Source organism: Candidatus Eremiobacteraceae bacterium, from assembly GCA_035314825.1.
Lineage (GTDB): Bacteria > Vulcanimicrobiota > Vulcanimicrobiia > Eremiobacterales > Eremiobacteraceae > JAFAHD01.
On record DATFYX010000089.1, the window covers coordinates 1 to 56,730 of the forward strand.

A 56,730-nucleotide genomic window follows, 5' to 3' on the forward strand; every position below is an offset into this window, starting at 1 on the left:
GGTCGCGAAATACTTGCGCACGATGTCCTCGTGCTCGCGCAGGCCGGCGTCCATGTCCGAGAACAGCACGCCCTTGGCTTCGAGGTCCTTGCGGATGCTGTGGTAGACGACTTCGGAATCGTACTGCGCGGTGACGCCGCCTAAGAACTTGCGCTCCGCCTCGGGGATGCCGAGACGGTCGAACGTGCGCTTGATATCCTCGGGCACGTCTTCCCAGGTCTTGCCCTCGCGGTCGGAGGCACGCATATAATAGTAGATGTCGTCGAAGTCGATGGCCTCGAGCACTTCGTTCTTGGCCCATGCCGGCATCGGCTTGGACAGGAAGATGTCGAGCGAGCGATGGCGGAATTCGCGCATCCACTGCGGCTCGTTCTTCATCTGCGAGATCTGCTCGACGATATCGTGATCGATGCCCTTGCGCGACTTGAACGAATAGCTATCCGTCTGATCGCGGAAGCCGTACTTATAATCTTTGTCGACGAGCTGTTTCTCTTCGAGCGCCATATTACACCGCTGCCAATTCTTTGATGATCGGGTCGTAACCGGTGCGCTCGAGCTCCTGCGCGAGCTCCGGCCCGCCCTCTTTGACGATGCGTCCTTTGACGAGCACGTGCACTTTGTCGGGCTTCACGTAGTTGAGGATGCGCTGGTAGTGCGTGATGAGCAGGATCGAATGCTCGGGCGACCGTTGGGCTTCGATGCCTTGCGCGATGATGCGCAGCGCGTCGATGTCAAGTCCCGAATCCGTCTCATCGAGGATCGCGAGGGTGGGCTGCAGCACGAGCATCTGCAGCATCTCGAGCCGTTTCTTCTCGCCGCCCGAGAAGCCGTCGTTGACGTAGCGGCCCAGCACCTTGGTCTCGATCTTGAGCTTGGCGGCCGCGTTGTCGAGCAGCGCTTTGAACTTGGCGGGCGTCAGCGGGGCATCGCCCTTGTGGCGCGCCATCAGCGTGTTGCGCATGAAATTGGCGACGCTCACGCCGGGCACCGACGACGGGTATTGGAAGGCCAAGAACATGCCGGCCAGCGAGCGCTCGTTGGGGGGCAGCTCCAGGATGCTGCGGCCCTGGAAGATGACGTCGCCTTGCGTGACCGCATACTTGGGATGGCCCATGAGGACCAGCGAAAGCGTGCTCTTGCCTGAGCCGTTGGGGCCCATCAGGGCGTGGACCGTGCCGCGCTCGATCGTGAGGTCGATGCCGCGTATGATCTCGTTGTCGCCGACCTTGACGTGGAGGTCCCTGACCTCGAGGATGACGTCAGCCATGGGGTCCTTTCGGGGATGTAGCGGTCGAATTTATTCGACCGTGCAAGAGATAGAGGTATAGATAGTATAGATAAATGTTGAAATTCTTGCAATAGTGCCTTATACTAAGGTTGCCGGGAACCCTGGCACGACTATGCGAGAAGCAAGCTTTTTCCAATCGACGCGCGGACGGATCGTCGAGTCGCTGCAGCGCCGCGGTCCCCAGACCGTCGCGGAGCTGGCGGCCGGCCACGAGCTCACGAACAACGCCATCCGCCAGCATCTGGCGCGGCTTGAGCGCGACGGGCTGGTCGTCGAAGCTACCGAGCGCCGTGGACCCACCAAACCCAGCCTCGTGTTCTCTTTGACCGCCGAGGGCCGCCGTCTGTTCCCGCAACGGTACAGCACGCTGCTCAACGCGGTGCTCGAGGAGATCGGCGCGACGCAGGGCCGCGAGAAGGTCAAAGAGATCTTCCATAGCATCGGTCAGCGCTCGGCCCGCAAGTACGCGCGGCGCTTCGAGGGCAAGGGCCTACAGGAGCGGGTCGCCGAGCTGACGGCCATCCTGCGCGAGCAGGGCGTGGTGGCTGACTACGAGTCCGCGCCAGACGGCTTTGTGCTGCGCGAGCACACCTGCCCCTTCCGCGACACGGTTGCGACCAACCCCGAAGTGTGCTCGGTCGTCCACGCGCTCATGGAAGAGGTCCTACCCGCCAAAGCCGAACAGCGCCTGTCGATCGCCCGCGGCGACGACACCTGCGAATTCGCCATCCCCGCAACCGGAGGCAAATGATGGATTTCCCCAAGTTCCAGGAACTCGTGACCAATCGCACTGGGTTCGCCCAGATGGCCGAGCCATCGGCGACGGGGGAGTACTTCTCCGACTCGTGCGGCGACATGTACACGATCTACCTCAAAGTCGGCGAAGGCGATCGCATCGAGGACATCTCCTATTTCACGACCGGCTGCGGCTTTGGCATCGCGACCTGCGCGATCCTGACCGAGCTGGCGAAGGGCAAGACAGTCGATGAGGCCGCCTCCATCGCGCCGGCCGATATCGAAGCCTACCTGGGCGGCTATCCCGAGCGCAAGAAAGACTATCCCGAGCGCGTGCTTGAGGCCTTGCGGATCACGATCGACAACTACCGCAAGGGCTCGAAAGCGGGCACGGCGGCCGACGCGTTTGCGAAGCTGAATTAGGGGCCCGGCAAGCAGCTCCCAGCGTCATCTCAGGCGGACCGAAAGACCTGCGACTTTGGTCGCAGCGAGTTCTCCTCGCCGTTTAACCTCGCTTTCACCTTATTCTCGTAACATCTACAGCGTAGTCCGGTAGACTGATCACAAAGCGTTATGAACAATACAGCATCACTACTCGCCTCGCGCCGCGCCATCAAGGCCACGGACACTATCGTCGTGGGCCGCGAGCTCAATTCGTCCGTGTCGCGACGCTTCTCGCGAGCCATCGCCAAGCTGATCGAGGCCGGCACCCGCGCTTGCACGATCGACATGTCGGCGGTCGAAGACGCCGATTCGAGCGGCTTCGGCGCGCTGGTCACCGCCCTGCGCAAACTCGAAGAGGTCGGTGCTCGCGCCGTCGTGATCTGCGCCAACCCGGCCATCCGCAAACTGTTCGAAGTGACCTCGGTCAGCAGGTTGGCTGCCGTGGTGACCCGGCCTGAAGACGCGCGCCGCGTGCACGCGTCGTTCGCCAGCGGCCTCGCCTCGTAGCCCGCTCCGGCTTTCGTTCTTCCGCTTACTTATTGAACGGGAAATCGCTGCCGCAGGTGGCGATCTCCGACTGCGTCAGATTGCTAGCCAGACAGCTCACCGCGCTCGCGAATGCTATGTGCGATGAGCTGCTCTTGTAATACGCCGTGAGCTCCTGGACGTAGACGGCGATCGGACGCGCGAATACCGGCTCATCCTTGGGCAGCAGCGCCTGCGCGTCGCGCTGCGAGCGAGACAAGTACCCGTGGACCCAGCCGATCTTGTAGAGCGCGATCATGGCGCTCAGCGACGATTCCTTTTGCTGTTCGTCGCCGCGGGTCCACTGCTGCGGGTTGAGCATCAAGGACTCGCTGCTGGGCGTCGGCGCAGGCGATGGGCCGGTCGTCGAGGCACCCGCGCTCGTGGCGAGTGCGACGACGGCGAGGCCGAGCGCGCTCGCAGCGGTGACAGCGAGCGTTGTCCGCATCTTACGAAACCACATAACCGAACACTCCCGATCACCCTTCTAATGCGAGCGCCGGAACGTCGGCCCGGCGATCATGGGCGCGTCTGGATAGAAATCGCGCAGCACTTCAGCGACGCTCAACTCGAACGTCGCGAGACCGTCATGCTCTCCTATCGGCTGGACGCCGCCGCGCAGCGAGTAGGCGGCTCCGTCGAGCACGCACCATAGCGTGGCGCGCAAACGGCGACGCAGATTCATCTGCGTCGTGCTTTGCGCGTGCACGACGAACGTGATGCGCCGCTCGTCCAGCGCTTTGACCTCGCCCGGCGCGAGCACCGCGACGCGCGACTGGTCGTCGCCGTCCACGGTCACCAGGAGGAACGCGCGCACGGGCTCGCCGGCTTGTTCCGGCGCGCCCATCTCAAAGCGCAGCGGCGGCGGAATGGTGTCGCCTATCTTCTCCGACATATCACTTCTCCACCAGGAACGGATTCGACGCTCGTTCGGTGCCGATCGTCGTGCGCGGTCCGTGGCCCGGCAAGACGATCGAGTCGTCGGGCATGGGCAGCAGGCGCGTGCGGATGGAGCGCAAGATCTGCTCCATCGAGCCGCCCCACAGATCGGTGCGCCCGATGCTGCCGGCGAACAGCGTGTCGCCCGCGAAGACCAGCGGCACGTCCTGCGGCACGACGAATGAAACGCTGCCGGGCGAGTGGCCTGGGGTGTGCGTCACCTCGAGTTTGCTGCCGCCGAACTCGAGCGCCTGCGCGTCGCGCAGATAGCCGTCGAGCTTGGTGACCGGCGGCGCGGGCACGCCCAGCCATTGCGCCTGCAGCGCGACGTTCTCGTACATCGGCACATCCGCTTCGTGCATCATCGCGGGCGCGCCGGTCAGCTCCTTGAGCCGGGCGATGCCGCCGACGTGATCGATGTGCCCGTGCGTCGCGACGATGGCGCGTACGCGCAAGCCGTGGCGGTCGAGCAACGCGCTGATGCGCTCGACCTCGTCGCCTGGGTCGATCACGATCGCCTCTTTGGTGGCTTCGTCGCCGATGATGATGCAGTTGCACATCAGCATGCCGACGGGGATGGTCTCGATGATCACGCGCGCTTGCCCTTTTCCATCGCCTTCGCCAAGAACGGCTTCGACTCGATGATGAAGCGCTCGTGGCTGCCCGCAAAACACAGATCGACTGCGTCGTGCGCCTCGACGTCGAAGACCAGCCTGCGCCGGTCGATCTCTTTGAGCGTCGCGCGCATGGTGAAGGGCATGCCGGCCGGCGTCGCCGCGAGATGGCGCACGTCGAGGCGGATGCCAACGGTCGCCTCGCCGGGCGCCAGAAAGGGCAGCACGCAGCGCACGCATTCGGCCTCGGCCAAGTGCACCAGGTGCGGCGTGGCGAGCACCGGGATGCCGGGATTGCCATAGCGATCCGCCAGCCGCTCTTCGGTAGCGGTGTAGCTGGTGCTCGACGTCAAGCCGGTCTTGAGCTGATGCATGCGTGTGCTGTCGTTTCTTTCGGCGCGGCCGGCGTTTCGGCTTCGGATGAGAACGCCGTTGTCCTGTCAAAAACGCTGGCATCGTGCAACTCGACGGACCTGTCGCGGCTTCACAGCTTCGCGCGCACGAGCTCGATCGGCGCATCTTGCGCTTCATCGAGTGCGTTGACGCGGATGATGCGGCGTTCGAGCGCATCGCGCTCGAGGTGTTCACCTATCAGTACGAAACGAACGGACCGTACCGGCGTTTTTGCGATCGACTTGGGCGCACCCCGGACGTTGTGCGAGGTTGGATCGACGTGCCCGCCATCCCGACGTCGGTGTTCGCGCAGCTCCGGCTGGCGTGTTTCCCGCCCGAGCGCACGCGGCAGACGTTCGTGTCGAGCGGCACGACGCGCGACGCGCGCTCGCGTTTGGAACTCGAAGACACGGCGCTCTACGACGCATCGCTGCTTGCGCATTTCCGCCAGCGCGTGCTCCCCGACACGCACGCGATGCAGCTCGTCGCGCTGGCTCCGTCTTTCGACGACGCTCCCAGCTCCTCGCTGTCGTACATGCTGTCGAAGATCGCCCAGGTCTACGGCACGCCTGACGATGGCTTCTACCTGCGCGGCGACGAGCTCGATTTCGAAGCGGTGGCCGCCGCGTTACGCGGCGCCGCGCAGCCTCTTCTCGTGGTAGGTACCGCTTTCGGCTTCGTGCACTTCTTCGACCGCTGCGCCGGCGCGGGTCTGCGCTTTGCACTGCCTCGTGGCAGCCGCGTCGTCGAAACCGGGGGCTTCAAGGGCCAGTCGCGCGAGGTCGGGCGCGACGAGTTGTACGGCTGGTTCGAACGCGTGCTGGGCGTGCCGCGCGAGCTGTGCGTCTCGGAATACGGCATGTGCGAGCTCGGCAGTCAATGGTACGACGCCAATCTCGAGGACGCCATGCAGGGCCGCACGCCGCGGTTGCATCTCAAAGTCGGCCCGCACTGGGCGCGCGCGCTCATCGTCGATCGCGTCACCGGCGCGCCGCGGTTCGACGACGAGCCCGGCTTGCTGCAGGTCCTCGATCTGAGCAATCGCGGCTCGGTGGCGTCGGTGCTGACCGGCGATCTCGCCCGCCGCATGGATGGCGGATTCGAACTCTTGGGCCGCGCACCGGGCGAACCGCCCAAGGGCTGCAGCATCGCGGTCGACGCGGCGCTCGAGCGGGCAGCGCCGGTCGAGCGCCGATCGTGACGACGCACATCGTCTCCGTCCGAGAACGCGCGGGCGCGATCGCGGCTGAGGCCGCGCAGTGGCGGAATCTCGATTCAGCCCCGCGGATCCAGGCGCGCGTGGCGCTCGCCGGCGGCACGTGGGCGCCGGCGGTGGTCGAGGAGGCGCTCGACAACGCGCTCTGGGACCTCGACGAACCCCGCGCGCTCGAACTCTGTAGTAGGGCGTTCTCTGAACGCGCCGGCGCGTTTGAAAAACGCGCTACTACATTAGTCATCTTGCCGGGCAACGTCATCGGACCAGTCATCCAGACGGCGTTTTGCACTGCGGTGGCAGGCGCACGCGCCATCTTGAAGGCGTCGAGCGCGGAGCGGCATCTCGCGGAGATATTGGTCCGCCAATTCGAGGCGGCTGGACCGCCGCTGTCCGGCATCCTTGAAGCGAGCCATTGGCGCGGCGGTGATATCGAGGCCGAAGCCGCAGAGCTCGCGCGTGTGGACAAGGTTATCGCGTTCGGTGAAGACGCCACGATCGCCCAGATCCGCGCGCGGGCGGGCGAGCGCGACCTCGTCGGCTACGGCGAGTCGTACAGCCTGGGCTTCGTTCATGCCGGCGCGGACATCGGAGACGCTGCGAGCGCGGCGGCATACGATGTGTGCATGTTCGATCAGCGCGGCTGCATGTCGCCGCAGACCATCTACGTGGCCGGCGACCCAGGCAGAGCGCTGCGTTTCGCCCACGCCTTGCGGCTAGCCCTGGCCTCGCTCGGAGCCACCCTTGCGCGCGCGCCTTTCGGACCAGACGAAGCTGCTCTGGTCTCAGATTTCGTGCGGCGTCTGGCGGCTACCGCCATCGCGCCGCTCCCGCACGGGCTGGACACGCTGTTGCGCGGGCCGCTGCGCGACGGCGTGCCGGAATTCGTCGTCGCGGTCGAGCCGTTCGGCCAGCCGACGTGCGCCGGATTCGGGCGCATCGTCGTCGTCAAACACGCGCCCAGTGCGCGCGACGTCACCACGCAATTGAAGTACTATGGGCGCGCCGTCGAGACCGTCGGGATCGCGCCGCGGACGACGCAAGCCGAATTCGATGCGCTGCGGCGCTCGGGTGCGCTGCGCATCTGCGCGCTCGGGCAGATGCAGCGTCCGCCGTTCGGCCACCGGCCGCGGCTGTCAGATTTTATGGAGCGGTCGAATTCATTCGACCGTTACGACGCGCCGTGAACGGCGAGGAGCTCGGCCGTATCGTCGTCGAGCCGCCAGGCCCGCGCAGCCTTGAGCTGATGGGCCGGCTGCGCGAGGTCGAAACCCCGAACATCACCTTCTCGAGCGAACGCTTTCCGGTCTTCTTCGAGCGCGGCGCGGGCGCCAATCTCATCGACGTGGATGGCAACACGTATGTGGACCTCACCGCCGCCTTCGGCGTCGCCGCCACCGGGCATAGCAATCCGCAGGTGGTCGAGGCCGTCGCCGATCAGGCCCGGCTGCTGCTTCACGGCATCGGCGACGTGCATCCCAATGAGGTCAAAGTGGCGTTGGCCGAAAAGCTGTGCGCGCTCGCGCCGGGCGACGGTCCCAAGCGCGTGATCCTCTCCTCGACCGGCGCCGAGGCGGTGGAGTCCGCGCTCAAGACTGCGACGCTCGCGTCGGGCAAGCCGGGCGTGCTGTGTTTCACCGGCGCCTATCACGGGCTGACCTACGGCGCGCTCGAAGTCACGGATCGCGACTTCTTCCGCAAGCCGTTCGCGCGCCAGCTCGGCGGCTTTGCGACCCGCGTCCCCTACGCGTACTGCTATCGCTGCCCGCTCGCGCTCACCTACCCGTCGTGCGAGACCGCGTGCTTGAGCTTCGTCGAGGAAGTGATGGACAGCCAGGCCGGCGAGACGATCGGCGCGGTCATCGTCGAGGCCATCCAAGGCCGGGGCGGCGACGTCAACGCGCCGTTCGACTGGCTGCTCGATCTGCGCGAGCTGTGCGACCGCCGCAAGCTGCTGCTGATCGTCGACGAGGTCTATACCGGGTTTGGGCGCACGGGGCGCTGGTTCGCCTGCGAGCATGCCGGCGTCGTGCCGGATCTGCTGTGCGTGGGCAAGGGCATGGCGTCGGGCTTCCCGATCTCCGCTTGCATCGGCAGCGAACGGGTGATGGACGCGTGGCCGCCCTCGCACGGAGAGGCCATCCACACCAGCACCTTCCTCGGACATCCGACGGGCTGCGCCGCGGCCTTGGCTTCGATCGCCGAGATCGAGCGGCTCGGGCTGGTGGCGCGCGCGGCGTCCAACGGAGAGTACCTCGGGGGCCTTTTGAAAGCGGCGGCGCAGAAGGTGGGTCCTGGTATCGGCGACGTGCGCGGGTGCGGTCTGATGTGGGGAATCGAGCTCGTCAAGGATCAGCGCGAGCCCGATGCATCTCGAGCGAGCAGCGCCGTCACCCAAGCCCTGCGGCGCGGCGTCGTCGTGCTGGCCGGCGGACCGGAGAACAACGTGCTTTCGCTGTCTCCGCCGCTCGTCATCACGCGCGAACAGCTCGCATTCGGAGTCGAAACGATCGGCGAAGCGCTTGCATGAACCGCCTATCCACAACACGTCCACAAGAACTTCTGTCGAATCGCGGCTTATCCACAATTTATTTGCAAAAGGAACAGTCGTTCGGCTTGCCTTCATTAACGATGGATTGTATACTGCCACTACACCGACCGCGGTGCCGGGGAAGCGAAGCAACAACGGATGGTGCGAGTGCAATCGCACAGAGCTGAGCGCCTCGGGAATGGTACCCCTGCCGTTGGGGACTAGGCTCACGCCTAGTGATGGACCTGGGGATCGCGTCCCAGTAAAGCCAAAGTAAGCGGACCGGCAACGGCCGTTGACCGGACCGAAAATGAGGCTTCAGCGCCATCGACCAGACCAGTTACGACCGGGCTCACGCCCGGTCGTTACTGTTTATGCCGCTCCGTGGAGCGGTCGAGTTTACTCGACCGTCGAATTTACTCGACCGGAAATGTGCCGGCCGCGCGCGAAATGCGTGAGACGTGTCCTCCTCGATCCCGCACGACGCCATTTCGCCCGAACTCACCGACCACCCGAGCCAACAAGCCCTCGAGCGCTTCGGCGCCTTCGCCTATCGCGAGTTCCGGCTGCTCTGGTTCGGCCTGCTGGTCTCGAATATCGGCGGCTGGATGGCCATCCTCGCGCAGGGCTGGCTGGTCGTCGAACTCGCGCCCAATGCCGCTCTCGCGTCGCTTTACCTGGGCCTGGTGGGCTTCGTCCGGGCCATCCCTGTCTTCGCGCTCTCGGGCTTCGCCGGCGCGCTGGCTGACCGGCGCGACCGCCGCCGCATCCTCGCGGTCTGCGAGCTGGCGCTGGGCCTGCTCACGCTATCGCTTGGCGTCCTCGCGCAACTGGGGATCGTGCGCGTCTGGCATGTGCTTCTCATCGCGGCATTGACCGCGGCTGTCAGCTCGTTCGAGGCGCCCACCCGCCAGTCGCTGGTCTCGGTGCTCGTGGGCAAGCGCGAGCTGATGAACGCGATCGGCCTCAACTCCGCCGCCTTCAACGGCCCGGCGATCATCGGCCCGGCCCTGGGCGGCATCATCGTCAGCGCGTATGGGGTCGCCGACTGCTTCTACGTCAACGCGGTGTCGTACATGGCGGTCTTCGCGGCGGTGCTGCTGATGAAGCCCAAGCCGCCTGTCGCCGACCGGCCGCAGACCGACATCTGGCACGACGTCATCGAAGGCTTCCTGTACGTCCGGGCCAACGCGCTGATCTTCGCGGTCGTCGTGCTCTCGGCTCTGCAGGCGCTGGTCGCGCGCCCCTATATCCAGTTGCTGCCGGCGTTCGCCAAGGCGCAGCTGAGCGCCAATGCGCGCCAGCTGGGCATCCTAATGGCCGTGGCCGGCGCCGGTGCGCTTGCTGGATCGATCGCAACCGCCTTCGTCGGCAGCCGGGCCCCACGCGGCAAGCTGCTGATGGCCACCGCGGCCGCCTCGGGCGCGCTGCTCGCCTTGTTGGGCGCGACCCACGCGCTGTGGGCAGCGGCGCTCGTGCTGGCGGGCTTGAGCGTCGCGGCGATGCTCTATCTGGGCACGGCGAACACGATCTTGCAGACGCATACGCCGATGGCGATGCGCGGCCGCGTCATGTCCATCTACACGATGATCTTCTTGGGCTTCATGCCGTTGGGATCGTGGCTGCTCGGCTCGATCGCCAGCGTCACGTCGTTGCCCGTCGCGTTCGCGCTCGGCGGTGCCGTCTTGATTCTTGCGGTCGCTGTGATCGCCCGGCGTCCGGACATCCGCGAGCTGCGCTAAGGGAAAAGAAAACGGCGCCCGGTCTGGGCGCCGTTCGTCGCGTGTCGCGGCTGCGTCTAGCCGTTTTGATCGGGGACTTGTAGCATGGCGCTGGGCCCATTCGCTGGCACCAGCGGCGCTACGCTCGGCGCATCGATGACGAAGAAATCGGTATCCGTTCCCGGACCGATCGCAACGGATTGGCCGGCTAAACACGCAGCGTTCTGCGGATCATTCGCTGCGGGTCCGACCTGTGGGATGTTCGCGTATGGCGGTCCCGCCGCCACGTTAAGAGCCGTCAGCGGAGGCCCGGCGCCGCCCGCGGGATAGGTGGCGAGGCAATAGCTGCCTGTCGTCGAGGACTTGAGCACAACGTTGTTCGCCCAGCTCGCCGCAGGCGCAGCGGCGGTGCCGAGCACGAGGGCAGATGCAAGCTTCGTTCCGGAGTGGGTGCCATCACCGCACAGCGCCGGGGCGTTGCAATTGTACCAGACGTCGACGTTAGCTCTCGCGTTCGGCGACGCGTTGAACACGCTCGTCGCGCGGATGCCGGCGGGAGTCGCGTATACGGGCAGCAGCCACTCCGCCCACTGCGTCGTGTGATAGGCGGCATCGCCTTCAGCGACGAGGGCGATCTTCTGGCCGGCCTTCAACGTGATCGTCGCATCGAGAAACGCCGGGGAGAGCGTGCCGTGCTGCACGAGTTTGAAGTCGTGCGCGCCGATCGGCAGCGCGATGAACGGCGTCACCGGTCCGACGATCACGGGTCCGCTATTCGCCGGATTCGGCAGGGCGTACGGGTAAGAGAAATTCGGAAACGCGAGCTTGTTGTCTATATACAGATCGGTGTTGGTCACCGTAAGGTTCAGGTTGGGCGAACCTTGGATAAACTCGATGCGCGCCGCGCCGCCGGGGAAGGTGAAGGTCTGCGGGTTCGGACCGGTCGCCGGCAACGGAGCACTGCTGCTGGCACAGGACGCCAAAGTTACCCCGGCCAAAAGCGCAAGCCCGAGCGCGGCTAAACGTGAGAAGCTCATCCGCATAGAGGTCCTTTCCTCAAGGATGCGAGACTCGCAAAGGCAACTTTGCGATTGACTACCCGCGCCTGTTTCGCGCACGGTCCGAGCGTCCCTTCCCCTTGAAACGGCCCTGCCCACGGGCCTAGCCGGAGTAGGTTTCCAGCCGCTTTTTGACGGCTTGCAGGAAATGGGACGCGACCGCGCCGTCCAGGACCCGGTGGTCCAGCGCGAGGCAAAGATTCATGATGTGGCGGATGGCGATCGCGTCGTCGACCACCCACGGCCGGCGCACGATGGCCTCGGTCGTGATGATGGCGGCTTGCGGGGGGTTGATGATCGGCACCGACGCGATGCTGCCGAGGCTGCCGGTATTATCTACTGTGATGGTGCCGTCGGTGAGGTCGTCCATCGTGAGCTTGCGCGCGCGCGCCCGCCCGACCAGCTCGTTGATGGTCGTCGCCAAGCCCGCGAGGCTGTAGCGATCCGCGTCTCTGACGACCGGCACGACCAGCCCCTCGTCGACGTCGACTGCGACGCCGATGTTGATGTGTCGGCGCTGGATGATCGAATCGCCCGCCCAGGTCGCGTTGACCATCGGGTATTCGCGGATCGCGCCGCACACCGCCTGGATGACGATGGGCAGATAAGTGAGGTTCACGCCCTCGCGCGCCTTGAATGCGTCCTTCTCTTGATTGCGCCACTTGACCAGCGCGGTGACGTCGGCTTCTACCATTGACCATGCGTGCGGAATCGTCGTCTTCGAGAGCACCATGCGCTCGGCGATCGTCTTGCGCATCTGCGAAAGCCGTATGACGGTGTCTTCGGGTCCGGGCGGCGCGATCGGCAGCGGCTGCACGGTTGATGCCGCGACCTTGATCGGCGCCGCGGATGGGGTTGCTGCCGGTGCGGTCACCTGCGCGGGCAGTGGTGCGGCTGGAGGCGGGGCGCCCGGATGCGCCGGCGCGCTCGGTTTGACGGCGGCAGCCGGCACGACCGCGGAAGGCGGCGGTACTGGCGCAGTTCTTGGCACCGATGGCGCGGTGCTCGCACTGGCCTGCGCGGTATTCTCGACGTGCGACATGACGTCGCGCGCCGTCAGGCGCCCTCCGCGTCCGGAACCCGCGATGCCGGAAAGATCGATGTGGTGCATCCGTGCCAACCTGCGCACTGCGGGTGAATGACGAGCGCCATTGTTCTGTCCGGCATCACCGGCTGCTACCGCCGCGGCTGCGGCCGGTGCAGTGGCTGCCGGAGCGTTCACTGCGGGAGCGGGTACCGACGGAGCGGATGCGGGCGGCGCAACGGTCGGTTGAGGTGCTGCTTCAGGTGGCGCTACTGCGAGCGGCGCGGCTGCAGCGGGGGCGGGTGCGGCTGCGACCGGTGCCGGTGCGGGCACCGGCGCACCCGGCGCTTCGCCCGCTGCGAGAATCTCGCACACGGGCGCACCGACGGGCACCGTCGCGCCTTCGTCGGCGAGAATCGCGGATAGCGTGCCTGCGAACGGCGAGGGGATCTCCGAGGCGACTTTGTCGGTCTCGACCTCGAGCAACGGCTCGTACTTGGCGACCTGATCGCCGGCCTTTTTGAGCCAACGGCCGACGGTGCCTTCTGTCACCGTCTCGCCGAGCTGCGGCATCAGCACTCGTGGCACTATTGTATTCGGTCGAATAAATTCGACCGCTCCATACGGTCGAGTAAACTCGACCGCTCCATATCAGTAGGCGGCGAGGTCGCGCATCGCGGCTGCGATCCGCTCCGCGCTCGGCATGAACGCCTCTTCGTATTCCTTCGCATATCCCATCGCCGGCACGTCCGGCCCGCACAGCCGGCGCACCGGTGCGTCGAGCTCGAACAGCGCTTCCTCGGCGATGATGGCCGCGACTTCCGCGCCGACTCCGCCGAACTTGTTGTCCTCGTGCACGATCAGCGCGCGCCGCGTCTTGGTGACGCTGGCGAGCACCGTCTCTCTATCCATCGGCCGGATCGAGCGAAGATCCACGACCTCAGCGTCGATCCCCTCGGCGGCCAGCTTTTCGGCCGCCTCGACCGCGAAGTGGCGCATCAGGCCGTAGGTGATGACCGAGAGGTCCTTGCCTTCGCGCGCGATGGCGGCCTTGCCGATCGGCACGGTGTAGTCGCCGTCGGGCACCTCGCCCTTGATGAGGCGATACGTCTTCTTGTGTTCGAGCACCATCACCGGATCTTCATCGCGGATGGCGCTGGTGAGCAGCCCTTGGGCATCCGCAGGGGTCGACGGAACGCAGATCTTCAGGCCCGGCACGTGGTAGAACAGCGCCTCGACGCTGACCGAATGCGAGAGCGCGCCGCGCACGCCGCCGCCGTAAGGCGTTCGGATCACCATCGGACACGAGTTGCCGCCGGCGCTGCGATAGCGGACCTTGGCCGCCTCGCCCACGATCTGGTTGTATGCGGGATAGATGAAATCCGCGAACTGGATCTCGGCGATCGGGCGCATGCCCGCCATGGCGGCGCCGATCGCGACGCCGACGATCGACGCTTCGGCCAGCGGCGTGTCGATGACGCGCTGCCTGCCGAACTTGTCCATGAAGCCTTGCGTGATGAGGAAGACGTTGCCGCGCGCGCCGACGTCCTCGCCCATGATGAAAACGCGTTCGTCGCGCACCATCTCGTTGTACATGGCGTCGCGCACGCCTTCGAGCACGGTCTTGGTCGCCATCTACGACAACGGCCCCGACGCGTAGACGTGGGTGTACAGATCCGCTTCTGTGGGCGGCGGCTGCGCTTCGGCCCAGTCGGTCGCTTCGTCGACTTCCTTCTGCGCCGCGGCCAGCGTCTCCGCGAAGAACGCATCATCGGCAAGCCCGCGGTCTTTGAGCCACGCCTCGAACTTCGGGATCGGGTCGCGCGCCTTGACGGCCTCGATCTCGTCGGGCGTGCGATAGGTGAGCTGATTGTCGTCGGACGTGTGCGACATCGCGCGGTAGCACTTGGCTTCGACCAGCGTCGGCCCGTCGCCGCGGCGCGCCCGCTCGATGGCTTCGTGCACGCACGAGAAGGTGACCACCGGATCGGTCCCGTCGCAGATCACGCCCGGCATGCCGTAGCCGGCCGCCCGATCGGCGACGTTTTGGATCGCCATCTGCATCTTCTGGGGCACTGAGATCGCGTATTCGTTGTTCTCGCACAAGAACACGCACGGCGTCTTGTGCACGCTCGCGAAGTTGAGCGCTTCGTGCCATTCGCCTTCGCTCGTCGAGCCTTCGCCGAACGTGATCAGGACGACGGCCGGCTCCTTGCGCATCTTGAACGCCAGCGCCATGCCGACGCCGTGCGTCACGTGTGCCGCGATGATACTCGAGATGCTCGCGATGTTGCGGTCGGGCACGCTATAGTGATTGGGGAACTGGCGGCCGCTCGAGAAGATGTCGCCTTTGCGCGCGAACAGGCACATGAGCTGCTCTTTGGCGGTCACGCCGGCGGACAGCGCCAGGCACGTATCGCGGTAATACGGCACGATCCAGTCCGTGCCGCGGCGAACCGCAAAGGCCGCGCCGGCCTGCACTGCTTCGTGGCCTTGGCAGGTCGCCGCGAACGGGATCTTGCCTTGACGGTTGAGCGCGAACGCGCGGTCGTCGCACTGGCGCGTCAGCACCATCTTCGCGTACATCTCGCGCAAAATCGCAGGCGTCAGCCCTTCGGGCAACGCCGCGCGGATGCGGGGCTCGCTCTTCATGACCCTATCGGTTACCCCCCGGCGGCGCCGTTCCTCTCTTAGAGCTGGACCTGCGGGCGCTCGTCCGCTTCGAGGTCCTCACCCGCCGGCGCCTTGCGCGCGACGCCGGACTCGTACGCCGCGTTGACGACCGCTTTGCTGACCGCTTCGACGACGCGATTGTCGAACACGCTGGGGATGATGTATTCGGATGAAAGCTCTTCGGGCGCGATGACCGATGCGATCGCATGCGCCGCGGCGAGCTTCATCGGCTCGTTGATGCAGCGCGCGCGCGCATCGAGCGCACCGCGGAAGACGCCGGGGAACGCGAGCAGATTGTTGATCTGGTTCGGATAATCCGAACGACCCGTGCCCATCACGGCGACGTACGGCTCGGCGACGTCGGGCGCGATCTCCGGCAACGGGTTGGCCATCGCGAAGACGATCGGATCTTTGGCCATGCGTTTGAGGTCGTCGACGTTCATGATGTTCGGCGCGGACAAGCCGATGAACACGTCGGCGCCCTCAAGCACGGTCGCGAGCGGACCCGAGCGGCGCCCCTTGTTGCTGTGCTCGGCGACCCACTGCATCATCTCGTTGCCCGAGTAGTCGCGACCCGCGACCAGCGCGCCGTTGCGATCGACGCCGATGACGTCGCCGGCGCCGGCGGAGATCAGGATCTTCGCGCACGCCGAGCCGGCCGCGCCGATGCCGTTGATCACGATGCGCACGTCACCGATGTTCTTATGCACGACTTTGAGCGCGTTGAGCAACGCGGCGAGGATGACGATCGCAGTGCCGTGCTGGTCGTCGTGCATCACCGGCATCTCGAGCGCCTCGCTCAAGCGCCGTTCGATCTCGAAGCAGCGCGGCGATGAGATGTCTTCGAGGTTGATGCCGCCGAACACCGGCGCGATGTTGAGCACGGTCTGCACGATCTCGTCGGGATCCTTGGTCGCCAGACAGATCGGGAACGCGTCGACGCCCGCGAACTGCTTGAACAGCATCGCCTTGCCTTCCATCACCGGCAGCGCGGCGTACGGCCCGACGTCGCCCAGGCCGAGCACCGCGGTGCCGTCGGACACGATGGCCACCATATTGCGCTTCACCGTCAAGCTGTAGGCCTTCGATGGATCTTCTGCGAGCGCAAGGCTCACGCGCGCCACGCCGGGCGTATAGACGCGCGACAGGATCTCGCGATTGGTCACCGGGATCTTGGGGTTGATCTCGATCTTGCCGCCGAGATGCGCCAAGAACGTGCGGTCGGTGACGTGGATGACGCGCACGCCTTCGACTTTGGCGATCGCGGCCACGACGGCGTTCAGATGTCCCTCATCGCTGACGTCGATGCTGATGTCGCGGATCGCGCGTTTGGTCCCGACGCGGCTGACGTCGACCGCGCCGATGTGGCCGCCTGTATCGGCGATGGCCGACGCGATGTGGGCGAACGTGCCTAGCGTCGTCGGCGCCTCGATGCGCACGATGGACGAAAAGCCTATCTTGAGCTGGCCTGCCACGGGCTTCCCCTTCCCTGGCATGTAGGGGCGCGCCCTTCGCACGGGCAACCTTTCGTCGCATGGACGCTCCGAGACGCCTGCGCCCGGCGCAAGACGTGCTGGCACGTGCGGCCGCGGCTGCAGCGCGCGATCCCGCCGCGCTGGATGCGTGCCGGCGGCTGCTGGCGCCGCTCCGGCGCGCCGACGAACAGCGCGGCAGCGATCTCGAAAAGACGCTGCGCGCGTATTACGCGTGCGGCGCGAGCGTGTCGGGCTGCGCCGAGGCGCTTTTTCTCCATCGCAACAGCGTGCGCTATCGCCTCGATCGCGTGCGCGCGCTGTTCGGGGCCGACATCGACCATCCCGATATTTCCACGCGTCTGTGCGCCGCGTTCGCGATCGACGATGCGGCCCGAGGCGTCTCGCATGAAGCTCAGCGCGCGCAATAAGCTGCCCGGCGTGGTGGAGTCCATCACGATCGACGGTCTGCAGGCCAAAGTTGACGTGCGCGTCGGCGACAACCACATCGTCGCCGTCGTGACCGCGGAGGCGGTCGAGGAGCTCGAGCTCAAAGTGGGCGACGCCGTGACCGCGGTGATCAAGTCCAGCTCGGTCATGCTCGCAAAGTGATCGCGCTTTAGTCCAGCGCGCAGTACCTGACCTCGCCCGCGACCACCGTCATCATCACGTCGATATCCTTGATCGTCGCGGGAGCGACCGCGTCGAGGCGTTTTTCGAGCACGGCGAAGTCCGCGTCGCAGCCGGCGGCGAGCCGGCCACGCCGGTGTTCGTCGAACGAGAGCTTCGCGGCGTCTTCCGTGTATGCGCGCACGGCCTCGTCGACGCTTAGGCGCTGCGCGACGACATGGTGGTTCACGAGGCTGTGGATGCCCAACAGCGCCGAGAAGGGCGTGACCGGCGAGTCCGAACCCCCGCATACGACGCAGCCGGCGCGTTTGGCGCTTGCGAACAGGTTCATGCCGCGTGCGACGTCTGATCCCAGTCGCTGCTCGTACATCCGCCCGTGCCCGCCCCACAGGTGATCGAAGGCCGGCTGCATCGAGAGCAGCATGCCGAGGCGTCCGGCGCGCGCGATCTGGTCAGGCTGCGCGATCTCGAAGTGATCGATCGACGGCCGCACGCCGGGTAGCGCGCCGCGCGCGGCGATCACGGTCTCCCATGCGGCGATCGCTTCCTCGACCGCGCGATCGCCGATCGCGTGCACGCCGAGGGACAATCCGTGCTCGGCGGCTTCGTCGAACAACTCGCGCAGCTGCGCGCCCGCGAGATAGAGCCGCCCCGAACCCGCGCCGTCGCGATATTCACCGCTCACCGCCGCCGTGCGCGAGCCGATCGAGCCGTCGACGAAGATATCCCCGCCGAACACACGTCTGCCGAGGCGCTTGACCTTGCGCACGTCGAGCGAGCAGACTTTGGAGATGACGCGGACCGGCAGCTCGGCGTCGTGCCGATAATGCTCGGCCAACCGCTCGAACGGCTCGTCGGCGACGATGACGTTGTGCGCCGTCGTGATGCCGGCCCGCAATGCCATCTGCGCCGCGCGCTCGTCGGCCGCACGCTTCGCGTCCGTAGAGAGCGCGGCGATGACGCCGTTCTGGGCCGCGTAGTTGGCTGCTCCGATGAGGCGCCCGGTAGATTCGCCTGCACCGTCGCGCTCGACGCCGTCGAGCGCCGCGACCTCGAAGCGCGCGAGCGCCGCGCTGTTGACGACGCATGAGTGGCCGTCCACGCGCGACAGCACGGCCGGCACCTCGCCTGTGACGGCGTCGAGCTCGGCGCGCGTCGGCGGACGGCCTTGCGCGATCGCCTGCTCCTCGTAGTTGCCGGCGTAGAGAGGGTCGGTCGAGTAAACTCGACCGCTACAGAGGTCGTGGACGCGGCGAAGCATCGAGGAGATGTCGGGGCAGTCGTGCAGGTCGTGGCCACCCGAAAGCAGACCCGTGTCGGTGAGATGGACGTGGCAATCGTGAAAACCCGGCAGCAGCGCTCCGCCGGCGCAATCGACGATGCGCACGTCGGCCGGCAGGCCCGCCGGGAGGTCGTCGAAGAGCGCTTCGATCGCGCCGTCGCGCACGAGCACGCCCCGCGCGCGCGGCGACGCGGAATGAAGACTCGCCACATCGGCGTTGACGAATGCGGCTCGCAAGCGAGGTGCTGTCCGCTCTGCTTAGCGGCGCGCCCTGGCCCGAGCGGCCGCCGGCCGCGCGGGCGCTTCGAGCTCCGAAAGCCTGGCTTGCAGCTTGGCGTTCGATGCGCGCAGCTGGTCCATGTCTTCGCGCAGGCGTTTGAGCTCGTCGGATCCCGCGCTGCCCGAGCGGATCTTCAGCGCCGACTCCAGCGCCTTGCTGCGCAGTCGCCCGTCGACCTCAAGTCCTGAGAGCCGGTCCAGCTCGGGCAACGCGCGCACGGCGTTCATGGCGCCCAGCGCATCAGCGGCTGCGAGCCGCACGCGCAGCTGCTTGTCGTCGAGCAAGCCGATGATGGCGTCCACCACATCCTGACGGCGCTCGCCCAGACGCGCAAGCGCGCTCACGGCAGCCCGGCGCGCGAACGTCGAGCGGCCGTACTTCGTCCAATCAAGCGCGATCGGCACCGCGCGCTCGTCTCCGAGCGCGGCGAAGCCGGCCAGCGCGGCCGCGCGCACGACGTCGTTGAACGAATCTTTGGCGAGCGACTTGCGCAAGAGCTCGAACGCCTTGGGAGACTTGGTCTTGCCGATCGACGTCGCTGCGGCCGCCTCGACGAAATACGAGCGATCGGAGCGCGCCAATGGCTCGAGCGCGCGTAGCGCCTCCTCGCCGCGGAACTCGCCGAGCGCCTCTGCCACTGCACGGCGCGCCTTCGGGTGCGCGACCTTGACGTTGCGGATCAGCGCCGCCAACGCTTCGTCGGTGCGCGCGGCGCCCAGCGCCTTTGCAGCCTCGCCGCGCACGCCCCAGAAGCGGTCGCTCTTGAGCGCTTCGGCCAGCCCATCCACCACATCGGGCGCATTATTGCCGGCCAGCGCCCGGGCCGCTGCCACGCGCGCGCCGGCATCGGGGTGATGGGCGAGCTGGCGCAGCAGCATCTCGGCCGGCACGTCGAGCTTGATGGTCTTGAGCACGTCGGCACGCGGATCGAAGGCGAACGTCTCGGGGCGCGCCGGCAGCGGGATGCGAAACGACTGCTCGCGCGCGTCGCATACCACGGTCAAGCGCTCGCGCTTGCCGCGCGCCAGCCCGAAGTCGAGCTCGACCGGCACGCTGAACAGCGCGGTTTGGTCGGCCTGCGCCTGCGTCTGTTTGACGTCGACCACAGCGGCCTTGGTGTCCCCGTCCCAGCGGTACGAGACGATGAACTCCGGATGGCCGGCGCCGTACACCCACTGGTCGAAGAAACGCGCGAAGTTGCGCCCGCTCGCGCGTTCGACCGCGCGCGCCAAATCGACCGTCTCGACGCTGCCCTCGGCGTTGGTCGTCACGTAGTCTTTGATCGCGCGCCACCACAGCTCGTCGCCCAGCTGGCGGCGCAGCATGTGCAGCACGCAGCTGCCCTTCTCGTACAGGTGGCGGTCGAACAGATCCACCGGTTCGTTGTAGACGTTGGTGACGATGGGACGCCTGTAATGCTCGGCATCTTCCTTTAGATAGAGGTCGGCGTTTTCGATGTTCTGGTAGGTGAACTCGTCTGCCCCGAGATCGTGCTCTTTGAACAGCGCGTCGAAGTAGGTCGCGAAGCTCTCGTTGAGCCAGGCGTGCGACCAGTCCTTGCAGGTGAGGAAGTCGCCGAACCACTGGTGCGCGAGCTCGTGCGCCACAAGGTCGTCGCTGCTGAAGTCGAGCGCGGCGCGCGCGTCGTGCAGCGTCGCGTCGGTCTGCGTCGTGCACGTGGTGTTCTCCATGCCCCCGAACACGAAATCGCGCACCGCGATCTGCGCGTACTTCGAGTACGGATACTTGACGCCGATGCGCTCGCTGAAGAAGTCGACCATCTTGGGCGTCTTGCCGAACGAGCGGCGCCCGTCGGCCTCGCGGCCGGGCTCGACGTACCAGGAGACCGGCACGCCGTCGCTCTTGTCGGTGCGTCCGACGAACTTGCCCGCGACCAGGCTCACCAGGTAGGTGACGTGGGGCACGTCCATCTTCCAATGATATGTCTTGGTCTTCTTGGCCTTGTCCTCGACGGTCGAGACCAGCGTGCCGTTGCTGAGCACGAAGAAATCCGACGGCACGGTCGCGCTGACTTCGGTGGTCGCCTTGGCGTTGGGATGATCGACGCATGGGAACCAATAGTGGGCGTCCGCGTCTTGCCCTTGCGTCCACACTTGGTGCGGTTTGTCCGGATATGCCTTGTCCGGACCAATGAAGTAGATGCCTTGCTGCGGATCGCGGACCTCGTAGTCCACCGCGACGGTCGCCGACTTGCCGCTGGTCAAGCGCGGGATCTCGATACGCAGCGTCTCCCCGACCAGCTCGTGCTCCAGCGCTTTGCCGAAGCCGCGCACGCCCTTGATGCGCATCCGGCCCGCTTGCAGCTCGAGCGAATCGAGCGGGCCACCCACGGCGGTGAACGTCGTCGCGCACCGGCCGCGCAGGATGCGGCGCGCGAAGTCGAACCCGAGCGTGAGCGCGATGTGATCGACGCGCGCACGCCGGTCCGGAGCGTAATGCGCCCGGCTCGCCGGCAACGGGAATGGACGCCGCGTGATGTGGCGCGGCTCGTCGGCGCGCCGGCAATAGCTGTGTGTCATCGAGCCGCCGCGGCCTCCTTGCGCTCCGCGGTCACGTTTTGCGTGACCTTCGGCGGCGCGAACTCGAAGTGATCGTGCTCGGCGACGTAGTAGCCCAGGCCCTGCGTCGCCGTTCTCAGCTCGGTGAGATAGCGCGGCAGTTCGGCTTGCGGCACCAGCGCCTTGACGGAGTCCCATCCGCTGCGCGACTCGCTCGCGCCGTAGCTGAGGATCTGGCCACGATGGCCGGAGACCTGCTGCAGCACGACGCTGGTGAAGTGCGTCGGCACCGTCACCTCGACGCGCATGATCGGCTCGAGCAACGCGGGCTGGCACTTCGGCAGACCCTCGCGCATCGCGAGCGATGCGGCCATCCGGAACGACGCTTCGTTAGAGTCGACCGTGTGGTAGGAACCGTCGAAGAGCGTGACGTGGACGTCGACGACCGGGAATCCGGCGATCGGCCCCTTCTCAAGGGCTTCGCGCACGCCTTTCTCAACGCCGGGGTGGAACTGCTTGGGCACGACCCCGCCGACGATGCGCTCGTCGAACTTGAACCCGCTGCCGCGAGGCTGCGGATTGATCTCGAGGTGCACGTCGCCGAACATGCCGTGGCCGCCCGTCTGGTGTTTGTAACGCCCCTGCTGCTGCGTCTTGGTGGCGATGGTCTCGCGGTAGGGCACGTTCGGCAGCTGCGTGTCGAGCTTGACGTTGTACTTGCGCTGCAGGCGCTCGACGGTGACCGCCAGATGCATCTCGCCATGGCCGCGCAGCACGAGCTCGTCGGTGAACAGCGCGCGCTCAGGCAGCACGGTCGGGTCTTCTTCTTTCATGCGCACGAGCAGCTGCGAGAGCTTGGCCTCGTCGGCGCGATCGTGCGGCCTGATCGCCAGCGCGAACGCCGGTTTGGCGAGCGCAGGTACCTGCATCGCGGTCTTGGCGTTGCCCGTCGTGAGGGTGTCGCCCGTGTGCATGGCTTCCAGGCGCGAGATCGCGACCAGACTCCCCGGGCCCGCGCTGGTCAGCGCGGTCTGGTTCTTTCCTTGCAGCACGAATAGTCCGCCAGGCCGCTCCTTGGCATCGGGATGTGCCGGACTGGTGAGCTGCGTGTCGCCGGTGAGCGTGCCGGCGAAGACGCGCGCCACCGAGATCTTGCCGCTTTGCGGGTGCACGAATGTCTTGCACACCTGAGCGACGAGCGTGCCGGCGGGGTTCGGCTCGACCGGCTTGCCGTCCGCATCGGTTCGTGGCGTGATCAGCGCGTCTGGGAATTGGCGCACGATGACTTCGAGCAGTTGCGGCGCGCCCCAGCCCCGGACGCCCGCGGCGACCAGGACGGGGATGATCTTGTCCGTGCTGACGTCAGCGACCAGGTCGCGCTCGACCTCCTCGGCCGGCGGCTCTTGGCCTTCGAGGATCTCTTCCATAAGATGATCGTCGTAATCGGCCAGCGCCTCGAGCAGCTCTTCATGCGTCTTGTCGGCGAAATGTTCGGGCAGCGTGCTCGGGGTAGCGGCACCGCCCTCGCCGTACGAATACGCCTTCAGGCTTACGACGTCGACGAACCCGGCGAAACTCTCACCCTGACCGATCGGCAGCTGCTCGGCCACGACGTGGTTGCCGAAGCGCTGGCGCAGCGCCGCGTACGTGGCGGGGAAATCCGCGCCCGGACGATCGAGCCGGTTGACCACGAAGCAGTGCGGCATCTTGCGCGCTTCGAGATGGTCGAGCAGGATCTCGACCTGCGGGATACGCGTAGGGTCGGCTTCGACGACCACGACCGCGGCGTCAGCGCCCAATAGCGCGAACTTCGTCTCCTCGAAAAAATCAACGGCGCCCGGACAATCGATGATGTTGATCCGGACGCCGTCGGTCTGCAGGTGCGCGAAGCTCGGAGTGACCGACATCTGATGCGCGTGCGATTCGGGATCGTGATCGGTGGTCGACGTGCCGTCGGTCACCGAACCTTTCCTCGGAGTCGCGCCGGCGTGAGCGAGCAAGGCTTCGACCAGCGTGGTCTTCCCGCTGTGATGCGGTCCTACAAACGCCACGTTTCGTATGCCTGCGGCGGCAGGTGCAGCCATTTGATATCACCCCCTGGAGCGGTCGAATTTATTCGACCGTCGAGACGATCGGGCGAAACGAGAGGATGTGCGCAGTTCGACGCCGCCCGCGCGCGCCCTTGTCAACGCGCAAGGTCGGGCGCGCGCAAACGCGAAAAAAGCGCGCATGCTTGCCACCGCGACGCTGCGCGTGAACGAGACCTTCCTCTCGGTGCAGGGCGAAGGTTCGATGATCGGCACGCCTTCGTTGTTCATCCGCCTGGACGGCTGCCCGCTGCGTTGTGCGTGGTGCGATACCCCATACGCGCTCGAGGGAAACGCCGGGGTCGAAACGGCCGTCGACGCGCTGGCCGCTCGATGCGCTGACGTGCGAGCTGTCGTCATCACCGGCGGCGAGCCGCTCGCGCAAGATGTCGGAGCGCTCGTCGCCACATTGCGCGACAAGCACGTCACGATCGAGACCAGCGGCACGATCTTCGCGGATCTGCCGCAGGTGGCGCTGTTCTCGATCAGCCCGAAAGTGGGAAGCTCGGGCTACACGCCCAAGCCTGCGACCTTGCGGAAATTCTGCGCGGCCGCGCCCGGCCGCATGCAGCTCAAGTTCGTGATCGCGGACGACCGCGATTATGAAGAAGCGCTGGCGTGCGTGCGTGGATTGGGCGACGCGCTGCCGCCGGCGACGCCGGTCATCTTGCAGCCGGAGAGTTCACGCGCCGGCCGCGGCGAGCGCTATGCGGAGACGCTGCGGACCTTGACGGAGAAGGCGCTTGCGGACGGACGTTGGAGCGCGTTCGACATCCGCGTGCTGCCGCAGCTGCACTACATCCTGTGGGGCGGGGAGCCGGGGCGTTGATCAGCATATCGCTCGAGTGCCACTTCGATGCGGCGCACAAGCTCGATCTGCCCTACGAATCACCGTGCAACCGCACGCATGGCCATCGCTACGTGGTGAGGATCGTCGCCAGCGCGCAGCAGCTCGAACACGGCATGGTCGTCGACTACAACGTGCTCAAGAGCGTGGTCGAGCGCTTCGATCATCGCGACCTCAATGCGCTCGCTGAGTTCGCCGAGATGCCATCCACCGCCGAGAATATCGCGCTCGTGCTGTCGCGCGAGCTGCAATCAGCCGCCGGTGCACGCGTGAGCATCGACGAAGTGACGGTGCACGAGTCGCCGCAGACGGCCGCGCGGTGGACAAGACCGGCCTAGGCGCGACACACCGGCACGGTGCAGTCGCATCTGCCGTGATCTCGATCATCATACTGCTCGTGGCCGCGATGGCTGGCTATCAACTGTCGCCTTCGGTGATGGACGATACTCCCGGCTTCTTGAAGTCGTACATGTTGCTTGTCATTTTCACAGTCGGCGCGCTCATCAATCTCTTTCTCTACGTCCTCGGAGCGTTCGGAGGAGCGCAGCGGGAACGTCGGCCGTGGCGGCGGTTCTGGCCCTGACCGAGGCAACAAAAAAAAAGGATCACGCGCTATGCGTGATCCTCGGAGAGCGGCCGAGCGCGGCCCCGTTTATTCTTGTGGGCGCGGTTCGGGTTCGGTCGAGTGCTCGAGCCTGCCGGCGGAGATCTCCGCAAACGCGGTGCTCACGGCTTTTTCGGGATTCGCACCTTCGACCATCGGCTCCGCGCCGTTGACGACTTGTTGCGCGCGCACCCGTGCGGTGTTGACGAGCAAGTACTTGTTCGGGATCTCTTCGACCAGCCGGTCGATGTTGCCGAATGACGCCATTTTCTTCTCGTGGGTTCCGTCCATCGATCACAATCCGATACTATCCACGCCCGCAAACGCGGGACGTGCCGCAGTCACATAAGAAATGCTGAGTTTTAAGTATACCAAGACTAACCCCACACGGCAAGGAGGCTAGCCGCTTTCACGCCGCCGAAAGCCCGTATCCATGAGACATCTGGCGACTGCCGCGCTCTGCGCGGCGCTTTTCGTTCTCGGCACCTCACAGGCCCGCCCCGGGCTGACGATCAAGCCGCCTCCCATCACCGTGAGCGTCGATGCGCCGGGCCAGCGCGTGGCCATCGCCGACATCGACCGCACGCCGGTGGGCGCGGACATCACCGTCATCGGCTATTACTCGCACAAATCAGATGAGACGGACGGCGATCTGCAGGTCTTCCTCATCGACCACAAGGGCGACTTCGTGGTCGCCGAAGCGCCGCACCGCTTCCGCGAGATGCGATACTTCATCCGTGGCCAGCACTTCCACCGCAACGATCTCGTCATCGTGCGCGGCACGCTGACGCGACAGTTCGACAAGCCCACCTTCAACTATCCGGCCGGGTGGATGGAGATCAACCCGGTGACCTCGATCGCGCACTACGACGGCGATGAGCCGGCCGATCTGCACTACACGCAAGTGATCCACAACCCGTTCGGCCGGACGCGCGTGGTGGAGAGGTAGATTGGACGTCGTCGCCATCCTCGGCGAGCGCCTCTACCACGCCGCGGGGACCGAATGCCATCGCAAGCTGACCGAAGAGGCGGGCGAGCGCGTGCTGACCATCACCGCCGCGCTGGCGCACGAAGTCGGCATGGAGCCGTGCGGCGTTTGCATGAGCGGAGCCGAGGAGCGGCGCGCGGTCAATCCATGAACGGCGCGAGCGCTGACCGCAGCCCTTGCGGAACCGGCTTGCCCTTCCAGGTCTGACGGTCCACGCAGACCAGCACGATCTCGCAGTCGGCGACTCGCTGCCCGTCCTGGCGGTCGATCGTGAACCCTAAGGTGATGGACTTGTCGCCGAGCCGGCTCACGCCCGCGGTCACATGCATCATCTCGCCAAGACGCGCGGGCGCGCGGAATTCGCAGGTGTACTTGACCCGCGGCAGCCAGCAATCGAAGCGGTCGAAGACGACGCCGTAGGCCACACCGGCGGCGCGGAACAGCTCCTCCTCGGCGACCTCGAAGAAACGCACGAACGCGCCGAAATAGACGACGCCGGCGGCATCGACGTCGCTCCAGCGCACGGGCTCGTCGATATGGAAGCGCATCAGGAGACGCCGCGCGGACTGACGATCATGTAGGTCGCCGTGCAGCGCGCGCAGATCGTGCCGGCTTCGTTTTCGGCGGTGGCGTTCGCGAGCAGCAGCGTGTTGCCGCGATGCACCACGTGCGCGCGCGCGATGACCGGACCGGAGATCACGGGGCGCAAGTACTGGACGTGGAGGTCGGTCGTGACCATGTCTTTGCCCTCTGGGATGAGCGGCAGCACTGCCACCGCGATGGCCGCATCGCAATACGCGGCGATGATGCCGCCCTGGACGGCACCCTGGTATTGCGTGAAGAGCTTCTTATAAGGAAAGCGCAGCGCGGCCTCGCCCTGTCCGTAGCTGACCACTTCGAGCTCGAAGTGGTCCGCGAACGGGTTTTCGCTGAAGAGTCGCCGGTAGCGTTCGGGAACGTCGTTGGGGTCGATGCCTCGTGCGGGCATGCGGCCTATCGCCGGGCTGCCGGCGCAGGCGCCGGATCGCGCGCGGGCTCGAAGCGGGCGCTGAAGTGGCGCAGCGGGGGCGCCTGCCATACCATGTCCAAGCCTTCAATGGTCGCGCGCCGCGCGTACACGTCGGCCATCACCTCGACGACGTAGTCGATGTGGCTCTGCGTGTACACGCGTCGCGGGATGGCAAGGCGCACGAGCTCCATCGGAGCGAGCTGTTCTTCACCGGTGTCGGGATCGGTCTTGCCGAACATGACGCTGCCGATCTCCACCACACGGATGCCGCCGGCGACGTACAGCTCGGCGACGAGCGCCTGACCTGGGAATTGGCGCTTCGGTATGTGCGGCAGCAGCCCGGCGGCGTCGACGTAGATCGCATGACCGCCTGGCGGCTGCACGATCGGCACGCCCATCTCGGTGAGATGCGCCCCAAGATACCCGGTCGAAGCGATGCGGTAGTGCAGATAGTCGTGATCGAGCACCTCATGCAGGCCGACTGCGATGGCCTCGAGATCGCGCCCGGCAAGGCCGCCGTAGGTCGGAAAGCCCTCGGTCAAGATCAGCAGTGTCGCTTCTTGCTTGTTGAGCGCGGCGTCGTTGGTCGCCAAGAAACCGCCGATGTTGACCAAGCCATCCTTCTTGGCCGACATCGTGGCGCCGTCGGCGTACGAGAAGAGCTCGCGCGCGATGTCGGCGACGTTGTGCTGCGCGTAGCCGGGCTCGCGCTCGCGGATGAACCAGCAGTTCTCGGCGAAACGGCAGGCATCGATGTAGAGCGGCAGACCGTGGGCGCGGCACACCGCGCTGACCGCTTTCACGTTGGCCATGGAGACGGGCTGCCCGCCGCCGGAGTTATTGGTGATGGTCAGCATCACCAGCGGGATGCGCTTGGCGCCGACGCGCGCGATAAGCGCCTCGAGCGCCCCGACATCCATGTTCCCTTTGAAGGGGTGGATCGTGCCCGGTTCCAGTCCCTGCGGGATCGGCAGGTCGACGGCCTCGGCGCCGGTCGCTTCGACGTTCGCGCGCGTGGTGTCGAAGTGCGTGTTGTTCGGCACGACGTCGCCGGGTTCGCAGACGGTCGAGAACAAGATGCGTTCGGCCGCACGGCCCTGATGCGTCGGCAAGACGTGGGTGAATCCGAAGACCTCGCGCACCGCATCCGCAAACCGGTAGTAGGATTGCGCGCCGGCGTAGGACTCGTCGCCGCGCATCATCGCCGACCACTGCTCCGCGCTCATGGCGCCGGTGCCGCTGTCGGTGAGCAGGTCGATGATGACGTCGCGCGCCGGCAGCAAGAACGGGTTGTAGCCCGCGCCTTCGAGCAAGCGCTCGCGCTGGGCGCGGGTGGTCATCTTGATGGGCTCGACGGTCTTGATGCGGAAGGGCTCGATGATGGTCTTGAAGTTCATCGGCTCACTTCGCGCCCGGAAAACGCCCTTCTTCGAAGTCGATCAGATCGGTGCGCGACTTGACCTTTGGGTTGCCGCCGGCGATCTTCTGGAGATCTTCTTTGAACCGGTCCCAGCCTTCGGGCGTCGTCGGGTGCCACTGGTCGATGTGCTGGTTGTGGACCTTGAGCTTGTCCTCTGGTATGCGCGTCTGCACGAGCAGGTCGAGGACTTCGGCGTCGGTCAGCGAGACGCCCACGGCTTGGAGGAACTGCTCGGCATTGCAGCCTAGCGTCTCGAAGAGCGCTTTGTCCATCGAGCAGTCATAGATGTACTCGCCGAGCGTGCCGGCCAGATGGGCGCGCGCTTTGTCGATCGTGCGCGGCAGCATGGCGATGCCACCGGCCTTTTCCCGCGGACTCCGCGGAAATTGTTTGGTCAAGTCCATACGCGTCAGTTCACCGTGACGCCCCGCGCCTCATTCCACAGGAATCGAGCCCGCGGCGCTGGTAGTGTGCGGCCGTGATCGCCGACTTCGCCATCGCAATGCGCAACTGCCCGAAGTGCCGCGCGCCCGGCATGGAGCGGCGCGAGTACGCGTATCCGATCCTGGGATACAGCGAGTGCGAATTTGCGTGCTTCATGTGCGGCCTCACGCTATGGCCGCATACCGGCGAGTCGCCCCGCCAAACCTATTTCCGGCGTCTCATGGACCGCTTCAGCGCCTGAACCCCGGCTCGCCGAGCGGCCGCCTGCGCCTCACCGCGCCGCGCCATCGCCGAGGACGCTCGGGTCTTCGGGATATTCTGACTCCTTCGCTCGCTGGCTCCGGCTCTCGCCGTCGCCAACGCCTCGGCTCGTGGCGCGGCGCGGTAGTGCGCGGTCGACGGCACGATCGAGCGGCGCCGAGAGCCGAACCCTCTGAGCCGGCGAAAGCCGGCGAAGGAGCGGCGAAGTCAAAATCTCCAGGTGATTCGCCGCGCGGTGAGGCGCAGGCGTCCGCTCGAGCGTGCCGGCGATTCGGTTGAGCGCGACCTACGAGCCGGTGCTTTGGTGGTGGTCAAGGCCGCGGCGCCAGAACAGATACGCGGCCCCGAACCACAGCGCGCCGATGACCGGCGTGAGCCACCCGAACAACGGGTTGACCGAGTACTGGCCTTCGGACGTCTTGTGCAGCAGCGTCGCGGCCGGGAAATAGTTGATGAACGCGAACGGGAACACGAACGATAGCGTGAAGCGCACGATGCGGTTGTAGATCGACAACGGATAGCGTGTGAAGTCCGTCTCGAGCGACATCACCACCCAGCGCAGCGTGTCCAGCCGAATGACCCAGAAGGCGAGCGTCGCGACCGTCAGCTGGATCGCGAAGTCGATGAACGCTCCGCCGACCATCGCGCCGAGCAGCAATCCGGCGGTGGCCCCGGTCCACTGCAAGTGAGCGACGCCTTGCACGATCGCGAAGAAGATGATGGCCACGATCAGCTCGTCGGGCCAGATCTGCCCGGGCTGTGAGATCACCTGGAAGAGCGGATCGAGCGGGCGCACCAAGAAGCGATCGAACCGGCCTTCGCGGATGTGGTACGGCACGTCCCCGATAGAGAAGAACAGCGTGCCGTTGAGCGACGACGCGAGCCAGAAAAGCGAGTACAAGAACACGACCTGCTGCCACGTCCAGCCGTTCATGATCGGGAAGCGGTTCATCGTGAGCCAGATGGTCGCGATCGCCGAACCGTGCAGCACGAGCGTGAAGACCAGCCAGACGAAGAAGTTCGCCCGGTATTCCGCCAACGTGAGGAAATTGAGCCGCCAGAATTCGGCATAGGTGCGCCAGTACGGCGCGAGGCTAGCCACCCTGCACCACCACGCGCCGTTCGCCGACCCGCCACAGCGCGAGCGCGCCGACGGCGAACACAGCCACCCAGAACAGCTGCAGCTCGAGCGTCGCGGCAAGCTCCGGCCCTTGGTACTTGCCGAGATAGATCGTCAGCGGCGCGCTATAGATGGCCGCGAACGGCGACAAGGTCGCGATTTTGGTCACCGCGGACGGGAAGAACTGCAGCGGCACGACCGCGCCGGCCAGCAGCGAGGTGATGAACTGCACCATGAGCTGGAAGCCGAATATCTCCATCGTCCAAAACGTGATCGTCGCCATCAGCAAGTCCAGGAAGAAATTCACCAGGAAGCCGAGCATGACCGAGATCACAAAGGCGAGCGCGATCAACGGCGAAGCCGGCAGGCTCAGGTGCGTGCCCGTCAGCGCCAGCAGGCCGATCGCGATCGGAAGTGAGATGGCGATCTGCAGGAGCGCGAAGCCGGCCTGACCGAGCGTGTCGGCGAACACGTAGAGCGGCACGCTGATCGGCCGCATGAGATCGATCGCGATGCTGCCCTCGCGGATCTTCTCACGCACCACATAGGGGCCTTGCGCGTTGTAGATCAGACCGATCAGAAGCGCGAGCGTCGCATACGTGATGATGTCGCGGAACGAGAAATCTTGCTTCGGGCCGTTGTTCGCGTACAGCGCGCTCCACAGCGCGTAGTAGAGGTAGACGCGCAGCGCCACCGAGCCGATATGCGTGAACACCTCTTCGCGATAGGTAGCCTCTCGCGAGAAAGCGCGCTTCGCGAACTCGACATACGCGCCCCAGGCCATTAGTGCGGCGCGTGCCCCTTGAATTGGACCTGCGTGACCGGGCTGACGAAGCGCAGCACCGACGTCAGCGGCGACGTGCCCGAATATGGCGAGCCGCCGATGACCCAGATCTGATTGCCGAGCGCCGCGACCGCCATGCCGTGCCGCGGGAACGGAAGCCACGGACCGCTGATCCAGCCGCGCGCGTCGGTGCTCGAGATCTCCGTCGTCTGCGTGATCGTGCGATTGATGTCGAACGTGAGCGTGGACGGGTCGAGCGTCGCAACGGCGTTATTATTCTCGCGGCCGATTGCCATCGTGGTCACGGATAGCTCGGACGACGAGGCAGCGTAATTCTCGCCGCCGATCGCCATGAGCCGGTTGTTGACCGACGCGAGGCCGAAATCGGCCCGCCCGAGACGCATGTTCGTGCACGACCGCCAGCGATCGCGCGCCGGGTCGTAGACATCGCACGATTGCAAGCTGACCTGGTCGCGGTTGCGGCCGCCGACGAGGTAGATCAGGCCATCGAGGACGACCGATCCGGCCATGTAGCGCTCTTCGCCAAGCGCGTACTCCTCAGTGCGCCAGGAATTCTTGGCGACGTCGAAGATCATCATGCTCGTGTCGTCGTTGCCGTGCGACGATTGGCCGCCGAAGAGATAGAGCTTGCCGTTGACCGCCTGCAGCATCGGCGCGTAGCGCGGAAACGGCATGGACGGCAGCTCGGTCCATGCGTCGCCGATCGGATCGTAGCGCCAGAACTTGTTCGTGACGAGATCTTCGATCCGGCCGCCGGCGACGTAGAGATAGCCGCCCATGCCCGCCGCGGCCGCATTATCGACCGGCTCCGGCATCGTGGCCGCCTCGCGCCATTCGCCCGGACGCGATACGATCGGCCCGGCGACGTTGGGATTGGCCACGGGCGAGGGGAACGTCGGCTCGAACACGAGCAGCGTCGCCATCTGCTTGTCGTGCGGCCCGAAGCCGCCCGCGAGGTAGATGCGTCCGTCCATGACCGCGACCGCGGCGTCCTGGCGCGCCGACGGCAGGTCGGGCCCGCGCACCCACACGCCTTTGTTAAGATCGACGACCACGCCGGTGTCGGAACCGACTTCAGCCGCGCCCGACGCGGGCAACGCCGCCGCGACGGCGAGCGCGGCGCTCAGCACGAGCGCGCGCGCGAACTGCGACGACATCATGGCACGACCTCCAGGCCTGCCACCGCGTGCGCACCGTCGACCGATGCGGCGCCGTCGAGCGATCCGATGCCATGTTGGTAGATGTCGCGGATGATCGATTCCAGCGGCGGTTCGGCAATGGTCACATCTTTGATCTCGTAATGCTTGGCCAGCAGCACCACGAGCTCGTCGGCGCGCACGGCATCGCGGTTGAATTCGATGACGATGCGCGGCCCCTCGCGCGAAACGATCTTCGCGCCCGGCATCGCAAGATCGATGTCATCGCAGTTCTCGCAGGCGAGGTCCGCGGTGAGCGTCCGCTCGCGCCCGTAGCGCTGCTTGATGTGCTCGATGCTGCCGTCGTAGAGCTTGCGGCCGTGGTCGATGAGGATGATGCGCGCGCACAGCTTTTCGATGTCGGCCAGATCGTGCGTGGTCAAGATGACCGTGGTGCCGCGGTCGCGATTGATGCGCGCGATGAATTGGCGGATGTTCTCTTTGGCGACGACGTCGAGCCCGATCGTCGGCTCGTCCAAGAACACGACTTTGGGCTCGTGCAGCATCGCCGCCGCGAAATCGCCGCGCATCCGCTGACCGAGGCTGAGCTGGCGCACCGGCGTGCGGATGAACTCGTCGAGGCCGAGCAGGTCGGTGAACTCTTTGAGGTTGCGTTGGTACATCGCCGCGGGGACGTTATAGATCGCTCGCAGTAGTTGGAACGATTCGATCAACGGCAGATCCCAATACAGCTGCGTGCGCTGGCCGAAGACCACGCCGATCTGGCGGCCGTTGGCTTGGCGGTCAGCCCAGGGCACGATGCCGTTGACGGTGCACGAGCCGCTCGACGGCACGAGGATGCCGGTCAGCATCTTGATAGTGGTGGATTTGCCCGCGCCGTTGGGTCCGATGTAGCCGACCAATTCGCCGGCCTCGAGCTCGAAGCTGACGTCGCGTACGGCGTCTTTGACGTCGTAATCACGCGAGAACAGCGTGGCGAGCGCGCCGAGCGCGCCCTCTTTGCGCCTCAGGGTTCGGAACTGTTTGGTGAGTCGATCGGCGCGGATCATCATGGCAGGCGAGTTGAAGAACTCCGTAGCAGGGTGTGGGTGAGCTTCGTGCACGGGAGGGTGCTTCCTTGGCTCAGGCACCGGATGTCGCGACCGATCGCGTCTTCGTCTACGGCTTGCTGAAACGCGGTTTCGGTTTGCATCACCACATGGCGCAGGGGACGTTCGTCGGCGATGCGACGGCCGCGGGGGCGCTCTACTCGCTCGGCGAGTATCCAGCCATGGTCGACGGTGAAGGCGCCGTACGCGGCGAGCTCTATCGCTTCGACGTCATAGCCGTCGCATTGGAGCTGCTCGACGAAGTCGAGGAGTACGATCCGCTCGATCCCGAGGGCAGCCCGTACCTTCGTGCAGTCAGGCCCATCACGCTGCGCTCGGACGGCGCGGTCGTGCCGGCGTGGTGCTATCTCTATAATCGAAGCGTCAAGGGCATGACGCGCATCGCGTCGGGCGAGTGGCGCGGCTCTAAGCCGTCGTGACGAGTTGCGCGAATGCGCCGGCTTAGGACGCGCGCTCTTGCGCCAGCAAGCGCTGCTTGCGCTTGGCGCCCCAACGATAGCCGCCGGCCGCGCCGTCGCCGCGCACCGCGCGATGACATGGGATGACCAGCGCGACCGGATTGGCCCCGCACGCCTGCCCGACCGCCCGCGCCGCCTTGGGCTCGCCGATCGCGGCCGCGATCTGACCGTACGTCCGCGTCTGGCCGTACGGGATGGCGCGCAGCGCTTCCCAGACGCGCCGCCGGAACGCCGTCGTTTGGATGTCGACCGGCAAGTCGAGATGCGGCCGCGCGCCTTTGAGGTATTGCACCACGGCCTCGACGTAACGTTTCAAATGGCCGCCGCCGCGCTGGATCTCGGCCGCCGGATACTCGTCGCGCAGCGCCCGCTCGAGACTGCGGTCGGATTCGCCCAAGCACACCGAGCTCACGCCGGCGTCGGTCGCGCCGACGAGCAGCCGCCCGAGCGGCGACTCGACGATGGTGTATCCGATGCGCATGCCACGGCCGCCGCGCCGGTACAGCGCCGGCGTCATGCCGAAATCGGCGCGCGCGCGCTCGTACACGCTGCGGCTCGAGCCGAAGCCGGCTTCGTAGATGGCGCGGCTCACGGCCTCGCCGTCGCGCAGACGGGACTTCAGCTTGGCCAGCCGCTGCTCTTGGCCGTACTGGCGAGGCGACACGCCCGCGATCCGTTTGAACGCGCGGTGCAAGCGCGCGGGCGGCACTCCTAATTCGCCGGCCAGCTGGCGCAGCGTCGGCATCGCTTCGAGGTCTGATTCGAGCACGCGGCACGCGCGCTGGACGACGGTCACATCGGTATCGTTGTTCATAGCGCCTTTATCATAGCCGCGCCGGCGATCCATTTCTATCCGCTTTTCCGCTCGGGCAGCTTGACCTGCACCGTGTCACGTGAGAACAGCAGATCGAGCGTCCAGTCGATAGCCACGCGGATCTTGCGCTCGAGCGTCGGGATGCGGAACAGGTAGTAGGTCCGCCACAGCCACCACGCCGGGAATCCGGAGATCTTCAGCCCGCCGAGCATCACCACGGCTTGGCGCTCTCCCAAATGCGCCATCTGGCCGACCGTCGTGTAGGCGAAGGGGCGCAACGGTTTGCCGTCGATCGCGGCCATCACGTTGCGGGCGACGTGCAAACCCTCGCGCAACGCGTGTTGGGCGGTCGGCGGATATGGCGCGCCGCCGCCGGGCGGCGTCACCACCGCGCTGTCGCCGACGCACCACACGCCCGGATAGCCAGGCACGGCGAGATCGGCGTCTACCGGCACGCGGCCGCGCTCGTTCGCGCATGGCAACCCCGCGACCAACGGGTTGGCCGACACGCCGCCTGCCCAGACGAAGACCTGGGTGTCCAGACGCGTGCCGTCGGCCAGCGTCACGCCGGCCGCATCTGCCGATTTCACGCCGACGCCCAGCCGGAACCGAACGCCGCGTTTCTCGAGCGCGCGCTGCGTCCACCGGCCCAGCTCATCGGACAGCTCGGGCAAGATGCTCGTTCGCACGTCGACGACGACGGTGGTGATCTCCGACGGCTTGACGTTCCGGTACATCTTCGCCGCGGTGCGCATGAACAGATCCAGCTCTGCAGCGGTCTCGATGCCGGCGAAACCGCCGCCCGCCACGACGAAGGTCAACAGCCGCTTGCGGACGTCCGGATCATCTTCGAGCTCGGCTTGCTCGAGCATGTCGATCGCCCGGTTGCGCAGCACCACCGCATCGGCCAGCGTTCGTATGGTGAGCGCATGCTCGGCGACGCCGGGCAGACCGAAGTAATTCGTCTCCCCGCCGACCGCGATGATGAGCTGGTCCCAGTCCACATCGTGCGGGTGTCCGTCGCCGTGCGTGATCGTCACGCGGTGCGCCGCCAGGTCGATCGAATCGATCTCGGCTTCGAGCACGCGCACGCGCGGCAGGATGCGGCGCAAGTTGACGACGATGTGATGCGTGTCGATGCTGCTGGTCGCCGCCTGCGGCAGCATGGGCGTGAACAAGAAGAAGTTCTCACGCGCGACGAGCGTGATGTCGACGTCGCTGCGATGGCGCACCGCCTTTTGCAACGCCATCGCGGCATAGACGCCGCCGAATCCTCCGCCGAGGATGACGATGCGCTGGACGGTGCGCGGCGTGTCGGGCATCGCAGTCCTCGTTCGCACGGCAGGCATCGTCCCCTGCGCCACAAAAAGCTAGCGCTCGAACGCTTGTTACTTTCGCACGGCGCTAACACGAGGTTTCCGATGGTTGTCCGCACGCAGCGCATCGGGCTCGCGGTTCTCGCGGTCGCCCTGCTCTGTTTCGCCTCACCGCCCCATGCGCCGCGCGCGGCCGATGTCACCGCGCTGCCCAATGGCTGGCGCGTGACGCCCTCGGGTTCATCGATCCTGCCTCTCGGCACGTTGCCGCTGCGCATCGTCCAGGACACGTCCGGGCGCTGGCTGGCCGTCTCCAACGCCGGCTTCGGCGACCTTTCGATCGCTATCGTCAGTCAGGACACCGGCAAGATCGTCGACCAGCGGCCCATCAACGGCACGTTTTACGGTCTTGCCTTCTCGCCGAACGGCGACGCGTTGTACGCCTCCACGGCGGCCGGCGGCGGCGTCGACCGGTTCAGCTTCGACGCCTCGACCGGAAAACTCGGCGACTCGACCTTCTACCGTCTAGGCGCCGGCAAGATCTGGATCAACGGACTCGCCCTCTCGCTGGACGGCTCGACCGTCTATGCCGCGGTTTCGGGCGCGAACAGCCTCGTCGCCGTCAATGCGCTGAGCGGCGCGACGATCTTCGCGACCGACGTGGGTAGCACGCCCTATGACGTGACGCTGTCGCCGAGCGGCGCGCGCATCTACGTGTCGGACTGGGGCGGCGCGTCGGTCAGCGTCGTCGACTCCGCGAACGGCGCGAAAGTCAGGACCATCGCCACCGATAGTCATCCGGGTGCGCTGCTGTTCGGCGCGGACGGGCGGACGCTGTACGTCGCCTGCGCCAACGATGACGTCGTCGACGTGATCGACACCGCGACGGACAAGCTGCGCGGCAAGATCGACGTCGCGCTGTATCCCGGTTCGCCGGAAGGCGCGACGCCCAGCTCGCTCGCGCTGTCGGCTGACGGACGCACGCTGTTCGTCGCCGACGCCGACTCGAACGCCGTCGTCGCGGTCGACATCACCGGCACGGCGCCGCTCGTCTACGGGGCGGTGCCGGTCGGCTGGTATCCGACCGGCATCGCCATGAGCAAAGACGGCAAGCGCCTGTACGCGCTTGACGGAAAAGGACTTTCGGGCCACGCCAACCCCGACGATCAGCACAGCTCGATCACGCCGGCCGCACAGCGCACGTCCACGAACTACGCGCCGAACACCGCGACCGGTGACATGGAGACGATCACGTCGCTGTCGCGCAGCGCGCTGGTCGGCGGCCTCGCGATCGCGCGCGCGAATTCGCCGTTCAAACCGTCGCCCGCTGCGCCGGGGGCGCTGCCGCCCTTCAAGCACGTCATCTACGTCATCAAAGAGAACCGCACGTATGACGAAGTGCTCGGCGACGACACGCGCGGCAACGGCCAGGCGTCGCTCGCCGTGTTCGGTCAGCGCGTCACGCCCAACATCCACCGCTTGGCGGACGAGTTCGTGCTGCTCGACGCCTTTGAGGGCGAGGGCACCGTCAGCGCCGACGGCCATGAGTGGGCCGACGGTGCATACGCCGATGACTTCGTCCAGCGCATGTGGCCCGCCGATTACGCCGGCCGCGCCGACGGCTTCTACGATTTCTCCGATCCGATCTTGCGGCCGAGCGCAGGCTACATCTGGGATGTCGCCGTCAAACACGGCGTCAGCGTCAGGCTCTACGGCGAAGGCGCGGTCGAGGCCAGCTCGCCGGCGCGCGGGGTGAACCCGTCTATCGATCCGCTGCTCGATACCGCCTACCGGCCCTTCGACCTGACGTACTCGGACCAGGATCGGATCGTCGAGTGGCTGCGCGAGTTCCGCCAGTTCGAGGCCGCGGGCGATCTGCCGCAGCTCGAATTGGTGTGGCTACCGAGCGATCACACGGCGGGCATGAAGGCGGGCTCGCGCACGCCGTATGCGATGATCGCCGACAACGACTACGCACTGGGCCGCATGGTGGAGGCGCTCAGCCACAGCCGTTACTGGAAGGACACGCTGCTCGTGAGCATCGAGGACGATGCCCAGGCGGGTCCCGATCACGTCAGCAACCAACGCGTCGAAGCGCTCGCCGTCAGCGCGTACGTCAATCGCGGGCAAGTGGACCACACCCACTACACGACATCAAGCGTGCTGCGCACGATCGAGCTCGTCTTCGGCTTGCCGCCGATGAGCCAGTTCGACGCCGGTGCCACACCGCTGAACGCGGTGTTCACCTCGACGCCGGATCTGCGCGTCTGGCGTGCGACGCAGCCGAACATCAGCATCACCGCGGTCAATCCGGCGGGCGGTCCGGGCGCGCAGGCATCTGCGAAGTTGGACCTGCGCTCGGCCGACGCGGCTGACCCGGCTGAGTTCAACCGGATCCTCGCGACCTACCTCAAAACCGTCCACATGTAGCGCTCGAATTTATTCGGCGTCGAGGTAATCCAGAGCGGGGTTGTCGCGCACGATCAGTCCGCCGAGTGAGTCGATCATCACTTTGTGGGAATCCGGATACTGGCAGACCTCTTGCGGATCGAAATTCCCGAGCAGGAGCAGCGTGCACGGCGCTGTCGACGTGTTCGCCAGCTGGTGTGTGCCGCTCGGTCCGGTCGGGAAGCAGATGAAATCGCCGCGCCGGCACTCGATGTCGCCGCGCGGCGTCCGGATGGTCGCCGCGCCGTCCCAGACCAAGAACATCTCCTCTTCGCGCGTGTGCAGATGCATCGGGCAGTAGCGCCCTCCCGGCTGCAGCGTCGCCATCCGGTAGCCGAGCTTGCGTGCGCCGATGTACAGGCCGATCTCGCGCTCGGCGGCTCCGAACCGCACGCCCTTCGGGCCGACCTCGTCGAACGTCTCTTCCGGCGCATCGTCGATGTTGATGCGGTTCACGTAGACGTCGGTGCGCGACTCGAGGTACGCGCCGATCACCGCGTCGGCGCCATGCAAGATGCAGGCTCCGTCGCCGACGAGCAGCGCGTCGAGCTGGAGCGCCCAGAGCTTGCGCAGCGACAGCACGGCCTTCTTGGCGTCGAGCAGTTTGTCGTCGGGCAGCAACCGCACGCTGCCGGCTGGATCGCCCCACAGACAGTCGCCGACGATCGCGGCGTTGGCGCGGCGCATGTACAGCGCGATCTCGCCCGGCGACTTCATCCCCTCGAGCTCGATGATGCGGATGCCGGGAAACGTCTTGTCGCCTTCCTGGAGCACGGCGTCGACCGGACCCGCGAGCAGCGGCGCATCCCGTTTGCTGGCGACGATCTTCGCGCCGAACAACCCGGCGAGGTCTCGCGCGCGGCGCTCGTGATCGCGATTGGTGATGATGATCCATGCGACGCCGCCGCGCTCGTGCATCTGTGCCTCGTCGTGCGGCGTCCACGCCAGCGGATCGACGACGACGTTCCCAGCGTCACGCTGCAAGAAGTAGGAATTGAAGAAGACGTTTCGATCCGGCTGCCAGACGGACCACATCGAAACGCCTTCTATCGCCAGTGGTTGCACGTGCGCAGCTTGCGCTGCGCCCGTCGCGCAATCCTCTGCTGACCTAGCCGCCCATCTGCGGCGGTTGGACTTGCGTGTAACCCGAGGGAACGTCGAAGAACGACGGGCTGTAGGGCTGCGTCTCGTATTTCGTCACTTCGTCGTGCGTCGTGATCTTGACACCGATGTCCAGCGTCGTGTCTTGTTTGAGCGCGAACCGGTCTTCCGTCCGCGCCTTCCCGCTGGCTTGCGCTTGGAAACTCCCCAGGCACGGATTCGCAGCCCCTTGGCCACCGTGAGACGACGGCGGCGGCTGCATGACCGGTATGACGGGACGCGCCACTGGGCACGAGAACGTGACCGGATTGGGGATATACCACTCGTCGTTGATCATGGTCAGCGTGACGTTGGGGCACTGGCCGTTCCCGTTCGCCGTGCCGGTGATCGTCTCCGTGATGTGGTGCGCCGTCATGCCGAGGATCTGCTGCGTGTTCGGATCGTTGACCGTATTGACGCTGATCGTCAGCCCGCCGGAACCCTCGATGGTGCTGGTGGGTGCGGGGTGCGGATTGGGGGTCGTCGAGTTCATCTGATGCTGGTACTGCTGCGCAGCCGCATTCATCTGCGCCTGGATCTGCGCGAACGTCATCGCGTAGTACGTCTTCGCATTATTGTCGAGATGGATGATGCGCTTGAGGTCGCATTGGATGATCTGGCTGGTATTGTCGGAGCTGTCCGTGCGCTCGCGCGACGGTCCGATGGTCGTCGTCTCGCTCGACGGCTTTGCGTGACCGAACATGCCGAGCATGCCCGGCAGTTTGGAGCTCGTCACCTTCGTGTATTGAAGCTGCGTCGGCGCGGGCGTCGCGGCGATCAGCGGTATCGCCGCCGCTGCGACGGCGATGACACCGGCGCACAACGCGAAGGACAGAAAACGCAATCGGCGCTGCATAGTGCAAATCCTCCATCAAATGCAAGTGTCGAAGTAGCACCCGAACTCGACGTCGCATGCGGCTTCGGTCAAATCGGGTTGCCGTCCTAGGCGGGAGGCTACGATGGCGCGGCGAATAGCAAACAAGTATGGCTGTCCGCGCTGCTAGCAAGTCTGCACAACCTGTCATGCTCCGTTTCGAGGAAGGCGTCGCTCCCGACCGAGGGGGTCCACCGCTTGGAGCCTGGCAAGCGAACATACCCACGCAAGCCTCCATCGAAGGCACGTTTCCGAAGACGATCATCGCCCAAGGATTAGCCGCATTTCAACGCGGCAAGGTGCGCAGCCTGAACTTGCGGCGCAACGACGTCGTAGGCACCGTCGCCGATACCGAGACGCACACCACCACGCTCACGCGCGACCCGTCGCGCCTGCCGCTCGGCATGCGCTGCAACTGCACGTGTCGCTACGGCTACGACTGCAAGCACGCGGTCGCCGCGCTGTACACGCTCATCGAGCTCTCCACGCGCGATACCGAGCCGCCGCCCCCCGCGCCGGCCACGCCGGTGACCGGCAACGGCCATGCGACGGCCGGCAACGGCAAGAGCACTGCGAACGGCGAGCAGCGCACGAACGGCTCCGCAAGCGTCGTCACGCCGGCCGCGCCCGAACTGCTCGATCTGCTCACCCCGCACCACGAGAGCGTGGTGCCGCGCAGGCGCCTGTGGATCGTCGCCGGCTTCGACGACCGGCTGGGCGTTTTTTACGCCCGGCTCTGTTTAGACGCGCCCAAGCTGCACGGCGTGCCGCGCACGCACGGCGATCTGCAGCAGCTGTATCGCACGACCCGCCAAGCGAATCTCACCGGCGAGGAGTGGGATCGCCACGATGCCGCGCTGCTTGCCGACGCGACGTTAGGCTCGATGTTCGGCACGCCAGCCGACTACGCGCTCGCCCGCGCGACGAGCGAGCAGACCAAAGCGCTGACCAACAATTTCGCGCAGCTGCTGCTGCGCTTGATCTCTCACCCGCGCGTCCGCTACGACGACCACTTGGGCGCCCACCCTGAAGCGATGCCGCCGGTCAAGATCGTGCTGGCTCCGTTGCACCTGCGGCTGTCCGGCACACGCGGCGAGCAGGGCGATCTCGATCTCTCGGGCGTCTTCGTGCGGCCCGACGGCACGACCGTCGACGTAGCCGCGGTGCGTCCGATCGACGGCACGCCCGCGTGGCTTTTCGATGGCGGCACGTTCTATCTGCACGACGGCAGCTTCAGCCTGCGCATCGTCGAGCGCCTATCGGCCTCGGGCAGCGTGCACATCGCGTCGGACGAGATCCCGTTGTTCTTAGAGCGCGCGCACGGATTCCTCGATCGCGGCACGGCTGGCGCGCTCATGGTCCTGCCCGACGATATGGCGCTTCAGACGCTGATGCGGCTGCGCTGGCAAGGCGACGGCATCACGGTCGAGCCATCGATAGAAGACGCGCGCAGCGGTGCGAACTGGCGCGTGACGCCGCAAGATTTCAATCCGCTGCAGCGCGTGGACAGCGGCAAGAAAGGCGCCGAGGCGCGCTATGCCTACTGCAATCCGGCGTTGGCGCAGCGCTTGCGCGCGCGCATCGAAGGCGCCGGCTGCGCACCTGCGCACGACGTGTACGAGAAGCTCGCGGCGCAGCGGCCTGACGAAACCGTGCCGCAGTACGACGAGACGAGCTGGCGCATCGAACCGGTCGACGCCGCGTATCAGTTCGGCACCGAGACGCTGCCCGCGTGGCGCGCGGACTACCAGCTCGACATGGACGACACGGTCAAGTCGCTGGTCGAAGGACCAAAGGTCCTACAAGTATCGGTCACGGTCGACGGCGACGAGAAACCGGCGCAAAAGGCCAAAGGGGCGAAGGGCGCCGCGAGCCTCTTCGGTCCGATCGATTGGCTCGAGATATCGGTCGAGCTGCTGCTCGACGGACAAAAGCTCACGGCAGACGACATCAAAGCGCTGTGGCAGAGCACGGGGCGCTACCACCGTCTCTCGGATGGCCAATTCATCGACTTATCCTCGTTCGCGCTGCTGCGCGAAGCGACCGGCGGATTCGGCGGCGGCCTCGAGCGCGGCGGCAAGACGCGGCTCACCGCGGCGCAGATGCTTTCGGTCTACGACGATCTCGCCAAAGCGTGCGGCGACTCCGAGCTTCCCGAGCAGCTGCGCGCGTTGCGCGAAGCGGTGCGCGGCTTCTCCGGCATCGAGGAGTGCGAGCCGCCCAAACATCTCGCCAAGATCTTGCGCCCCTATCAGCGCCGCGGCCTCGATTTCCTGGCCTATCTCGGGCACTACGCGTTCGGCGGCATCTTGGCCGACGACATGGGACTCGGCAAGACGCTGCAAGTGCTGGCGTACCTCGAGCGCGAGCGGCAGCGGCGCGGCAGCGCGCCCAGCCTCATCGTCTGCCCGACGTCGGTGACGCACACCTGGGTCGGCGAAGTCGCTCGTTTCACCCCGCAGCTCAAGGTGCAGCTGCTGTCCGCCGGGGCCGGACGCGAAGACGTCTACGCCGCCGCCGCCGACTACGATCTGCTGGTCACGTCGTACGCGCTGGCGCGGCGCGATGCGGAGAGCCTCGCGAAGATCACGTTCCGCACCGTCGTGCTCGACGAAGCGCAGCAGATCAAGAACCCCCAGGCGAAGATCTCGCAGGTCATCAAGTCGCTCAACGCCGAGCAGCGGCTCGCGCTCACCGGCACCCCGATCGAGAACTCGGTGCTCGACCTATGGTCGATCATGGATTTCGTCATGCCTGGGCTGCTCGGCAACGAAAGCCACTTCCGCGCCACGTTCGAAACGCCGATCATGCGCGACGGCGACGTGGAGAAGCAGCAGCGTCTGGCCAAGCGCGTCCAGCCGTTCATGATCAGGCGGCTCAAGACGCAGGTCGCGGCGGATCTGCCGTCGCGCACCGAGCAGACGATCGAGTGCGAGATGACGCCGTCGCAGCGCAAGGCGTACAAAGAAGTCGTGCTGCGCGCGCGGCGCGAGATCATGCGCGAAGTCGACGAGCACGGCATCGGCCGCGCCCAGCTTTCCATTCTCGCCGCTCTCACGAAGCTGCGCCAGATCTGCAATCATCCGGGCCTCGTCGGCGAGCACTGGCGCGAGGACGAGGATGCGTCGGGCAAGTTCACCGCCTTCACCGAGCTGGTCGATTCGATCGTCGATTCCGGCCACCGCGTGCTCGTGTTCTCTTCGTTCACCGAGATGCTCGGCATCATGCGCGAGGCGTTCGACGCACGCAACCGCGCGTACGCGTACCTGGACGGCTCGACCAAGAATCGCGCCAAGGTGCTTGAGGACTTCAAACGCGAGGACGGTCCGCCGGTCTTCTTGATGAGCCTCAAGGCGGGCGGCGTCGGGCTCACCGTGACCGAAGCGGATTATGTCGTGCTCTACGATCCGTGGTGGAACCCGGCGATCGAGCGCCAGGCCATCGATCGCACGCATCGCATCGGTCAGACCAAGCCTGTGACGGCATACCGGCTGGTGACGATCGGCTCGGTCGAGCAGAAGATCCAAGCACTCCAACAACGCAAGCAGGCGCTTGCCGATTCGGTCATCTCAAGCGACGCGGCCTTCGCCAAGAGCTTGACGCGCGAAGACCTAGACGAGCTCTTCTCCGCCGTCACCGACTAGTTGGACGACTCGGACCTTCGCCGGCTGCTCGCGCGCGGACTCGATGGGATCGCGGCGTGGGAGCGGCGCTGGCGAGCGATCGAACCGGACGCCACGCTTGCGGTCGAGCCGGGGGCAGCCGACGCGGCGATCGACGAGCTGCTCGAGCGGCTTCACGACAACTATCCCTTCTTCCATCCCGACTACGCCGGCCAGATGCTCAAGCCGCCGCATCCCGTCGCGCTGGCGGCCTATCTCACCGCGGCGCGCATCAACCCGAACAACCACGCGCTTGACGGCGGACCCGCCACTGCGGCGCTCGAGCGTGAAGCGGTCGCGAACCTCGCGCAGATGTTCGGCTACGACCGGCATCTGGGGCACCTCACCAGCTCGGGCACGATCGCGAATCTCGAGGCGCTGTGGGCGGCGTCGCGGTTGCACCCAGGCAAACGCATCGCGTTTTCGAGCGAGGCTCACTACACGCATGCCAGGATGTGCGAGCTTCTCGGCGTTCAGACCTCGGTGCTTCCGGTCGACGCCCGCGGCAAGCTCGACGTGCGCGCCTTGGAGGACGCAGACGCCATGCGCGACGTCGGCACGATCGTCGTCAGCGCAGGCACTACGTCGAGCGGGGCGATCGATCCGATCGACACCGTGACGCGCCGCGCCCGCGAGCGCGGTTGGCGCGTCCATGCCGACGCCGCGTATGGAGGCTTCTTCACGCTCATCGCCGGGGAGGCGGCGGCGAAGATGGATCCTGCGCCCTGGGCGGCGTTGGCGCACTGCGATTCGATCGTCGTCGACCCGCACAAGCACGGGCTGCAGCCGTATGGCTGCGGCTGCGTGCTCTTCGCAGACCCGGCGGTCGGCGCGCTCTACAAGCACGATTCACCTTATACGTACTTCACATCGGACGAGCTGCAACTGGGCGAGATCAGCTTGGAATGCTCGCGCGCAGGTGCGAGCGCTGCCGCCCTGTGGACGACGCTGCGCGTGCTGCCGCTGCACGCGCGCGATGGGCTGGGCCCCGAACTGTTGCGCTGTCGCAGCGCCGCATCGGCCGCGGTCGAGCGCGCGCAACGCGGCGGCCTGCTCGCCCCGGTGATCGCGCCTGAACTCGACATCGTGACGCTCGCGCCGCTGCGTCGCGGCGAACGCGCGGCCGCAAGCGCGATCTCCGAGCGGACCGAAAAGCTCTTCGCCGCCACGCTGCGCGATCGGCGGCGGCCTTTCTACATCGCCAAGTGGCGCGTGAGCGCGATGCTGGGACGAAAGGCGTTACCGGCGGTCCAGTGGGATGCCGACGAGTGCGCGGTCATCCGCTGCGTGCTCATGAAGCCGGAGCACGCGACCGTCGTAGACGATCTCGTCAGCGCGCTCGAGCGCTGGCCGGACCTCTAGCGCACGGCAAGCTTCTCGCAGGGCCTGACGACGACGGTTCCGGTCGTGCCCGCGCTCGCCGTCGCGAGCGCGTCGACCGCCGACACCTGATAGCGGAGCACCCCGCTGCCGCCGCGCAAGTACGCGAACGCCTCGGCGCCGACGTCGATGCTGCCCATATACGTGAGGCTCGCGACCTGCGCCATGCTTGCCCTCAAGATGGTGGATTCCGGCAGTTGCGGATCTGAGCTGACGTAATCGTAGCGCGCGGTCACGCGCAGGCTATACGCCGACACGAATTGGCTGCGGATCGTGAGGACCGTCGGCAGCGCGGCGCCGCAGTCGCCGTAATACACGACCTGCGGGAGCGCCACGCCCGCCACGTATGTGGGCGCTGACGACGCCGGCATTCCATCGGAGGCGAGGCACGGCGCAGCGGCAGCCGTCATCAAGCACGCTGCCGTCACCACTCGAATAAGGCGACTCGGCATAATCATGCCACAATCTCCTTAACCCTGCCTTAAACTTGTTGGCGCTCGGCAAACGGGTCCCTCTCGGCCCTAGGCGCCACGCCAACAACGGCACCCCAACGAGAAAAGGCCCCGAGCATAGCTCGAGGCCTCGACGGGATCGGAGCCCTGGCGCCCGCCCAGGAGCGGCTGCTACTGCTTCTCAGCGTTGATGAGGATGATCGCACGCTTGTCGGAGTTGCGGAACTCGTTGACCGCGGCGATCGCCGCGCCGAGCGGTGCGCCCTTGTCCATCATCTCGCTGATGGACTGTCCGGTGCGCTGTTTGACCTGGGTGTCCATGCCGGCGCGCAGCGGCGGCGGCATCGAGTTGTATTTGTCGAGCACGGCTAAGACCGGTCCGAGCTTCGTGGTGATCATCTTCGGATCCATCACCACGATGGTCGCGCCTTTGGAGTTGCCAGAGACGAACGCGACGTAGCTGATGCCATAGCGATGGACCGTCGACTGGATGCTCTGCGATGTGTTTGCCTTTGTGTAGCCAGCGGGGGGCGCAACAGTCGCCAGCCATTTGTCGAGGTCATCGGTCGACTGCAAGCTCGAGGCGACCACTTCGTGCCCCGTGTAGTTGCCCTTGGCGAGCGACGCCATGGCGGTGCCTTGCTCTTGCGACGGATCGATCGTCTGATGGAATTCGCGCGCGTCGATCACCAACGCGTTGTCCGGCAGCGGCAAGCCGGTATCGTTGGTCAGCGCGGTCGCCGCGGTCGCAGTAGCTTCCGGCGCGCTCGACTGCTGTTGGCCTTTCGAGCAGCCGGCGGCGAGGAGCGCCATGCACGCCGCGGCAATGAGTAGACGGGTTCTCATCGGAACTGTGCCCCCTTCGGAACGATATTGAAAATGCGGGTCTAGCGGCGCTCGATGGAGACCCACGGCAAGCCGACCAACCCGGTGTATTCGACTTGCGGCCGAATCAGCCGGTTATCCTTCATCTGCTCCATGATGTGCGCGGTCCAACCGGCCATGCGCGCGCACGCGAACATGCAGGTGAACGTGTCGGGCTCGATCCCCAGCGCGTACAACGTCGGCGCGCTATAGAACTCGACGTTCGCGTACAAGCGGCGGCCCGGTTTCTTCTCGTGAAGGACCGTGACGGCGACATCTTCGAGGCGGCGCGCCACCGCATACCACTGCGGCGTGCCATTGCTTTGCCCGAGATCGCGCGCCATCTTCTCCAGCGGCTCTGCGCGCGGGTCGCGCACCTTGTACTCGCGGTGTCCGATCCCCATGACCCGGTCGCCTTTGTCGAGGAGCGTACGCACGTACGCCTCGGCCTTCCCCGGTTCGCCGATGTCGAGGATCATCTTCATGACCTTGCCCGGCGCACCGCCATGCAGATCACCCTGCAGGGTCGCGACCGCCGACGTCACCGCGGCGTACATGTCAGCCCACGTGCTCGCCGTAACCCGCGCCGCGAACGTCGACGCGTTGAAACCGTGATCGGCGAGCAACACGAAGTAGACGTCGAGGGTTCGCGCCGCCATCTCGCTGGGCGCCTCGCCGTTCTTCATATAAAGGAAGTTGGCGGCGAGGCCGAGGTCGGCGCGCGGCGCCACCGGTTCGAGGCCGCGGCGCAGGCGGTCAAAGGCGGCCACCGCGGTCGCGGCGGCCGCGGTCAAACGCATCGCGGTCGAGACGTCGGATACGTGCGTGCCGTCGGGACGCGGCGGCACGTGCAGCGAGAGCGACGACACGGCGGTGCGCAGCACATCCATCGGCCACGCGTCATGCGGCACGCCGCGCAACATGTCCAGCACCGCTGCCGGAAGGGCGCGCTGCGCCGCCATCTCGCGCCGGGTCGTGTCGAGCTCGGCGCGATTGGGCAGCCGCCCGTGCCACAGCAAGAACGCGACTTCCTCGAACGACGCGTGCGCCGCGAGGTCGGCGATATCGTAACCGCGGTAGGTGAGACGGCCTTCCTCGCCGGCGACCAAACTGATGCCCGTGCTGCCGACGACCACGCCCTCGAGTCCCGGATTGACGGTGACGCTGCTGTTCTTGACGGTAGTGCCTCCTTTACGCCGTCCCTGAGGTTCTTGCGAGCGGTCGGGGCCACCTCGCCCCAGGGGCAAGGCGTGCCGCGGCGCGAAAACACGCGACGTGCCTGGCGCGCTCGACCGGCCTGATCCGCGACCGCCTTCCGTGCTGTTCTTGTTCTCGGACACGGGCGGCGGGCATCGCACTGCAGCGGAAGCGATCGACCGCGCGCTGCATCGGCTCGCGCAGGGACGCCCCGTGCGCAGCGACATGGTCGACGCGTTTGCCGCGTGCGGCATCTTCCCGCTGCGCGAAGGCATCAAGAGCTACGGCGCGCTGCTCAACGTCCAGCCAAGCCCGTATCCGGCGCTCTTCCACCTCTCGAACGGGCGGACGCGCGCGCGCATCATGACCGAGCTTGGCAAGCCGTTCATCCGGCACAACTTCCGCCAGCTCGTCGAGCGCTTGGATCCGTCGCTGGTCGTGTCGGTGCACCCCTTGCTCAACGAGCTCGCGCGCGAGACCATCGACGAGATGGGCAGCCGCGCTCCGCTGATCACGGTGATCACCGACCTCGTGACCATCCATCACGCGTGGACGTCGGATTCTGCTGCGGATCAGTACGTCGTGGCGTCGGCCGAAGCGGCGCGCGTATGCGTCAGCCGGGGCATCCCGGCCGACCGCGTGCATAACCTCGGCCTGCCGATCCGCGATGGTTTTTCGCCTTCGACCGATCCGACCGCGGACAAGCGCGCGCTGGGGCTCGACCCCGCGCGCCGCACGCTGCTCGTGATGTCCGGCGGCGAAGGCGGCGGACGTCTTCGCAGCATCGTGCGCCAAGTCGCCGGCACCATGCGCGCGCTGAACCTGCAAGTGGTCGCGATCTGCGGACGCAACGAAGGACTGCGCGAGCGCATGCTCGCGCTTGCGCCGCGCTTCGGGCCAGATGCTAAAGTGCTCGGCTTCGTCGACAATATCGCGGATTACATGCGTGCCGCCGACGCGCTGCTGTCGAAGGCGGGGCCGGGGACCATCGCGGAGGCGGCCGCGTGCGGGCTGCCGATCATCATCTGCGACTACATCTCCGGACAAGAAGCGGGCAACTTGGGCTTTGTCGAGTCGCGCGCGGCCGGCGTCGTCGCGCTCGAAGCGCGCGACGTCAGCGCGACGCTGCGCCGTTTCTTCGGCAGCGATCCGGGCGTGCTGCAGTCGTATCGCCGCAGCGCGCTCGAGAGCGCGCGCCCGCACGCGGCGGACGACATCGCACGGTTCTTGCTCGCGCAGCTGCCGGAGCCGGCGAAGGTCGCGGTCTAACCGCTTAGCGCTTCCGTCAGGGAATGCCGTGCAGCGCCAGGCACGCCGCACCGACGATGCCGGCGTTGTTGCCCAGCTTCGCGCGCACGATCGTCGTCTGGTGTTTGGGCGCCATCGTCGTCTGCTCGTCCACCAATCTGGTCAGCGGCGTGACGAGCAGCGAGTCGTCGGTCCGTCCGACGCCGCCGCCGAGCGCGATCATCTCGGGATTGACGAACGCGATGATGTTGGCGATGCCGGTCGCCAGGTCGCGCAGCCACGCGTGCCAGGTCGCCAGCGCGTGCTGATCCCCAGCGGCGGCCGCGCGCGAGATCATCTTCGAGCCCCAATCGACCTGCGGGGTACCGGTCAGCAGCGTGCTGCGCGGAAACGAGGGCGCGAGCGCCAGCGCGTGACGCAGCAGCGCCGTGCCCGACGCCTGGGCCTCGAAGCAGCCCGTCTTCCCGCAGGTGCAGACAAAACCCGAGCTCTCGCGCAGCACGTGATGTCCGATCTCGCCCGCGGCCATCGTGTGGCCCAAGACGAGCTTGCCGTTGGCGACGATGCCGCCGCCGATGCCTGTGCCGAGCGTGATCAGCACGAAATCGCGCGCGCCCTTGCCGACGCCATGCAAGTATTCCCCGATCGTGGCGCAGCGCGCGTCATTGAGCAGGTGGATCGGGCGGCCGAGCTTCTTCTCGAGTTTCTGTTTGAGCGCTACGTCGTGCCAGCCGAAGTTGGGCGAGAAGCGCACGGTCCCCGTGCGCTCGTCGATGTTGCCTGGCGAGCCGACGCCGATGCCTGAGAGTTTGGCGCGCTTGTCGAGCGAGGCGATCGCCTTGCCGACGACTTTGGCCGCCTCGGTGACGACGTACTTGACGTCGTGCGATTCGAGCTCGCGGCTATAGACGTTATGGACGCGGCCGCGCTCGTCGACCGGCGCTGCGGCCACGTGCGTGCCGCCGAGATCCACGCCGATCGCCCATTTCACGACTTCGCTCGCAGCCTTTCGTATGTGGTGCCCAGGACAGGACTCGAACCTGCACCGGTTTTACCCGACTAGCCCCTCAAACTAGCGCGTCTACCAATTCCGCCACCTGGGCGGGCACCTCAAGCGGCCGGTTGGTTTCGGCCGCTGCCAGTGGTTTTCCCCGCGAGGCGTTCGCGGGATTGCATCATTCGACGTTCGGATCGAGCGCGTCGCGCAGACCGTCGCCCATGTAATTGATGGCGAGCACCGTCAAGAAGATGCACAGGCCCGGGAACACGCCGGCCCACCAGGCGATCTGCATGTTCTCTTGCGCGTTGGTCAGCATGTTGCCCCACGACGCCGTCGGCGGCTGGACGCCGAAGCCCAAGTACGACAGCGCGGACTCGAGGATGATGATGCCGGCCACGTCGAGGGTCGCTTGGACGATGATCGGCGCCGCCGCGTTGGGCAACAAGTGCTTGAACATAATCGAGACGTTGCGGCTGCCGATGGCGCGCGCCGCCTCGGCGAACTCCTTCTCGCGCAGGCTCAAGAACGCGCCGCGCACGAGGCGCGCGACGGTCATCCAGGAGAGCACGCCGATGATGAGCGCGACGTACGCCGGGCCGAGCGAGGATTTGACCGAGGTCGCCGCCACGATGCCGGTGAGCACGAGCAGCAGCGGCAGCAGCGGGATGGACAAGAAGACGTCGGTGACGCGCATGATGACGTAATCGACCCAGCCGCCGAAGAAGCCGGCGCACGCGCCCAGGATCGTGCCCAGCACGACTTCGATGAGCATCGCGCTGCCGGCGAGCGAGAGCGAAATGCGTCCGCCGTACATCAAGCGCGTGAGCAGGTCGCGTCCAAGCTCGTCGGTGCCGAGGATGTGTCCGTTGACGCCCGGCGCGAGCGGCGTGCCCTGCCACACCGGGTCGATGGCGGCCGGATCGTAATGCGAGAGCAGCGGCGCGAAGATCGCGGCCAGCACGAAGACGAGCAGCACGACGGCGCCGATGAGCGCAGGCCGGTGGCGCGAGAACTTCTTCCAGGCGAGATTGCGCCGCCCGACAAGATCTTCGTCGTCTCGAATGACCAGGGGCGTAAGGGTTTGGGTTACGACTGCCAAGGCCGGACTCCTAATCGTACTTGACGCGTGGATCGAGCCAGCCGTACGCCAGATCCGCGAGCAAGTTGAACAGCACGACGAGAATCGAGATGAGCACCAGATAACCCATGAGCAGGCCGAAATCTTGTTGGCCCAGCGCGGTGATGAACAGCCGTCCGGCGCCCGGCCACGCGAAGATCTGCTCGGTGATCAGCGCGCCGCCCACCAAGAACGGTATGGTGAGCGCGACGACGGTCACCACCGGCATAAGCCCGTTCTTGAGACCGTGCTTGAGCAGAATCGTCATGAAGGGCAGACCCTTGGCGGCCGCGGTGCGCATGTAGTCGGTGTGCAGCACCTCTTGCATCGAGGCGCGCGTGAAGCGCGACCACGTCGCGACCTGCAGCAGGGCGAGCACGGTGACCGGCAAGATCAGATGCCTGATGCGGTCGAGCAAGTCGCCGCCGTCCGTCGAGGTCATCCCGGCCGAGGGCAGCTGGAGGTCGAACGCGTAGCCGAACGCCTGCAGATGGATGCCTTTGACCGCGAACAGCAGTTGGAGCAGCAGCGCGAAGAAGAACGAGGGCATCGACTGTCCGAAGAACGCGAACGTCGTCACGAAATAATCGAGCGGCGAGTAGGGGCGCAGCGCGGCGAGGATGCCGAGCGTCAGGCCGATCGCGAGCGAGATGATGAACGAGGTCACCATCAGCTCGAGCGTCGCGGGCAAGCGCTCCACGAACGCTTCGACGACGGTGGTCGAGTTCAGGGTCGACCAGCCCCAGTCGCCGTGCAGCACTTTCCCGAGCCAATTGAGGTACTGCACGTAGACCGGCCGGTCGAGGCCGAGATTGTGCTGCAGGCGCGCGATGTCGGCTGCGGTCAGGTGCGGATTGCCGGCGTAGGCGGCGAGGCCGCCGCCCGGCATAGCGTGCAGGATGGCGAACAGGATCATGCTGATCAGCAGCAGGAGCGGAATCGCCTGAAGGGTGCGCCGGATCGCGTACGTCAGCATAGCATCATCACTATTACGGCGTAGGCTGGGTGACCGGTTTGCCGTCGGCACGGCGGATGTCGTCTGCCACGACCCAGCCGTAGTGCCCGCGGTTCGGTCCGTCGGTCAGCTTCACGCCGACCAAATCGAGATTCGAACTGGTGTATTTCGGGCGAGCAGCGGCCTCCTTGCATCCGACCGCAACCGCTTTTGTCCCGGGTTGGGCCAATACCGTGTGGCGCAGCACCGTCTCCGTGTCGTAGTCTCCCTGGAGGTATGCCGCCAAACGCTGCGACGAATCCCAGACGAAGACGTCGGGATCGGGGCTTTGCGAAGCGAGCATCACATGATCGCCGAGCGCTACCACGCAGGCGGCAGACGCTTGGGCGGCCAGCACAGCGAAGGCGGAAACGAAGAACCCAAAGGCGAGCGTGCGCGGCCACCTGACGAACATGCGGTTGCCGGGTTTCGCTGTCCCGGGCCGCCATCCCGCTAAGAATGAAGGGTGGACGGGCGCTTTGCATGCCGGTGCGCCCTTGCCCGCAGCCCGATCGAGTTCGCTCAAGTCGCGCCCGCGCCGGCTATCCTTTGATCGTCCGGCGTCATGACGTCGTCGAGCATGCTGTTCATCGTCCCCCGCTAGCGCGAGGCGTGCAACTGCCGCAATACGTACGGCAAGATGCCGTCGTTGCGATAGTACTCGACCTCATCGGGCGTGTCGATCCGCACGATGACGATGAACGACTTTTCCCCGTTGGCGCCCGTTGCGCGCACCGTGAGCCTCTTGCCGACGCTCATCCCGCCGGCGATTCCCTCGATGGTGTATGACTCGTCGCCGGTCAAGCCGAGCGACGCGGCCGATTCCCCCGGCTCGAACTGGAGCGGCAGCACGCCCATGCCGATGAGGTTGGAGCGGTGGATGCGCTCGAAGCTCTGCGCGATCGCTGCACGGACGCCCAACAAGCGCGGCCCTTTGGCTGCCCAATCACGCGACGAGCCAGAACCGTATTCTTTGCCGGCGATGACGATAAGCGGTACCCCTTCGCGCTCGTACTGCATCGCGGCATCGTAGATCGTCATCTCTTTGCCGTCGGGCAGGTGGCGCGTCACGCCGCCTTCGGTACCGGGCGCCAGCAGATTGCGCAACCGCACGTTGGCGAACGTGCCGCGCATCATCACTTCGTGATTGCCGCGCCGGGCACCGTACGAGTTGAAGTCCTGCGGATCGACGCCGTGCGCGATCAAGTACTTGCCGGCGGGGCTGTTCTTGCCGATCGAACCGGCGGGCGAGATGTGGTCCGTCGTTACGCTGTCGCCGAGCAGCGCGAGGACGCGCGCGCCCACGATGTCGCGCAGCGGCGGCGGCGTGGCGGTAACGCCGTCGAAGAACGGCGGCTTGCGCACGTACGTGGATTGCGGATCCCACGCGAAGCGATCGCCTTTCGGGACCTCGAGCGACTTCCAACGCTCGTCGCCGCCGAACGCGTCGGCGTAGCGGCGCTTGAACATCGCGTCGGCGACGCACTCGGCGACGGTGGCGTTGATCTCCGCCGAGGTCGGCCATATGTCGCGCAGATAAACGGGCTTGCCCGCGCTGTCGTGCCCCAACGGCTCGGCCGCAAGGTCGATCTCCATCGTGCCGGCCAGCGCGTACGCGACGACGAGCGGCGGCGACGCGAGATAGTTCGCGCGCACGAGCGGGTGGATGCGGCCTTCGAAGTTGCGATTGCCCGAGAGCACGGCGCACACGACGAGATCGTGATCGGTGATCGCCGCGGCGATCGGCTCGGCCAAGGGGCCGCTGTTGCCGATGCACGTCGTGCAGCCATAGCCGACCAGGTAGAATCCCAACTTTTCCAGGTACGGGGTCAGGCCGGCTTTCTTGAGATAATCGGTGACGACTTTCGAGCCGGGTGCGAGGCTGGTCTTCACCCACGGCTTTGAGACGAGGCCTTTTTCGACCGCTTTCTTGGCGAGCAGTCCCGCCCCGACCATGACCGACGGGTTCGACGTGTTCGTGCAGCTGGTGATGGCGGCGATGACGACGGCGCCGTCGCACAACTCCGCTTCCTCACCGTTCTCGCCGGTGTACGTGGCTCGCCGGCGCGCCTGCGCCGCGGTGAGCGTGCTGCCGCCTTCTTCAGCCCAGCGCTCGGCGGCGACGACCGGCGTCTTTGGCGCGGGCCGTCCAAGCGCGAACGCCTCCATGGCCGTCTCAAAGGATTGCTTGGCGCCGCGCAGCGGCACGCGGTCTTGCGGACGGCGCGGTCCTGCGAGGCTGGGCTCGACGCTGCCCAGATCGAGGTCGAGCACGTCGGTGTACAGCGGCTCGGGCGACGCATCGGTGCGGAACAACCCTTGCGCCTGCGCATACGCGCGCACGTGCGCGACGTGCGCATCTGCGCGGCCGGTGAGCCGCATATACTTGAGCGTCTCTTCATCGATCGGGAAGATCGCGCACGTGGATCCGTACTCCGGCGACATGTTGCCGATCGTCGCGCGGTCGGCCAGGCTCAGATTGCTCAATCCGGCGCCGAAGAACTCGACGAATTTGCCGACCACGCCCTTGCGGCGCAGCATCTCGGTGACGGTGAGCACGAGGTCGGTCGCGGTCGCGCCTTCGGGCAGCTTGCCGCGCAGCCGGAAGCCGATGACTTCGGGGATCAACATCGAGACCGGCTGGCCGAGCATCGCCGCTTCCGCCTCGATGCCGCCGACGCCCCAGCCCAGGACTCCCAGACCGTTGACCATCGTCGTGTGCGAATCGGTGCCCACCAGCGTGTCCGGATAGGCGAACGTCTGGCCGTCGCGCTCTTCACGGAAGATCACGCGCGCGAGATACTCGAGGTTCACCTGGTGGACGATGCCCGTGTCGGGCGGCAGCGCTTTGAAACGGCGCAGCGCGTCTTGCGCCCACTTGAGCAGTTGATAGCGCTCGCCGTTGCGCGCGAACTCCAGGTCCGCGTTGATCTGAAACGCCTGCAGCGAGCCGTATGCGTCGACCTGCACCGAATGATCGATGACGAGCTCGACGTCTTGCAACGGATTGATCTTGTTCGGGTCGCCCGCAAGATCGGCCATGGCGTCGCGCATAGCGGCCAAGTCGACCACACACGGCACGCCGGTGAAGTCCTGCAGCAGCACGCGTGCGGGGCGGAAGGCGATCTCGCGATCCGAAGGCCGTTTCGGATCCCACGAGGCGAGCGCTTCGATATGCGCCACGGTCACCGAGCGCCCGTCTTCGAAGCGCAGCAGATTCTCGAGCAGCACCTTGAGCGAGAACGGCAGTTTGTCGACGTGGCCGACCCCGGCGTCGCTCAGCGCGCCGAGCCGGCAGTAGGTGGATCGTTTGCCGTCGACGTCGAGCGTCGCCGTGCTCTTGAACGAGTCGATCTTCGTCATAGCCCCAGCCATTTCGGCAGGCCGTTCGCACGGGCCTACGCAGAGCGCGCCGCGCAAGGATTCACGTGCGCACTCACCAAGGGTGAGCCCAGCGTTCCTTACCGTTCCGGAGGCGTCAGATGCGGTTCTTGTTCGTCGTGGCGTTGCTGGCGATCGTTTCCCTCGCGCCGCCGGCGCGGGCGCTGGCCGCGAATGCGCTGACGCCGTCAGGATATCTACAGTACACGCCAACGTTCGGCGACACGTACAACGGCGTCACGACTGACGACGGCGACCACTTGTCCGGATCGTATTCGGCCAAGGCCCAAGCGTATTTCGGACGCTTCAGCGCCGCGTATCTGTACTACCGCGATCTCTCGACCAGCCAGGCGAACGGCACGACGGCAAGCGGGGCGCCCGGCACGGTGATCTCATATCCCGCCGCACAAGTCGTCATGCCCGTCTTCACTGCGTCCGACGCGGAATCGGAGATCCGGCTCGAGTATCAACCGGTGAGAATACCGGTGTATTTCGGGCTGGCGTACAGCAACTCGTTCAACAACTACGGGTTCCCGCGGCTGACCGCGTTCGGCGTCGGCGTCGAACTGGCGCCCAATCCCAAACATCTGCTCAGCCCGTACGGCTCGTTCTACTATTTTCCGAATCAGACCGGGACCTATCCGCTTGCCGATCCGAACAACCCCGCAAGCGGTTCGGTCGGTTCCTCGTTTCGCGCCAACGAGCTCGACCTGGGAGGCTCGCTCGCGTTCCCCAAGACGGCGCTGAGCCTCGTGGTAGGCTATTACCAGACGACCAACGTGCGGCGCACGGGCACGTTCAACTTCGTGCGCGACGGCCCGTATGTCGGTCTGGGCTATCGGGTGAAGTAGAAGCTACTCGCCCGGGATGCCCGAGAACGCGGGCTCGCCGTCGAACGTGCACAGCGATTCCGTCTGGATGAAATCGAAGCCGGCATCGGCCACGCGCTGCAGCAGCCGCGTGATCTGCGCGTGCGACACGTCGCCGCCCGAGCGCGAGACGAAGCGGCAGCGCCACTGGTCGGTGCACAGGGTCTCAGGCAGTCCCTTAGGCCACACGCGCGTGCCGCGATTGAGGACCGCCTTCAATTCCAATTCGTCGCCTGCGGTTTTCGACAGCGCCGCGCCAAGCTCGTCCGGCGTGCCGCTCGACCAGTCGAGGTAGACGTCGACGCCGACCGTCTTCTTCTTGCGC

General features: G+C 66.2%; 57 protein-coding genes and 1 tRNA gene (1 of these 58 only partly in view). 21 read left to right on the top strand and 37 right to left on the bottom strand.

The genetic code is table 11. From position 1 onward, the window contains the following. Positions 1-504 (bottom strand): Fe-S cluster assembly protein SufB (locus VKF82_12625; protein ID HME82900.1); only part of this gene is annotated, 504 nt, incomplete at its 3' end. A gap of 1 nt (position 505) precedes the next feature. Next, positions 506-1,267 (bottom strand): Fe-S cluster assembly ATPase SufC, encoded by a 762-nt coding sequence (gene sufC, locus VKF82_12630; protein ID HME82901.1) that lies wholly within the window; start codon positions 1,265-1,267, stop codon positions 506-508. A gap of 133 nt (positions 1,268-1,400) precedes the next feature. Here sufC and VKF82_12635 point away from each other — a divergent pair, with 133 nt between their 5' ends. The 3 genes from VKF82_12635 (at position 1,401) to VKF82_12645 (ending at position 2,974) form a co-directional block, all read left to right on the top strand. Next, positions 1,401-2,039, top strand: a complete 639-nt coding sequence (locus VKF82_12635; GenBank protein HME82902.1) for a helix-turn-helix domain-containing protein — start codon at positions 1,401-1,403, stop codon at positions 2,037-2,039. Beyond that, positions 2,036-2,446, top strand: a complete 411-nt coding sequence (locus tag VKF82_12640; GenBank protein ID HME82903.1) for an iron-sulfur cluster assembly scaffold protein — start codon at positions 2,036-2,038, stop codon at positions 2,444-2,446. Before VKF82_12635 ends, VKF82_12640 begins: the two co-directional genes overlap by 4 nt. A gap of 150 nt (positions 2,447-2,596) precedes the next feature. After that, entirely contained in the window at positions 2,597-2,974 is a 378-nt protein-coding gene (locus tag VKF82_12645) for an STAS domain-containing protein (GenBank protein HME82904.1), read from the top strand. Positions 2,975-2,999: 25 nt separating this feature from the next. Here the strand turns inward: VKF82_12645 and VKF82_12650 are convergent, their stop codons facing one another. The 4 genes from VKF82_12650 to VKF82_12665 are packed head-to-tail and all read right to left on the bottom strand — an operon-like array spanning position 3,000 to position 4,919. Continuing rightward, the gene (locus VKF82_12650) at positions 3,000-3,440 is read right to left on the bottom strand and encodes a hypothetical protein (protein HME82905.1); all 441 of its coding nucleotides are present in this window, start codon (positions 3,438-3,440) and stop codon (positions 3,000-3,002) included. A 39-nt stretch (positions 3,441-3,479) separates the two neighbouring features. After that, entirely contained in the window at positions 3,480-3,887 is a 408-nt protein-coding gene (locus tag VKF82_12655) for a hypothetical protein (protein HME82906.1), read from the bottom strand. A 1-nt stretch (position 3,888) separates the two neighbouring features. Next, complete coding sequence (locus VKF82_12660) at positions 3,889-4,524, bottom strand: MBL fold metallo-hydrolase (GenBank protein HME82907.1); 636 nt, start codon at positions 4,522-4,524, stop codon at positions 3,889-3,891. After that, positions 4,521-4,919, bottom strand: coding sequence for a thioesterase family protein (locus VKF82_12665; protein ID HME82908.1), 399 nt, complete (start codon positions 4,917-4,919; stop codon positions 4,521-4,523). Before VKF82_12665 ends, VKF82_12660 begins: the two co-directional genes overlap by 4 nt. A gap of 83 nt (positions 4,920-5,002) precedes the next feature. Here VKF82_12665 and VKF82_12670 point away from each other — a divergent pair, with 83 nt between their 5' ends. From VKF82_12670 to VKF82_12685, 4 genes are all read left to right on the top strand, one after another. Then, positions 5,003-6,139 (top strand): hypothetical protein, encoded by a 1,137-nt coding sequence (locus VKF82_12670; protein HME82909.1) that lies wholly within the window; start codon positions 5,003-5,005, stop codon positions 6,137-6,139. After that, a complete protein-coding gene (locus tag VKF82_12675; protein ID HME82910.1) occupies positions 6,136-7,338 on the top strand; it encodes an aldehyde dehydrogenase family protein in 1,203 nt (400 codons plus the stop codon). Before VKF82_12670 ends, VKF82_12675 begins: the two co-directional genes overlap by 4 nt. Next, positions 7,335-8,681, top strand: coding sequence for an aspartate aminotransferase family protein (locus VKF82_12680; GenBank protein ID HME82911.1), 1,347 nt, complete (start codon positions 7,335-7,337; stop codon positions 8,679-8,681). Before VKF82_12675 ends, VKF82_12680 begins: the two co-directional genes overlap by 4 nt. Positions 8,682-9,142: 461 nt before the next feature. After that, on the top strand, positions 9,143-10,423 hold the full coding sequence (locus tag VKF82_12685; GenBank protein HME82912.1) for an MFS transporter: 1,281 nt from the start codon (positions 9,143-9,145) through the stop codon (positions 10,421-10,423). A gap of 56 nt (positions 10,424-10,479) precedes the next feature. On the opposite strand, the gene VKF82_12690 is transcribed toward VKF82_12685, so the two are convergent. From VKF82_12690 to VKF82_12710, 5 genes are all read right to left on the bottom strand, one after another. Then, entirely contained in the window at positions 10,480-11,439 is a 960-nt protein-coding gene (locus VKF82_12690; GenBank protein ID HME82913.1) for a hypothetical protein, read from the bottom strand. Between the two features lie 124 nt (positions 11,440-11,563). Continuing rightward, on the bottom strand, positions 11,564-13,072 hold the full coding sequence (locus tag VKF82_12695; GenBank protein ID HME82914.1) for a dihydrolipoamide acetyltransferase family protein: 1,509 nt from the start codon (positions 13,070-13,072) through the stop codon (positions 11,564-11,566). Between the two features lie 63 nt (positions 13,073-13,135). After that, complete coding sequence (locus VKF82_12700) at positions 13,136-14,119, bottom strand: alpha-ketoacid dehydrogenase subunit beta (GenBank protein ID HME82915.1); 984 nt, start codon at positions 14,117-14,119, stop codon at positions 13,136-13,138. Continuing rightward, positions 14,120-15,136, bottom strand: coding sequence for a thiamine pyrophosphate-dependent dehydrogenase E1 component subunit alpha (locus VKF82_12705; protein ID HME82916.1), 1,017 nt, complete (start codon positions 15,134-15,136; stop codon positions 14,120-14,122). Positions 15,137-15,174: 38 nt separating this feature from the next. Next, on the bottom strand, positions 15,175-16,632 hold the full coding sequence (locus VKF82_12710; protein HME82917.1) for an NAD-dependent malic enzyme: 1,458 nt from the start codon (positions 16,630-16,632) through the stop codon (positions 15,175-15,177). A gap of 59 nt (positions 16,633-16,691) precedes the next feature. Between VKF82_12710 and VKF82_12715 the strand changes: the two genes are divergently transcribed. Together VKF82_12715 and VKF82_12720 are read left to right on the top strand one after the other, a co-directional pair. Continuing rightward, positions 16,692-17,060: a helix-turn-helix domain-containing protein gene (locus tag VKF82_12715; protein ID HME82918.1), complete on the top strand. Its 369-nt coding sequence runs from the start codon at positions 16,692-16,694 to the stop codon at positions 17,058-17,060. Beyond that, the gene (locus VKF82_12720; protein HME82919.1) at positions 17,038-17,241 is read left to right on the top strand and encodes a TOBE domain-containing protein; all 204 of its coding nucleotides are present in this window, start codon (positions 17,038-17,040) and stop codon (positions 17,239-17,241) included. Before VKF82_12715 ends, VKF82_12720 begins: the two co-directional genes overlap by 23 nt. A gap of 7 nt (positions 17,242-17,248) precedes the next feature. On the opposite strand, the gene VKF82_12725 is transcribed toward VKF82_12720, so the two are convergent. From VKF82_12725 to VKF82_12735, 3 genes are read right to left on the bottom strand one after another with little or no spacing between them, the layout of a single operon-like run. Next, positions 17,249-18,778, bottom strand: coding sequence for an amidohydrolase (locus VKF82_12725; GenBank protein HME82920.1), 1,530 nt, complete (start codon positions 18,776-18,778; stop codon positions 17,249-17,251). A 21-nt stretch (positions 18,779-18,799) separates the two neighbouring features. Next, the gene (locus tag VKF82_12730; GenBank protein HME82921.1) at positions 18,800-21,361 is read right to left on the bottom strand and encodes a M1 family aminopeptidase; all 2,562 of its coding nucleotides are present in this window, start codon (positions 21,359-21,361) and stop codon (positions 18,800-18,802) included. Beyond that, on the bottom strand, positions 21,358-23,424 hold the full coding sequence (locus tag VKF82_12735) for an elongation factor G (protein HME82922.1): 2,067 nt from the start codon (positions 23,422-23,424) through the stop codon (positions 21,358-21,360). Before VKF82_12735 ends, VKF82_12730 begins: the two co-directional genes overlap by 4 nt. Positions 23,425-23,491: 67 nt before the next feature. Here VKF82_12735 and VKF82_12740 point away from each other — a divergent pair, with 67 nt between their 5' ends. Genes VKF82_12740 through VKF82_12750 form a run of 3 tightly spaced genes read left to right on the top strand, consistent with a single transcriptional unit; the run spans position 23,492 to position 24,857 of the window. Further along, complete coding sequence (locus VKF82_12740; GenBank protein ID HME82923.1) at positions 23,492-24,256, top strand: 7-carboxy-7-deazaguanine synthase QueE; 765 nt, start codon at positions 23,492-23,494, stop codon at positions 24,254-24,256. Next, positions 24,253-24,612, top strand: coding sequence for a 6-carboxytetrahydropterin synthase (locus VKF82_12745; protein HME82924.1), 360 nt, complete (start codon positions 24,253-24,255; stop codon positions 24,610-24,612). The genes VKF82_12740 and VKF82_12745 overlap by 4 nt, the downstream gene beginning before the upstream one ends. Positions 24,613-24,647: 35 nt before the next feature. Continuing rightward, a complete protein-coding gene (locus tag VKF82_12750; GenBank protein HME82925.1) occupies positions 24,648-24,857 on the top strand; it encodes a hypothetical protein in 210 nt (69 codons plus the stop codon). 69 nt (positions 24,858-24,926) lie between these two features. Here VKF82_12750 and rpoZ read toward each other — a convergent pair whose 3' ends face one another. Continuing rightward, positions 24,927-25,169, bottom strand: a complete 243-nt coding sequence (rpoZ, locus tag VKF82_12755) for a DNA-directed RNA polymerase subunit omega (GenBank protein HME82926.1) — start codon at positions 25,167-25,169, stop codon at positions 24,927-24,929. Between the two features lie 142 nt (positions 25,170-25,311). Between rpoZ and VKF82_12760 the strand changes: the two genes are divergently transcribed. Both VKF82_12760 and VKF82_12765 read left to right on the top strand, forming a co-directional pair. Continuing rightward, the gene (locus tag VKF82_12760) at positions 25,312-25,827 is read left to right on the top strand and encodes a hypothetical protein (protein HME82927.1); all 516 of its coding nucleotides are present in this window, start codon (positions 25,312-25,314) and stop codon (positions 25,825-25,827) included. 1 nt (position 25,828) lies between these two features. Further along, positions 25,829-26,017 (top strand): hypothetical protein, encoded by a 189-nt coding sequence (locus tag VKF82_12765; GenBank protein ID HME82928.1) that lies wholly within the window; start codon positions 25,829-25,831, stop codon positions 26,015-26,017. Here VKF82_12765 and VKF82_12770 read toward each other — a convergent pair. Genes VKF82_12770 through VKF82_12785 form a run of 4 tightly spaced genes read right to left on the bottom strand, consistent with a single transcriptional unit; the run spans position 26,007 to position 28,699 of the window. Continuing rightward, on the bottom strand, positions 26,007-26,414 hold the full coding sequence (locus tag VKF82_12770; protein ID HME82929.1) for a thioesterase family protein: 408 nt from the start codon (positions 26,412-26,414) through the stop codon (positions 26,007-26,009). The two genes, VKF82_12765 and VKF82_12770, sit on opposite strands and share 11 nt — an antisense overlap. Next, the gene (locus tag VKF82_12775) at positions 26,414-26,854 is read right to left on the bottom strand and encodes a PaaI family thioesterase (protein HME82930.1); all 441 of its coding nucleotides are present in this window, start codon (positions 26,852-26,854) and stop codon (positions 26,414-26,416) included. Before VKF82_12775 ends, VKF82_12770 begins: the two co-directional genes overlap by 1 nt. A 5-nt stretch (positions 26,855-26,859) precedes the next feature. Next, complete coding sequence (locus VKF82_12780) at positions 26,860-28,272, bottom strand: tryptophanase (GenBank protein ID HME82931.1); 1,413 nt, start codon at positions 28,270-28,272, stop codon at positions 26,860-26,862. Between the two features lie 4 nt (positions 28,273-28,276). Further along, entirely contained in the window at positions 28,277-28,699 is a 423-nt protein-coding gene (locus VKF82_12785) for a DUF5069 domain-containing protein (GenBank protein ID HME82932.1), read from the bottom strand. Between the two features lie 74 nt (positions 28,700-28,773). Here VKF82_12785 and VKF82_12790 point away from each other — a divergent pair, with 74 nt between their 5' ends. Next, positions 28,774-28,980: a hypothetical protein gene (locus VKF82_12790; GenBank protein ID HME82933.1), complete on the top strand. Its 207-nt coding sequence runs from the start codon at positions 28,774-28,776 to the stop codon at positions 28,978-28,980. A 306-nt stretch (positions 28,981-29,286) separates the two neighbouring features. Here VKF82_12790 and VKF82_12795 read toward each other — a convergent pair whose 3' ends face one another. The 4 genes from VKF82_12795 to VKF82_12810 form a co-directional block, all read right to left on the bottom strand. Next, positions 29,287-30,102 (bottom strand): ABC-2 family transporter protein, encoded by an 816-nt coding sequence (locus VKF82_12795; GenBank protein HME82934.1) that lies wholly within the window; start codon positions 30,100-30,102, stop codon positions 29,287-29,289. Beyond that, positions 30,095-30,835: an ABC-2 family transporter protein gene (locus tag VKF82_12800; protein ID HME82935.1), complete on the bottom strand. Its 741-nt coding sequence runs from the start codon at positions 30,833-30,835 to the stop codon at positions 30,095-30,097. The genes VKF82_12795 and VKF82_12800 overlap by 8 nt, the downstream gene beginning before the upstream one ends. A gap of 68 nt (positions 30,836-30,903) precedes the next feature. After that, positions 30,904-32,085, bottom strand: a complete 1,182-nt coding sequence (locus tag VKF82_12805) for a kelch repeat-containing protein (protein ID HME82936.1) — start codon at positions 32,083-32,085, stop codon at positions 30,904-30,906. Next, positions 32,082-33,185 carry an ATP-binding cassette domain-containing protein gene (locus tag VKF82_12810; GenBank protein ID HME82937.1) on the bottom strand — a complete coding sequence of 368 codons (1,104 nt, stop codon included), beginning with the start codon at positions 33,183-33,185 and terminating at the stop codon, positions 32,082-32,084. The genes VKF82_12805 and VKF82_12810 overlap by 4 nt, the downstream gene beginning before the upstream one ends. A 14-nt stretch (positions 33,186-33,199) precedes the next feature. Here VKF82_12810 and VKF82_12815 point away from each other — a divergent pair, with 14 nt between their 5' ends. Beyond that, a complete protein-coding gene (locus VKF82_12815; protein HME82938.1) occupies positions 33,200-33,610 on the top strand; it encodes a gamma-glutamylcyclotransferase family protein in 411 nt (136 codons plus the stop codon). Positions 33,611-33,632: 22 nt separating this feature from the next. Here the strand turns inward: VKF82_12815 and VKF82_12820 are convergent, their stop codons facing one another. After that, on the bottom strand, positions 33,633-34,463 hold the full coding sequence (locus tag VKF82_12820; protein ID HME82939.1) for a methylated-DNA--[protein]-cysteine S-methyltransferase: 831 nt from the start codon (positions 34,461-34,463) through the stop codon (positions 33,633-33,635). A gap of 35 nt (positions 34,464-34,498) precedes the next feature. Next, positions 34,499-35,785 carry an NAD(P)/FAD-dependent oxidoreductase gene (locus VKF82_12825; GenBank protein HME82940.1) on the bottom strand — a complete coding sequence of 429 codons (1,287 nt, stop codon included), beginning with the start codon at positions 35,783-35,785 and terminating at the stop codon, positions 34,499-34,501. 99 nt (positions 35,786-35,884) lie between these two features. Here VKF82_12825 and VKF82_12830 point away from each other — a divergent pair, with 99 nt between their 5' ends. Then, a complete protein-coding gene (locus VKF82_12830) occupies positions 35,885-38,209 on the top strand; it encodes an alkaline phosphatase family protein (GenBank protein ID HME82941.1) in 2,325 nt (774 codons plus the stop codon). A 9-nt stretch (positions 38,210-38,218) separates the two neighbouring features. Here the strand turns inward: VKF82_12830 and VKF82_12835 are convergent, their stop codons facing one another. Both VKF82_12835 and VKF82_12840 read right to left on the bottom strand, forming a co-directional pair. Further along, positions 38,219-39,262: a cupin domain-containing protein gene (locus tag VKF82_12835; GenBank protein HME82942.1), complete on the bottom strand. Its 1,044-nt coding sequence runs from the start codon at positions 39,260-39,262 to the stop codon at positions 38,219-38,221. A 73-nt stretch (positions 39,263-39,335) separates the two neighbouring features. Further along, the gene (locus VKF82_12840) at positions 39,336-40,223 is read right to left on the bottom strand and encodes a hypothetical protein (GenBank protein ID HME82943.1); all 888 of its coding nucleotides are present in this window, start codon (positions 40,221-40,223) and stop codon (positions 39,336-39,338) included. A 167-nt stretch (positions 40,224-40,390) separates the two neighbouring features. Here VKF82_12840 and VKF82_12845 point away from each other — a divergent pair, with 167 nt between their 5' ends. Then, on the top strand, positions 40,391-43,885 hold the full coding sequence (locus VKF82_12845; protein HME82944.1) for an SNF2-related protein: 3,495 nt from the start codon (positions 40,391-40,393) through the stop codon (positions 43,883-43,885). Beyond that, positions 43,886-45,265: an aminotransferase class I/II-fold pyridoxal phosphate-dependent enzyme gene (locus VKF82_12850; GenBank protein ID HME82945.1), complete on the top strand. Its 1,380-nt coding sequence runs from the start codon at positions 43,886-43,888 to the stop codon at positions 45,263-45,265. It abuts the gene before it with no gap. Here VKF82_12850 and VKF82_12855 read toward each other — a convergent pair. The 3 genes from VKF82_12855 to VKF82_12865 form a co-directional block, all read right to left on the bottom strand. Continuing rightward, the gene (locus VKF82_12855) at positions 45,262-45,741 is read right to left on the bottom strand and encodes a hypothetical protein (protein ID HME82946.1); all 480 of its coding nucleotides are present in this window, start codon (positions 45,739-45,741) and stop codon (positions 45,262-45,264) included. The genes VKF82_12850 and VKF82_12855 overlap by 4 nt on opposite strands. A 165-nt stretch (positions 45,742-45,906) precedes the next feature. Then, a complete protein-coding gene (locus VKF82_12860) occupies positions 45,907-46,581 on the bottom strand; it encodes a hypothetical protein (GenBank protein ID HME82947.1) in 675 nt (224 codons plus the stop codon). 41 nt (positions 46,582-46,622) lie between these two features. Then, positions 46,623-47,735, bottom strand: coding sequence for a citrate/2-methylcitrate synthase (locus VKF82_12865; GenBank protein ID HME82948.1), 1,113 nt, complete (start codon positions 47,733-47,735; stop codon positions 46,623-46,625). A 139-nt stretch (positions 47,736-47,874) separates the two neighbouring features. Here VKF82_12865 and VKF82_12870 point away from each other — a divergent pair, with 139 nt between their 5' ends. Beyond that, entirely contained in the window at positions 47,875-49,065 is a 1,191-nt protein-coding gene (locus VKF82_12870) for a glycosyltransferase (protein HME82949.1), read from the top strand. Positions 49,066-49,081: 16 nt separating this feature from the next. On the opposite strand, the gene VKF82_12875 is transcribed toward VKF82_12870, so the two are convergent. The 6 genes from VKF82_12875 to acnA all read right to left on the bottom strand — a co-directional run bounded on the left by VKF82_12875 (position 49,082) and on the right by acnA (position 55,518). Beyond that, positions 49,082-50,035 carry an ROK family protein gene (locus VKF82_12875; GenBank protein ID HME82950.1) on the bottom strand — a complete coding sequence of 318 codons (954 nt, stop codon included), beginning with the start codon at positions 50,033-50,035 and terminating at the stop codon, positions 49,082-49,084. 25 nt (positions 50,036-50,060) lie between these two features. After that, a tRNA-Leu gene (locus VKF82_12880) sits at positions 50,061-50,147 on the bottom strand. A 72-nt stretch (positions 50,148-50,219) separates the two neighbouring features. Next, entirely contained in the window at positions 50,220-51,143 is a 924-nt protein-coding gene (locus VKF82_12885; GenBank protein HME82951.1) for an ABC transporter permease, read from the bottom strand. Between the two features lie 10 nt (positions 51,144-51,153). Further along, entirely contained in the window at positions 51,154-52,137 is a 984-nt protein-coding gene (locus VKF82_12890) for an ABC transporter permease (GenBank protein ID HME82952.1), read from the bottom strand. A 13-nt stretch (positions 52,138-52,150) separates the two neighbouring features. Further along, positions 52,151-52,570 carry a hypothetical protein gene (locus VKF82_12895; GenBank protein HME82953.1) on the bottom strand — a complete coding sequence of 140 codons (420 nt, stop codon included), beginning with the start codon at positions 52,568-52,570 and terminating at the stop codon, positions 52,151-52,153. Between the two features lie 185 nt (positions 52,571-52,755). Then, the gene (acnA, locus tag VKF82_12900) at positions 52,756-55,518 is read right to left on the bottom strand and encodes an aconitate hydratase AcnA (GenBank protein HME82954.1); all 2,763 of its coding nucleotides are present in this window, start codon (positions 55,516-55,518) and stop codon (positions 52,756-52,758) included. Positions 55,519-55,637: 119 nt separating this feature from the next. Between acnA and VKF82_12905 the strand changes: the two genes are divergently transcribed. Further along, the gene (locus VKF82_12905; GenBank protein ID HME82955.1) at positions 55,638-56,387 is read left to right on the top strand and encodes a hypothetical protein; all 750 of its coding nucleotides are present in this window, start codon (positions 55,638-55,640) and stop codon (positions 56,385-56,387) included. A gap of 3 nt (positions 56,388-56,390) precedes the next feature. Here the strand turns inward: VKF82_12905 and VKF82_12910 are convergent, their stop codons facing one another. Further along, on the bottom strand, positions 56,391-56,730 hold the final stretch of the coding sequence (locus VKF82_12910) for an NADP-dependent isocitrate dehydrogenase (GenBank protein HME82956.1). The gene runs 1,112 nt beyond the window's last position; 340 of the gene's 1,452 nt are visible here — the last part of the coding sequence; the start codon falls outside the window, past its right edge — the gene reads right to left on this strand; the stop codon is at positions 56,391-56,393.

Bases quoted from the DNA above. Each gene is read 5' to 3' on its own strand.
- VKF82_12890 (HME82952.1), bottom strand. From the start codon at position 52,137: ATGCTGACGTACGCGATCCGGCGCACCCTTCAGGCGATTCCGCTCCTG.
- VKF82_12690 (HME82913.1), bottom strand. From the start codon at position 11,439: ATGAGCTTCTCACGTTTAGCCGCGCTCGGGCTTGCGCTTTTGGCCGGG.
- VKF82_12770 (HME82929.1), bottom strand. From the start codon at position 26,414: ATGCGCTTCCATATCGACGAGCCCGTGCGCTGGAGCGACGTCGATGCC.
- VKF82_12650 (HME82905.1), bottom strand. From the start codon at position 3,440: ATGCGGACAACGCTCGCTGTCACCGCTGCGAGCGCGCTCGGCCTCGCC.
- VKF82_12820 (HME82939.1), bottom strand. From the start codon at position 34,463: ATGAACAACGATACCGATGTGACCGTCGTCCAGCGCGCGTGCCGCGTG.
- VKF82_12635 (HME82902.1), top strand. From the start codon at position 1,401: ATGCGAGAAGCAAGCTTTTTCCAATCGACGCGCGGACGGATCGTCGAG.
- VKF82_12775 (HME82930.1), bottom strand. From the start codon at position 26,854: ATGCCCGCACGAGGCATCGACCCCAACGACGTTCCCGAACGCTACCGG.
- VKF82_12720 (HME82919.1), top strand. From the start codon at position 17,038: ATGAAGCTCAGCGCGCGCAATAAGCTGCCCGGCGTGGTGGAGTCCATC.
- VKF82_12785 (HME82932.1), bottom strand. From the start codon at position 28,699: ATGGACTTGACCAAACAATTTCCGCGGAGTCCGCGGGAAAAGGCCGGT.
- VKF82_12845 (HME82944.1), top strand. From the start codon at position 40,391: ATGCTCCGTTTCGAGGAAGGCGTCGCTCCCGACCGAGGGGGTCCACCG.
- VKF82_12835 (HME82942.1), bottom strand. From the start codon at position 39,262: ATGTGGTCCGTCTGGCAGCCGGATCGAAACGTCTTCTTCAATTCCTAC.
- VKF82_12830 (HME82941.1), top strand. From the start codon at position 35,885: ATGGTTGTCCGCACGCAGCGCATCGGGCTCGCGGTTCTCGCGGTCGCC.
- VKF82_12780 (HME82931.1), bottom strand. From the start codon at position 28,272: ATGAACTTCAAGACCATCATCGAGCCCTTCCGCATCAAGACCGTCGAG.
- VKF82_12805 (HME82936.1), bottom strand. From the start codon at position 32,085: ATGATGTCGTCGCAGTTCGCGCGCGCGCTCGTGCTGAGCGCCGCGCTC.
- acnA (HME82954.1), bottom strand. From the start codon at position 55,518: ATGACGAAGATCGACTCGTTCAAGAGCACGGCGACGCTCGACGTCGAC.
- VKF82_12705 (HME82916.1), bottom strand. From the start codon at position 15,136: ATGAAGAGCGAGCCCCGCATCCGCGCGGCGTTGCCCGAAGGGCTGACG.
- VKF82_12655 (HME82906.1), bottom strand. From the start codon at position 3,887: ATGTCGGAGAAGATAGGCGACACCATTCCGCCGCCGCTGCGCTTTGAG.
- VKF82_12825 (HME82940.1), bottom strand. From the start codon at position 35,785: ATGCCCGACACGCCGCGCACCGTCCAGCGCATCGTCATCCTCGGCGGA.
- VKF82_12730 (HME82921.1), bottom strand. From the start codon at position 21,361: ATGACACACAGCTATTGCCGGCGCGCCGACGAGCCGCGCCACATCACG.
- VKF82_12855 (HME82946.1), bottom strand. From the start codon at position 45,741: ATGATTATGCCGAGTCGCCTTATTCGAGTGGTGACGGCAGCGTGCTTG.
- VKF82_12905 (HME82955.1), top strand. From the start codon at position 55,638: ATGCGGTTCTTGTTCGTCGTGGCGTTGCTGGCGATCGTTTCCCTCGCG.
- rpoZ (HME82926.1), bottom strand. From the start codon at position 25,169: ATGGACGGAACCCACGAGAAGAAAATGGCGTCATTCGGCAACATCGAC.
- VKF82_12715 (HME82918.1), top strand. From the start codon at position 16,692: ATGGACGCTCCGAGACGCCTGCGCCCGGCGCAAGACGTGCTGGCACGT.
- VKF82_12760 (HME82927.1), top strand. From the start codon at position 25,312: ATGAGACATCTGGCGACTGCCGCGCTCTGCGCGGCGCTTTTCGTTCTC.
- sufC (HME82901.1), bottom strand. From the start codon at position 1,267: ATGGCTGACGTCATCCTCGAGGTCAGGGACCTCCACGTCAAGGTCGGC.
- VKF82_12895 (HME82953.1), bottom strand. From the start codon at position 52,570: ATGTTCGTCAGGTGGCCGCGCACGCTCGCCTTTGGGTTCTTCGTTTCC.
- VKF82_12645 (HME82904.1), top strand. From the start codon at position 2,597: ATGAACAATACAGCATCACTACTCGCCTCGCGCCGCGCCATCAAGGCC.
- VKF82_12640 (HME82903.1), top strand. From the start codon at position 2,036: ATGATGGATTTCCCCAAGTTCCAGGAACTCGTGACCAATCGCACTGGG.
- VKF82_12700 (HME82915.1), bottom strand. From the start codon at position 14,119: ATGGCGACCAAGACCGTGCTCGAAGGCGTGCGCGACGCCATGTACAAC.
- VKF82_12840 (HME82943.1), bottom strand. From the start codon at position 40,223: ATGCAGCGCCGATTGCGTTTTCTGTCCTTCGCGTTGTGCGCCGGTGTC.
- VKF82_12860 (HME82947.1), bottom strand. From the start codon at position 46,581: ATGAGAACCCGTCTACTCATTGCCGCGGCGTGCATGGCGCTCCTCGCC.
- VKF82_12735 (HME82922.1), bottom strand. From the start codon at position 23,424: ATGGCTGCACCTGCCGCCGCAGGCATACGAAACGTGGCGTTTGTAGGA.
- VKF82_12665 (HME82908.1), bottom strand. From the start codon at position 4,919: ATGCATCAGCTCAAGACCGGCTTGACGTCGAGCACCAGCTACACCGCT.